63 protein-coding genes (1 of these 63 running past the window's edge) are annotated in these 53,159 nt (G+C 63.1%); 26 read left to right on the forward strand and 37 right to left on the reverse strand.

What is annotated here, in order from left to right; all coding sequences use genetic code 11:
• Positions 1 to 576 precede the first annotated feature (576 nt).
• The 4 genes from IE097_RS18340 to IE097_RS18355 all read left to right on the forward strand — a co-directional run bounded on the left by IE097_RS18340 (position 577) and on the right by IE097_RS18355 (position 4,326).
• Complete coding sequence (locus tag IE097_RS18340; protein WP_189462358.1) at positions 577 to 1,968, forward strand: GntP family permease; 1,392 nt, start codon at positions 577 to 579, stop codon at positions 1,966 to 1,968.
• 10 nt (positions 1,969 to 1,978) lie between these two features.
• On the forward strand, positions 1,979 to 2,755 hold the full coding sequence (locus IE097_RS18345) for a 3-hydroxybutyrate dehydrogenase (RefSeq protein WP_189462359.1): 777 nt from the start codon (positions 1,979 to 1,981) through the stop codon (positions 2,753 to 2,755).
• A 211-nt stretch (positions 2,756 to 2,966) separates the two neighbouring features.
• A complete protein-coding gene (locus IE097_RS18350) occupies positions 2,967 to 3,668 on the forward strand; it encodes a CoA transferase subunit A (RefSeq protein WP_189462360.1) in 702 nt (233 codons plus the stop codon).
• 1 nt (position 3,669) lies between these two features.
• On the forward strand, positions 3,670 to 4,326 hold the full coding sequence (locus IE097_RS18355; RefSeq protein ID WP_189462361.1) for a 3-oxoacid CoA-transferase subunit B: 657 nt from the start codon (positions 3,670 to 3,672) through the stop codon (positions 4,324 to 4,326).
• Positions 4,327 to 4,373: 47 nt separating this feature from the next.
• Here the strand turns inward: IE097_RS18355 and IE097_RS18360 are convergent, their stop codons facing one another.
• A complete protein-coding gene (locus tag IE097_RS18360) occupies positions 4,374 to 5,048 on the reverse strand; it encodes a MarC family NAAT transporter (protein ID WP_189462362.1) in 675 nt (224 codons plus the stop codon).
• A 16-nt stretch (positions 5,049 to 5,064) separates the two neighbouring features.
• Positions 5,065 to 6,312: a 6-phosphofructokinase gene (locus tag IE097_RS18365; RefSeq protein ID WP_189462363.1), complete on the reverse strand. Its 1,248-nt coding sequence runs from the start codon at positions 6,310 to 6,312 to the stop codon at positions 5,065 to 5,067.
• Between the two features lie 225 nt (positions 6,313 to 6,537).
• On the opposite strand from IE097_RS18365, the gene IE097_RS18370 reads away from it, so the two are divergent.
• The 4 genes from IE097_RS18370 to IE097_RS18385 are packed head-to-tail and all read left to right on the forward strand — an operon-like array spanning position 6,538 to position 10,490.
• Positions 6,538 to 7,965, forward strand: coding sequence for a circularly permuted type 2 ATP-grasp protein (locus IE097_RS18370; RefSeq protein ID WP_189462364.1), 1,428 nt, complete (start codon positions 6,538 to 6,540; stop codon positions 7,963 to 7,965).
• Positions 7,966 to 7,990: 25 nt separating this feature from the next.
• Positions 7,991 to 8,908, forward strand: a complete 918-nt coding sequence (locus IE097_RS18375; RefSeq protein WP_229797659.1) for an alpha-E domain-containing protein — start codon at positions 7,991 to 7,993, stop codon at positions 8,906 to 8,908.
• A 12-nt stretch (positions 8,909 to 8,920) separates the two neighbouring features.
• Entirely contained in the window at positions 8,921 to 9,727 is an 807-nt protein-coding gene (locus tag IE097_RS18380) for a transglutaminase family protein (protein WP_189462365.1), read from the forward strand.
• 34 nt (positions 9,728 to 9,761) lie between these two features.
• The gene (locus tag IE097_RS18385; protein ID WP_189462366.1) at positions 9,762 to 10,490 is read left to right on the forward strand and encodes a proteasome-type protease; all 729 of its coding nucleotides are present in this window, start codon (positions 9,762 to 9,764) and stop codon (positions 10,488 to 10,490) included.
• A 24-nt stretch (positions 10,491 to 10,514) separates the two neighbouring features.
• Here the strand turns inward: IE097_RS18385 and IE097_RS18390 are convergent, their stop codons facing one another.
• The 8 genes from IE097_RS18390 to IE097_RS18425 form a co-directional block, all read right to left on the reverse strand.
• Entirely contained in the window at positions 10,515 to 10,898 is a 384-nt protein-coding gene (locus IE097_RS18390; protein ID WP_189462367.1) for a hypothetical protein, read from the reverse strand.
• An 89-nt stretch (positions 10,899 to 10,987) separates the two neighbouring features.
• On the reverse strand, positions 10,988 to 11,968 hold the full coding sequence (locus tag IE097_RS18395; protein ID WP_189462368.1) for a glycosyltransferase family 2 protein: 981 nt from the start codon (positions 11,966 to 11,968) through the stop codon (positions 10,988 to 10,990).
• A gap of 67 nt (positions 11,969 to 12,035) precedes the next feature.
• Entirely contained in the window at positions 12,036 to 12,689 is a 654-nt protein-coding gene (gene adk, locus IE097_RS18400) for an adenylate kinase (protein ID WP_189462369.1), read from the reverse strand.
• Positions 12,690 to 12,710: 21 nt separating this feature from the next.
• The gene (kdsB, locus tag IE097_RS18405; RefSeq protein WP_189462370.1) at positions 12,711 to 13,478 is read right to left on the reverse strand and encodes a 3-deoxy-manno-octulosonate cytidylyltransferase; all 768 of its coding nucleotides are present in this window, start codon (positions 13,476 to 13,478) and stop codon (positions 12,711 to 12,713) included.
• Positions 13,479 to 13,493: 15 nt separating this feature from the next.
• The gene (locus IE097_RS18410) at positions 13,494 to 13,679 is read right to left on the reverse strand and encodes a Trm112 family protein (protein ID WP_189462371.1); all 186 of its coding nucleotides are present in this window, start codon (positions 13,677 to 13,679) and stop codon (positions 13,494 to 13,496) included.
• Positions 13,660 to 14,664: a tetraacyldisaccharide 4'-kinase gene (lpxK, locus tag IE097_RS18415; protein WP_189462372.1), complete on the reverse strand. Its 1,005-nt coding sequence runs from the start codon at positions 14,662 to 14,664 to the stop codon at positions 13,660 to 13,662. The genes IE097_RS18410 and lpxK overlap by 20 nt, the downstream gene beginning before the upstream one ends.
• 81 nt (positions 14,665 to 14,745) lie before the next feature.
• Positions 14,746 to 15,162 carry an ExbD/TolR family protein gene (locus tag IE097_RS18420; RefSeq protein WP_189462373.1) on the reverse strand — a complete coding sequence of 139 codons (417 nt, stop codon included), beginning with the start codon at positions 15,160 to 15,162 and terminating at the stop codon, positions 14,746 to 14,748.
• Positions 15,163 to 15,172: 10 nt separating this feature from the next.
• Entirely contained in the window at positions 15,173 to 15,781 is a 609-nt protein-coding gene (locus tag IE097_RS18425; protein WP_189462374.1) for a MotA/TolQ/ExbB proton channel family protein, read from the reverse strand.
• A gap of 439 nt (positions 15,782 to 16,220) precedes the next feature.
• Here IE097_RS18425 and xseA point away from each other — a divergent pair, with 439 nt between their 5' ends.
• Together xseA and IE097_RS18435 are read left to right on the forward strand one after the other, a co-directional pair.
• A complete protein-coding gene (xseA, locus tag IE097_RS18430) occupies positions 16,221 to 17,573 on the forward strand; it encodes an exodeoxyribonuclease VII large subunit (protein WP_189462415.1) in 1,353 nt (450 codons plus the stop codon).
• Positions 17,574 to 17,626: 53 nt separating this feature from the next.
• The gene (locus IE097_RS18435; protein ID WP_189462375.1) at positions 17,627 to 18,046 is read left to right on the forward strand and encodes a VOC family protein; all 420 of its coding nucleotides are present in this window, start codon (positions 17,627 to 17,629) and stop codon (positions 18,044 to 18,046) included.
• Between the two features lie 74 nt (positions 18,047 to 18,120).
• Here the strand turns inward: IE097_RS18435 and IE097_RS18440 are convergent, their stop codons facing one another.
• Entirely contained in the window at positions 18,121 to 18,975 is an 855-nt protein-coding gene (locus tag IE097_RS18440) for a 2OG-Fe(II) oxygenase (protein ID WP_189462376.1), read from the reverse strand.
• A 260-nt stretch (positions 18,976 to 19,235) separates the two neighbouring features.
• Here IE097_RS18440 and purB point away from each other — a divergent pair, with 260 nt between their 5' ends.
• The 3 genes from purB (at position 19,236) to IE097_RS18455 (ending at position 23,228) form a co-directional block, all read left to right on the forward strand.
• Entirely contained in the window at positions 19,236 to 20,606 is a 1,371-nt protein-coding gene (gene purB / locus IE097_RS18445; protein WP_189462377.1) for an adenylosuccinate lyase, read from the forward strand.
• A gap of 56 nt (positions 20,607 to 20,662) precedes the next feature.
• Complete coding sequence (locus tag IE097_RS18450; RefSeq protein ID WP_189462378.1) at positions 20,663 to 22,123, forward strand: YdgA family protein; 1,461 nt, start codon at positions 20,663 to 20,665, stop codon at positions 22,121 to 22,123.
• A 163-nt stretch (positions 22,124 to 22,286) separates the two neighbouring features.
• Positions 22,287 to 23,228 (forward strand): DegV family protein, encoded by a 942-nt coding sequence (locus tag IE097_RS18455; RefSeq protein ID WP_189462379.1) that lies wholly within the window; start codon positions 22,287 to 22,289, stop codon positions 23,226 to 23,228.
• Positions 23,229 to 23,347: 119 nt separating this feature from the next.
• Here the strand turns inward: IE097_RS18455 and mnmA are convergent, their stop codons facing one another.
• Genes mnmA through IE097_RS18470 form a run of 3 tightly spaced genes read right to left on the reverse strand, consistent with a single transcriptional unit; the run spans position 23,348 to position 25,574 of the window.
• Positions 23,348 to 24,418, reverse strand: a complete 1,071-nt coding sequence (gene mnmA, locus IE097_RS18460; RefSeq protein WP_189462380.1) for a tRNA 2-thiouridine(34) synthase MnmA — start codon at positions 24,416 to 24,418, stop codon at positions 23,348 to 23,350.
• Positions 24,415 to 24,900, reverse strand: a complete 486-nt coding sequence (locus IE097_RS18465; protein WP_189462381.1) for an NUDIX hydrolase — start codon at positions 24,898 to 24,900, stop codon at positions 24,415 to 24,417. The genes mnmA and IE097_RS18465 overlap by 4 nt, the downstream gene beginning before the upstream one ends.
• A gap of 50 nt (positions 24,901 to 24,950) precedes the next feature.
• Positions 24,951 to 25,574 (reverse strand): pseudouridine synthase, encoded by a 624-nt coding sequence (locus tag IE097_RS18470; protein WP_189462382.1) that lies wholly within the window; start codon positions 25,572 to 25,574, stop codon positions 24,951 to 24,953.
• A gap of 128 nt (positions 25,575 to 25,702) precedes the next feature.
• Here IE097_RS18470 and icd point away from each other — a divergent pair, with 128 nt between their 5' ends.
• Entirely contained in the window at positions 25,703 to 26,926 is a 1,224-nt protein-coding gene (icd, locus tag IE097_RS18475; protein ID WP_189462383.1) for an NADP-dependent isocitrate dehydrogenase, read from the forward strand.
• Positions 26,927 to 27,045: 119 nt separating this feature from the next.
• On the opposite strand, the gene IE097_RS18480 is transcribed toward icd, so the two are convergent.
• Complete coding sequence (locus IE097_RS18480; protein WP_189462384.1) at positions 27,046 to 27,249, reverse strand: cold-shock protein; 204 nt, start codon at positions 27,247 to 27,249, stop codon at positions 27,046 to 27,048.
• Between the two features lie 253 nt (positions 27,250 to 27,502).
• Here IE097_RS18480 and clpS point away from each other — a divergent pair, with 253 nt between their 5' ends.
• On the forward strand, positions 27,503 to 27,814 hold the full coding sequence (gene clpS, locus IE097_RS18485) for an ATP-dependent Clp protease adapter ClpS (RefSeq protein WP_189462385.1): 312 nt from the start codon (positions 27,503 to 27,505) through the stop codon (positions 27,812 to 27,814).
• Positions 27,811 to 30,078 (forward strand): ATP-dependent Clp protease ATP-binding subunit ClpA, encoded by a 2,268-nt coding sequence (clpA, locus tag IE097_RS18490; protein ID WP_189462386.1) that lies wholly within the window; start codon positions 27,811 to 27,813, stop codon positions 30,076 to 30,078. The genes clpS and clpA overlap by 4 nt, the downstream gene beginning before the upstream one ends.
• 63 nt (positions 30,079 to 30,141) lie before the next feature.
• Here the strand turns inward: clpA and IE097_RS18495 are convergent, their stop codons facing one another.
• The 7 genes from IE097_RS18495 to ffh all read right to left on the reverse strand — a co-directional run bounded on the left by IE097_RS18495 (position 30,142) and on the right by ffh (position 35,681).
• On the reverse strand, positions 30,142 to 30,966 hold the full coding sequence (locus IE097_RS18495; protein WP_229797661.1) for a mechanosensitive ion channel family protein: 825 nt from the start codon (positions 30,964 to 30,966) through the stop codon (positions 30,142 to 30,144).
• A gap of 85 nt (positions 30,967 to 31,051) precedes the next feature.
• Positions 31,052 to 31,957 (reverse strand): site-specific tyrosine recombinase XerD, encoded by a 906-nt coding sequence (gene xerD / locus IE097_RS18500; RefSeq protein WP_189462388.1) that lies wholly within the window; start codon positions 31,955 to 31,957, stop codon positions 31,052 to 31,054.
• 295 nt (positions 31,958 to 32,252) lie between these two features.
• Positions 32,253 to 32,633, reverse strand: a complete 381-nt coding sequence (rplS, locus tag IE097_RS18505) for a 50S ribosomal protein L19 (protein ID WP_189462389.1) — start codon at positions 32,631 to 32,633, stop codon at positions 32,253 to 32,255.
• Between the two features lie 29 nt (positions 32,634 to 32,662).
• Entirely contained in the window at positions 32,663 to 33,433 is a 771-nt protein-coding gene (gene trmD, locus IE097_RS18510) for a tRNA (guanosine(37)-N1)-methyltransferase TrmD (RefSeq protein WP_189462390.1), read from the reverse strand.
• A 5-nt stretch (positions 33,434 to 33,438) separates the two neighbouring features.
• The gene (gene rimM, locus IE097_RS18515; RefSeq protein ID WP_229797662.1) at positions 33,439 to 33,921 is read right to left on the reverse strand and encodes a ribosome maturation factor RimM; all 483 of its coding nucleotides are present in this window, start codon (positions 33,919 to 33,921) and stop codon (positions 33,439 to 33,441) included.
• Positions 33,922 to 33,979: 58 nt separating this feature from the next.
• Complete coding sequence (gene rpsP, locus IE097_RS18520; RefSeq protein ID WP_070530711.1) at positions 33,980 to 34,231, reverse strand: 30S ribosomal protein S16; 252 nt, start codon at positions 34,229 to 34,231, stop codon at positions 33,980 to 33,982.
• A 100-nt stretch (positions 34,232 to 34,331) separates the two neighbouring features.
• Positions 34,332 to 35,681: a signal recognition particle protein gene (gene ffh, locus IE097_RS18525; RefSeq protein ID WP_189462391.1), complete on the reverse strand. Its 1,350-nt coding sequence runs from the start codon at positions 35,679 to 35,681 to the stop codon at positions 34,332 to 34,334.
• 81 nt (positions 35,682 to 35,762) lie between these two features.
• Here ffh and IE097_RS18530 point away from each other — a divergent pair, with 81 nt between their 5' ends.
• From IE097_RS18530 to IE097_RS18575, 10 genes are all read left to right on the forward strand, one after another.
• A complete protein-coding gene (locus tag IE097_RS18530; RefSeq protein ID WP_189462392.1) occupies positions 35,763 to 36,569 on the forward strand; it encodes a cytochrome C assembly family protein in 807 nt (268 codons plus the stop codon).
• A gap of 45 nt (positions 36,570 to 36,614) precedes the next feature.
• Complete coding sequence (locus IE097_RS18535; protein ID WP_189462393.1) at positions 36,615 to 37,871, forward strand: HlyC/CorC family transporter; 1,257 nt, start codon at positions 36,615 to 36,617, stop codon at positions 37,869 to 37,871.
• 115 nt (positions 37,872 to 37,986) lie between these two features.
• Positions 37,987 to 39,693, forward strand: a complete 1,707-nt coding sequence (gene pilB, locus IE097_RS18540) for a type IV-A pilus assembly ATPase PilB (RefSeq protein WP_189462394.1) — start codon at positions 37,987 to 37,989, stop codon at positions 39,691 to 39,693.
• A gap of 27 nt (positions 39,694 to 39,720) precedes the next feature.
• Positions 39,721 to 40,944 carry a type II secretion system F family protein gene (locus tag IE097_RS18545; RefSeq protein WP_189462395.1) on the forward strand — a complete coding sequence of 408 codons (1,224 nt, stop codon included), beginning with the start codon at positions 39,721 to 39,723 and terminating at the stop codon, positions 40,942 to 40,944.
• Positions 40,944 to 41,822 carry a prepilin peptidase gene (locus IE097_RS18550; RefSeq protein ID WP_189462396.1) on the forward strand — a complete coding sequence of 293 codons (879 nt, stop codon included), beginning with the start codon at positions 40,944 to 40,946 and terminating at the stop codon, positions 41,820 to 41,822. Before IE097_RS18545 ends, IE097_RS18550 begins: the two co-directional genes overlap by 1 nt.
• Positions 41,819 to 42,439, forward strand: a complete 621-nt coding sequence (gene coaE, locus IE097_RS18555) for a dephospho-CoA kinase (RefSeq protein ID WP_229797663.1) — start codon at positions 41,819 to 41,821, stop codon at positions 42,437 to 42,439. The genes IE097_RS18550 and coaE overlap by 4 nt, the downstream gene beginning before the upstream one ends.
• Entirely contained in the window at positions 42,415 to 43,266 is an 852-nt protein-coding gene (zapD, locus tag IE097_RS18560; protein ID WP_268247095.1) for a cell division protein ZapD, read from the forward strand. The genes coaE and zapD overlap by 25 nt, the downstream gene beginning before the upstream one ends.
• A complete protein-coding gene (locus tag IE097_RS18565) occupies positions 43,263 to 43,448 on the forward strand; it encodes a DNA gyrase inhibitor YacG (protein WP_229797664.1) in 186 nt (61 codons plus the stop codon). Before zapD ends, IE097_RS18565 begins: the two co-directional genes overlap by 4 nt.
• A 90-nt stretch (positions 43,449 to 43,538) precedes the next feature.
• A complete protein-coding gene (locus IE097_RS18570; protein ID WP_189462397.1) occupies positions 43,539 to 44,291 on the forward strand; it encodes a GNAT family N-acetyltransferase in 753 nt (250 codons plus the stop codon).
• 4 nt (positions 44,292 to 44,295) lie between these two features.
• Positions 44,296 to 45,174 carry a lysophospholipid acyltransferase family protein gene (locus tag IE097_RS18575; protein WP_229797665.1) on the forward strand — a complete coding sequence of 293 codons (879 nt, stop codon included), beginning with the start codon at positions 44,296 to 44,298 and terminating at the stop codon, positions 45,172 to 45,174.
• Positions 45,175 to 45,220: 46 nt separating this feature from the next.
• Here the strand turns inward: IE097_RS18575 and IE097_RS18580 are convergent, their stop codons facing one another.
• The 15 genes from IE097_RS18580 to rpsH form a co-directional block, all read right to left on the reverse strand.
• Positions 45,221 to 46,045: a symmetrical bis(5'-nucleosyl)-tetraphosphatase gene (locus IE097_RS18580; RefSeq protein WP_189462399.1), complete on the reverse strand. Its 825-nt coding sequence runs from the start codon at positions 46,043 to 46,045 to the stop codon at positions 45,221 to 45,223.
• 142 nt (positions 46,046 to 46,187) lie between these two features.
• Positions 46,188 to 46,577, reverse strand: a complete 390-nt coding sequence (gene rplQ / locus IE097_RS18585) for a 50S ribosomal protein L17 (RefSeq protein WP_070530691.1) — start codon at positions 46,575 to 46,577, stop codon at positions 46,188 to 46,190.
• Between the two features lie 25 nt (positions 46,578 to 46,602).
• Positions 46,603 to 47,586, reverse strand: coding sequence for a DNA-directed RNA polymerase subunit alpha (locus IE097_RS18590; protein ID WP_070530689.1), 984 nt, complete (start codon positions 47,584 to 47,586; stop codon positions 46,603 to 46,605).
• 36 nt (positions 47,587 to 47,622) lie between these two features.
• On the reverse strand, positions 47,623 to 48,249 hold the full coding sequence (rpsD, locus tag IE097_RS18595) for a 30S ribosomal protein S4 (RefSeq protein ID WP_189462400.1): 627 nt from the start codon (positions 48,247 to 48,249) through the stop codon (positions 47,623 to 47,625).
• Between the two features lie 14 nt (positions 48,250 to 48,263).
• Positions 48,264 to 48,656, reverse strand: a complete 393-nt coding sequence (rpsK, locus tag IE097_RS18600) for a 30S ribosomal protein S11 (RefSeq protein WP_018748522.1) — start codon at positions 48,654 to 48,656, stop codon at positions 48,264 to 48,266.
• 17 nt (positions 48,657 to 48,673) lie between these two features.
• The gene (rpsM, locus tag IE097_RS18605; RefSeq protein ID WP_070530686.1) at positions 48,674 to 49,036 is read right to left on the reverse strand and encodes a 30S ribosomal protein S13; all 363 of its coding nucleotides are present in this window, start codon (positions 49,034 to 49,036) and stop codon (positions 48,674 to 48,676) included.
• Between the two features lie 62 nt (positions 49,037 to 49,098).
• On the reverse strand, positions 49,099 to 49,212 hold the full coding sequence (gene rpmJ / locus IE097_RS18610; protein WP_018748524.1) for a 50S ribosomal protein L36: 114 nt from the start codon (positions 49,210 to 49,212) through the stop codon (positions 49,099 to 49,101).
• A gap of 37 nt (positions 49,213 to 49,249) precedes the next feature.
• Entirely contained in the window at positions 49,250 to 49,468 is a 219-nt protein-coding gene (infA, locus tag IE097_RS18615) for a translation initiation factor IF-1 (RefSeq protein WP_070530685.1), read from the reverse strand.
• A gap of 24 nt (positions 49,469 to 49,492) precedes the next feature.
• The gene (gene secY / locus IE097_RS18620; protein ID WP_189462401.1) at positions 49,493 to 50,797 is read right to left on the reverse strand and encodes a preprotein translocase subunit SecY; all 1,305 of its coding nucleotides are present in this window, start codon (positions 50,795 to 50,797) and stop codon (positions 49,493 to 49,495) included.
• A 25-nt stretch (positions 50,798 to 50,822) separates the two neighbouring features.
• Positions 50,823 to 51,257, reverse strand: a complete 435-nt coding sequence (gene rplO / locus IE097_RS18625; RefSeq protein ID WP_189462402.1) for a 50S ribosomal protein L15 — start codon at positions 51,255 to 51,257, stop codon at positions 50,823 to 50,825.
• The gene (gene rpmD / locus IE097_RS18630; protein ID WP_070530679.1) at positions 51,258 to 51,443 is read right to left on the reverse strand and encodes a 50S ribosomal protein L30; all 186 of its coding nucleotides are present in this window, start codon (positions 51,441 to 51,443) and stop codon (positions 51,258 to 51,260) included.
• Positions 51,443 to 51,955 (reverse strand): 30S ribosomal protein S5, encoded by a 513-nt coding sequence (gene rpsE / locus IE097_RS18635; RefSeq protein WP_189462403.1) that lies wholly within the window; start codon positions 51,953 to 51,955, stop codon positions 51,443 to 51,445. The genes rpmD and rpsE overlap by 1 nt, the downstream gene beginning before the upstream one ends.
• 13 nt (positions 51,956 to 51,968) lie before the next feature.
• Positions 51,969 to 52,322, reverse strand: a complete 354-nt coding sequence (gene rplR / locus IE097_RS18640) for a 50S ribosomal protein L18 (RefSeq protein ID WP_189462404.1) — start codon at positions 52,320 to 52,322, stop codon at positions 51,969 to 51,971.
• 13 nt (positions 52,323 to 52,335) lie between these two features.
• The gene (rplF, locus tag IE097_RS18645) at positions 52,336 to 52,869 is read right to left on the reverse strand and encodes a 50S ribosomal protein L6 (RefSeq protein WP_189462405.1); all 534 of its coding nucleotides are present in this window, start codon (positions 52,867 to 52,869) and stop codon (positions 52,336 to 52,338) included.
• Positions 52,870 to 52,879: 10 nt separating this feature from the next.
• A protein-coding gene (gene rpsH / locus IE097_RS18650) for a 30S ribosomal protein S8 (RefSeq protein WP_070530673.1) crosses the window boundary here: on the reverse strand, positions 52,880 to 53,159 show its 3' portion. It continues 113 nt past the right edge of the window; only the last 280 of its 393 coding nucleotides appear in the window; its start codon lies beyond the right edge, outside the window — the gene reads right to left on this strand; it ends in the stop codon at positions 52,880 to 52,882.

The raw sequence follows: 53,159 nt of genomic DNA on the forward strand, positions 1-53,159 counted from the left end.
ACAACAGGCGCTGGTCCTGGTTGAACGCGGCGGCGAATGACGCGAGCAGGCTGGTGAGGTCCATCGGCAGAGATGAAAGTAAAAGGTAAGTCGGCGATTATCAACACCGCGATTTTTTCTAGTCAATAAATTAAAGATAAACGAAAGAAATTATCTAACGAACGTAAGTACATCCGGCGCCGAACGCGCCAATACCGTCATGGCCGCGATGGGGCACACAGCGTCATTCAAGCAGCATGGAACCAGTGCCACGCGCACGACGGCAGCATTCTCCAGTTGGAGACAACCGTCTCGATACGGAGACTTTCGCCAGATTGACGAGTACACCGCTGATTTCAATGGCTATTTTCGTGCGCCCGACCGCTGAGATCCGTCTATATCCGGAGACACGCCATCGGATCCTCCGGCCAGGACCCCAGCATCGGTGCGGCCTGCACGCCGATTCCGGCCTGGCACGGAGTCTGCTTCCATACCGGCAGCGCACCAGCACGGGGCTTCCGTGCCGGCAGCCGGCGCGACGCGTGGTGACAGGGGCACGATCACCACCGTTCGCACACATCCACTGGAGGAGCATTCATGGCATTCGTCATTGCACTGGCCGCACTGGTTTTCCTGATGCTGGCCGCCTACCGCGGTTACAGCGTCATCCTGATGGCCCCGATCGCCGCGCTCGGCGCGGTACTGCTGACCGATCCGTCGGCGGTGGCGCCGGTCTTTTCCGGCGTGTTCATGGAAAAAATGGTCGGCTTCATCAAGCTGTACTTCCCGGTCTTCCTGCTCGGCTCGGTGTTCGGCAAGCTGGTCGAGCTCTCGGGGTTTTCCAAGGCCATCGTCGCCGCGGTGATCCGCTGGATCGGTGCCAGCCGGGCGATCACCGTCATCGTCGTCGTCTGTGCACTGCTGACCTACGGCGGCGTCTCGCTCTTCGTCGTCGTCTTCGCCGTCTACCCGTTCGCGGCCGAGCTGTTCCGCCAGAGCCGGATTCCGAAACGGCTGATTCCGGGCGTGATCGCCCTCGGCGCCTTCTCGTTCACGATGGACGCACTGCCCGGCACGCCGCAGATCCAGAACATCATCCCGACGACCTTCTTCAAGACCACCACGTGGGCCGCGCCGACACTGGGCGTGATCGGCGCGATCTTCATCATCATCGTCGGCATCGCCTACCTCGACTGGCGCCGTCGTTCGCTGCAGGCCAAGGGTGAAGGCTACGGCACCAGCCTCGTCAACGAGCCCGAACCGGTCGATACCAGCAAGCTGCCGTCGCCGTGGCTGGCGATTGCGCCGCTGGTGCTGATCGGTGTCGCCAACTTTGCCTTCACAAAGCTGATCCCGCTCTGGTACGGCAAGGAGCACGTGCTGACGCTGCCGGGCATGGCCAAGCCGGTGACGACGGCAATTCCGGCAATCACCGCGATCTGGGCGGTCGAAGCCGCACTGATCCTCGGCATCGTCTTCGTCCTCGTCACCGCCTTCGGCACCGTGAAGCAGAAGATCGCCGAAGGTACCAAGACCGCGATTGGCGGCGCCATGCTCGCGGCGATGAACACCGCGTCCGAGTACGGCTTCGGCGCGGTTATCGCCGCGCTGCCGGGCTTCATCGTCATCCGCGAGGCACTGCAGAGCATCCCGAACCCACTGGTCAACGCCGCGGTCACCGTCAGCTCGCTCGCCGGCATCACCGGCTCGGCGTCGGGCGGGATGAGCATCGCACTGGCCGCGATGTCCGAGCACTTCATCGCCGCCTGCCAGGCTGCCGGCATTCCGCTCGAAGTGCTGCACCGCGTCGTCGCGATGGCCAGCGGCGGCATGGACACGCTGCCGCACAACGGCGCAGTGATCACCGTACTTGCGGTCACCGGCCTGACCCACCGCGAGTCGTACCGCGACATCTTCGCCGTCACGGTGATCAAGACGCTCGCGGTTTTCGTCGTCATTGCCACCTACTACCTGACCGGCTTGGTCTGAGGAAACCGACATGAGCGCACTGAAAGGCAAGACCGCCCTCGTCACCGGCTCGACCAGCGGCATCGGCCTCGGCATTGCAAAAACGCTGGCGCAGGACGGCGCCAACATCCTGCTCAATGGCTTCGGTGACGTCGAAGCTGCGATCAGCCAGATCGAGCGGCTCGGCGTCAGGGTCCGCCACCATGGCGCCGACATGAGCCGACCCGAGGAAATCGAGGCGCTGATGCGTTTCGCCGCGAGCGAGTTCGGCGGCGCCGACATCGTCGTCAACAACGCCGGCATCCAGCACGTTGCGCCGCTGATCGATTTTCCGCCCGAAAAATGGGACGCAATCCTCGCCATCAACCTGTCCTCGGCGTTCCACACCACGCGGCTGGCGCTCCCTGCCATGCTGGCGAAGGGCTGGGGCCGCATCGTCAACATCGCCTCGGTGCACGGCCTCGTCGCCTCGGCCAACAAGTCGGCCTACGTTGCCGCCAAGCACGGTCTGGTCGGGCTGACCAAGGCGGTCGCGCTCGAAACCGCCGGCACCGCAATCACCTGCAACGCACTGTGTCCGGGCTGGGTACTGACACCACTGGTCCATCAGCAGATCGACACCCGCGCCAACCGGAGCGGCCGTGACTTCGCCACCGAGCAGAAAGCGCTGTTGCTGGAAAAGCAGCCGTCGGGCGATTTCGTCACGCCCGAGCAGCTCGGCGCGCTGACCCTGTTCCTGTGCAGCGATGCGGCGGCACAGGTACGCGGCGCGGCGTGGAACATCGACGGCGGCTGGGCCGCCCAGTAAACCGGCCTCATCGGGCGGCTGCGCCTGTGCATTTCGCTTCCGTCCGGTGCGCGGCCCCCCGCGGGGCTACCTTCGGATCGTCCTCAGGGACATCGAGTTCATTGCCGTTCCCGTGCTTAGGGCGGAACCGAGCCGCTTTGGCCCGCTCGCCCGCCAAGACCGGTTTGTCCCGTTTTGATGCCCCAAATCCTCCCGCTTCAAGAGGCACCTCATGAACAAGCTCTTTACCGATGCGGCCAGTGCGCTGGTCGACATCATCCGCGACGGCCAGACCATCGCCGTCGGCGGCTTCGGTCTTTGCGGCATTCCCGAAGTCCTGATTGCCGCACTGCGCGACAGTGGCGTGCGCAATCTGACGGCCATTTCCAACAATGCCGGCGTCGACGGCTTCGGCCTCGGCCAACTGCTGGAGTCACGCCAGATCAGGAAAATGATTTCGTCCTATGTCGGCGAGAACAAGGAGTTCGAGCGCCAGTACCTCGCCGGCGAACTCGAGCTCGAATTCACGCCGCAAGGCACGCTCGCCGAGAAGCTGCGCGCCGGCGGTGCCGGCATCCCGGCCTTCTTCACCCGCACCGGCTACGGCACGCTGGTCGCCGAAGGCAAGGAAGTCCGGGATTTCGGCGGCGTGCCCCACATCCTCGAACACGCACTGGTCGCCGACATCGCTCTGGTCAAGGCCTGGAAAGCCGATACCGCCGGCAACCTCGTCTACCGGCGCACCGCGCGCAACTTCAACCCGAACGTCGCCACCGCCGGGCGGATCACCGTCGCCGAGGCCGAGATCATCGTCGCGCCCGGCGAACTCGATCCGGACGAGATCCACACGCCGGGCATCTTCGTCCACCGGCTGGTGCACAACCCGCGACCGGAAAAACGCATCGAACAGCGCACCACGCGCCAAGGAGACTGACATGCCCTGGACCCGCGAACAGATGGCCGCCCGTGCGGCACAGGAACTGCAGGACGGCTTTTACGTGAACCTCGGCATCGGCCTGCCGACCTTGGTCGCCAACCACATTCCCGACGGGATCGACGTCTGGCTGCAGTCGGAGAACGGGCTGCTGGGCATCGGCCCGTTCCCGCTCGACGCGGACGTCGACGCCGACCTGATCAACGCCGGCAAGCAGACGATTACCGCCCTGCCCGGTTCGGCGACGTTCAGCTCGGCCGATTCGTTCGGGATGATCCGCGGCGGCAAGATCAACCTGGCGATCCTCGGCGCGATGCAGGTCAGCGAATCCGGCGACCTCGCCAACTGGATGATTCCCGGCAAGATGGTCAAGGGCATGGGCGGCGCCATGGACCTCGTTGCCGGTGTCGGCCGGGTCATCGTGCTGATGGAGCATGTCGCCCGGAAAAAGGACGGCAGCGAAGAGCAGAAGATCCTGCCGCACTGCACCCTGCCGCTGACCGGCGTCGGTGTCGTCGACCTGATCGTCACCGATCTGGGGGTGCTGCAGGTCGGGCCGGACGGCATCGACGTGATCGAGCTCGCACCCGGCGTCAGCCGCCATGACATGGTCGAGCGCACCGGTGTGCCGCTGGGCTTCGGCCGGCTGCTGCAGTAACGAAAAACCGGCCCTCCGAGGCCGTTTTTTTCGTTCAGGTCCGCCGGTCAGCGCCCAGCGCCCGGCCAGAACGACGGGTCCCGCAGCAGGCCGGCGATGCCGTCGATGAAGAACTGGATGCCGATGCAGATCAGGAAGAAGCCCATCAGGCGGGCGATGGCATTGAGGCCGGTTTCGCCAAGCTTCCAGTACAGCTTGAACGCCACACGCAGCAGCAGCCAGTTGATCAGCGCGGTCAGCATGATGCCGACGCAGACCGACGCATAACCGAGCCACAACGGCAGCACCGTGCTGTTGTGGATCGTCGACGACAGCGAGATCACCGCGGCGATCGACCCCGGGCCCGCCAGCGACGGCATCGCCAGCGGCGTGAACGAGACGTCCTGTTTGCGCTTGGCTTCCTGCTTCGCCGCATTCGGCAGCGGGCCGTTCTCGGGGGGAAACAGCATCCGGAAACCGAGGTAGCTGATGATCAGTCCGCCGGCGATCCGCAAGCCCGGAATCGAAATGCTGAAGAAATCCATGATCAGTGCCCCGACGAGCAGGAACACGATCAGGATCTCGGCCATGTAGATGCAGGCGCGCTTGAGCTGCCGCTGCCGTTCCTCGTCGGAGAGGTCGGCCGTGATCGACAGCACCAGCGGTGCCGCCGACAGCGGATTGGTGATCGGCAGCAGCGCCAGCAGCGCGGCCAGGACGTAGGAGAAGATCGCGGCGATCATCCCCTAACCCTAGCGCTTAGCCCCGCTCGAACGGAATCAGTTTTTTCGGCAGATGGGAAAATTGCCAGCGCGGATACGCCGGCAGCCCGTCGACGAACGGCGGCGGGGCCTCGCCGACGATCAGCGGCGCAAAGTAGGCACGGCCTTCGGCCGAGAGGCGCCAGCCGTCGGCATCGAGGTATTCGCGCGGCAGCGGCTTTTCGCGGTTGGCGACGTCGTGCAGCGGCACCGCGTCGATGCGCCAGCGGTACGGCTCGCTGTCTTCGCGGATGATCGCCGGCATCACGCTGCGCTGGCCCTTGACCGCGAATTCGACCGCGGCCTCGCCCACGGCGATCGCCTGTGCCAGATCGGTCGCCGAAGCGATGTGCCGCGCGGCACGCTGCAGGTAGTCGGCGACGGCCCAGTGGCACTTGTGGCCGAGCTCGTCCTTGATCAGCCTGGCGAGGATCGGCGCGACGCCGCCGAGCTGGATGTGGCCGAACGCATCGGCGCCACCGGCTTCGGACAGGAAGGTGCCCTTGGCGTCACGCGTGCCTTCGGCGGCGACGATGGTGCAGTAGCCGACGCGGGCGATCGTTTCCTTCACCGCCTTGAGGAAGCGGCCCGGCTCGAACGCGACTTCCGGCGTCAGGATCAGGTGCGGCGCCGCGTCGTTGTCCTGCGCGGCAAGGCCGGCCGAAGCGGCGATCCAGCCGGTGTGGCGGCCCATCACCTCGAGGATGAAGACCTTGGTCGAGCTGGCGGCCATCGACGCCACGTCGAGGCCGGCTTCGCGGATCGCGGTGCCGACGTACTTGGCGACCGAACCGAAGCCCGGCGAGCAGTCGCTGTGCGGCAGGTCATTGTCGATGGTCTTCGGCACGTGCACCGCGGTCAGGTCGTAGCCGTGGTACTGGGCGAATTCGGCGACCTTGAGGCAGGTGTCGGCCGAGTCGCCGCCGCCGTTGTAGAACAGGTAACCGATGTCGTGGGCGGCGAAGAGTTCGAACAGCCGCGTCAGCTCGGCGCCGTGGCGCAGCTTGTGCCGGCACGAACCGAAGGCGCCGCCGGGCGTCGTCTTCAGTGCAGCGAGGTCGGCATCGCTCAGCTGAGCGGTATCGATCAGCACCTCGTCGAGCGCACCGAGGATGCCGTTCTGTGCGGCGTAAACGGTCCCGATCACGTCGGGATGGCGCCGTGCGGCGCTGATGACGCCGTAGGCTGAGGCGTTGATGACCGGGGTGACACCGCCCGATTGGGCGTAAAGCGCATTCTTCGGCATGGCCGGCTCCGAGCTGGGTTTCTTCCTCATTAATTTGGCGCAGTGCAGCAGCCCGGGCCATCGGGAGTTTCCGACATGGGGCAATCCCTGTGCGCCGCGTTGTCGGGCGCACCATGACGGGGCATGAACCATGGTGCAACCGGCCGCCGGGGCCGTCAAACCGTCGCCGGAACCGGGCACGCTCCTTGCTGGACATCAGGGGTAGCCAGGAGTCAGGAGCACACCATGCACAGAATCCATCCCCCGCTCGCCGGCTGCTTTGACGAGATGCTCGCCGACGACGGCGAAACGCGCGGCCATTACCGCGACTTCCTCCAGTGGCTGACCGCGCAGTCGCCGGAGACGCTGGGTCAGCGCCGCCACGAGGCCGAACTGCTGTTCCACCGCGTCGGCATCACCTTCGCCGTCTACGGCGACGACAGCGGGTCCGAGCGGCTGATCCCGTTCGACACGATTCCGCGCATCCTGCCGGCCAGCGAATGGCAGGTGCTCGAGGTCGGCCTCCGGCAGCGCACCGCAGCGCTGAACGCCTTCCTGCACGACATCTACCACGAGCAGCACATCCTGCGCGCCGGGCTGGTGCCGGCCGAGCAGGTGATGGTCAACAACCAGTATCAGGTCGCGATGCAGGGGCTGGACCTGCCGCACCGCACCTATGCGCACATTGCCGGCGTCGACGTGATCCGCCATGCCGACGGCGGCTACTACGTGCTCGAGGACAACCTGCGCGTGCCGTCCGGCGTCAGCTACATGCTCGAGAACCGCAAGATGATGATGCGGCTGTTTCCCGAGCTGTTCGCCCGCTACGCGGTCGCCCCGGTCGAGCACTACCCGAGCCTGCTGCACGATACGCTGCGCGAGGCGACGCACGCCGACAATCCGACCGTCGTCGTCATGACGCCGGGGCATTACAACAGCGCCTACTTCGAACACGCCTTTCTCGCGCAGCAGATGGGCGTCGAGCTGGTCGAGGGCCGCGACCTGTTCGTCGAGCGCGACCACGTCTACATGCGCACCACGGCCGGCCCCCGTCAGGTCGACGTGATTTACCGGCGGATCGACGACATCTACCTCGATCCGCTGGTGTTTCGCGCCGATTCGATGCTCGGCGTACCGGGTCTGCTGTCGGCCTACCGCAAGGGCAACGTGATCCTCGCCAACGCCATCGGCACCGGCGTCGCCGACGACAAGTCGATCTACCCCTACGTGCCGGAAATGATCCGCTTCTACCTGTCGGAGGAGCCGGTCCTCAACAACGTGCCGACCTGGCAGTGCCGCAAGCCCGACGAGCTCTCGCATGTACTGGCCCATCTCCATGAGCTGGTCGTCAAGGAAGTCCACGGCGCCGGCGGCTACGGCATGCTGATCGGGCCGAAGGCGAGCCGCGCCGACATCGACGACTTCCGCGCCCGGCTGCTCGCCGATCCGGCCAACTACATCGCCCAGCCGACGCTGGCGCTGTCGACCTGCCCGACCTTCGTCGACGAGGGCATCGCCCCGCGGCACATCGACCTGCGGCCCTTCGTGCTGTCGGGCAAGGACGTGCGCATCGTCCCGGGCGGGCTGTCGCGCGTTGCACTGACGCGCGGCTCGCTGGTCGTCAACTCGTCGCAGGGCGGCGGGACCAAGGACGCCTGGGTGCTCGAAGCCTAGGGCGCAACAACGGGGAGAAACCATCATGATGCTCAGCCGCACCGCCGACCACCTGTACTGGATGAGCCGTTACCTCGAGCGCGCCGAGAATCTGGCCCGCCTGCTCGACGTGAGCTTCAGCCTGTCGCTGCTGCCGCAGTCGAAAGGCGCGCGTGCCGAGATGAGCGCACCGCTGGTGATCACCGAAACGCTGCAACAGTACAACACCCGCCACGACACGCTGAGCGCGCAGACACTGTTCGACTTCATGGCGCTCGACCGCGACAACCCGGCCAGCATCGTCTCGTGCCTGAAACTGGCGCGCGAGAACGCCCACGCGGTGCGCGGCAAGATTCCGGTCGAGATGTGGGAGAACATCAACGCCACGTGGCTGCAGGCCAAACAGCTGCCATCTGCGGTCAATGTCGGCGAATTCTTCGACTGGGTGAAGGAGCGCTCGCACCTGTTCCGCGGCGTTGCCTATGGCACGGTACTGCGCGGCGATGCCTATTCGTTCGTCCGGCTCGGCACTTTCGTCGAGCGCGCCGACAACACCGCGCGGCTGCTCGACGTGAAGGCCAGCCTGATGGACAGCGGCCACGGCGTCGACGACTTTTACGCATGGAGTGCGCTGCTGCGCGCACTGTCGGCGTACGAGGCCTACCTCGAGCTCTACCGCGAGCCACCGAATGCCCAATCGGTCACCGAACTGCTGCTGCTGTCGCCGCGGCTGCCGCGTTCGCTGCGCGCCAGCATGGAAGCCATCTGCAAGATCCTCGCGCAGATCGAAGGCGAGGACAGCCGCGTGGCGCAGCGCGACGCCAACGCCATCCGCAACGAGCTGCACTTCGTCCGCGCCGACGAGATTCTCCGGTTCGGCCTGCACGACTACCTGAACCAGCGGCTCATCGACATCAACACCCTGGGCGAGCGGATCTATGATGCCTATCTCAAGGCAGCCTGAAGCGGAACCGCGATGAAGCTCGCCATCCAGCACGAAACCGTCTACCGCTACACCGAGCCGGTGCAGTACAGCATGCAGCTGCTGCGGCTCACGCCGCAAAGCGACAGCGGCCAGCAGGTCCTCGGCTGGCAACTGACGCTGCCCGCGCCCGCCAGCGCCGGACGCGACGGCTACGGCAATGTCGAGCACCTGCTCGGATTGGCCGGACGGCACCAGGAAATCCGCCTGCTCGCCGCCGGCATCGTCGAGACCGGCCCGCGCGACGCGCCACGCCATACGGCGCGCTCGCCGCTACCCTTCCTGCGCAGCACGCCGCTGACGCAGGCCGACGGCGCACTCCGGAGTTTTGCCGCGCGTTATCGCGACCACGTCGGCCGTCATGGCGGACCGGCGCTGAGCGACCTGATGGCCGACCTACTCGACCGCATGCCCTATACGCCGGGCGCCACCGACAGCACGACCACTGCGGCGCAGGGCTTCGCACTCGGCGCCGGCGTCTGCCAGGACCATGCGCACGCCTTCGTCGCCGCCTGCCGCACGCTCGGCGTGCCGGCCCGCTACGTCAGCGGTTATCTGTACACCGAGCACGACCATCACATCGCCAGTCACGCATGGGCCGAGGCCTGGTGCCGCGACGGCTGGCACGGCTACGATGTCAGCAACGCCTGCCGCCCGGACGAGCGCTACGTGCGTCTGGCCGTCGGCCTCGACTATCTGGAGGCCGGACCGGTCCGCGGACTGCGCCGTGGCGGCGGCGCCGAAACGATGGATTCGCATGCCCGTGTCAGTCTGGCCGCGCAGCACGAGCAGTCCCAGTGAACGCCGACGACCGCGCAAACCAAGGGGAAACACCATGACCTACTGTGTCGGCATGCGGCTGGAAAGCGGTCTGCTGTTTGCGTCCGACACCCGCACCAACGCGGGGGTCGACCACATTGCGACGTTCCGCAAGATGCACGCGTTCGCGCTACCCGGCGAACGGCTGGTCGTGCTGCTCGCCGCCGGCAATCTGGCGACGACGCAAAGCGTGGTCAGCCTGCTGCGTGCCCGCAGTACCGGTGACGGCCCCAGCCTGTTGTCGGTGCGCTCGCTGTACGAGGCCGCCGAGCTGGTCGGCGCGCCCCTGCGCGAAGTCATTGCCCGCGATGCGGGCAGCGACGGCATGAACCAGGGTATCGACTTCGGCGGCTCCTTCATTGTCGGCGGCCAGATTCGTGGCGAAGCACCACGGCTGTTCAACGTCTACCCGCAGGGCAACTTCATCGAGGCGAGCGAAGACACGCCGTATTTCCAGATCGGCGAAGCCAAGTACGGCAAGCCGATCATCGACCGGGTCGTCCACTACCGCACGCCGCTGGCCGAGGCGGCCAAATGCACGCTGATCTCGTTCGACTCGACGATACGCAGCAACCTGTCGGTCGACCTGCCGATCGACCTGCTGCAATACCGGCCCGACAGTTTTGCCGCCGCCGAGCCGTACCGGATCAGTGCCGACAATCCCTACTTCAACCAGATCCGCACTGCCTGGGGCAGCGGACTTCGTCAGGTTTTTGCCGGGCTGCCCGACGCCGACTGGCTGTAGTGCGACGACGAAGGCGCCGCAGCCTTACGCCACCGAACGGTAAAGCCAGTTCAGCAATTCGCCCGGATCGCCCCGCATGACCTTGCGCAACTCGAGCCTGACGTCCTCGTGCGGCATGCCCTGTGCGGTCAGCGCATCGAGCACGTAATCGAACTCGCCCCGCAGATCACCGTGACTGCGACGCTCGACCTGACAGGTCTGCATCACCGCGCCACAGCTGCAACGTCGCCAGCGGCTGACCGAACCGTCGTGCACGTCGGTCGACGGCGGTGTCTCGGCCTCTGCGGTCTGCGCGACAAAGGCGTCGTAACTGTCGAACGCGCGGCGACAGCCCGGACACGCATGCGGATAGGCGAGGATCTGCTGCGGCAGCGCCATTTCGCCCGAATACCCACTCGGCTTGCTCATCTCTCACCCCGTCTATTAGCTGACGTAGTTCTTTTATAAGCCGCGTTGCAACATGCAAGGCTGATCAGGCAAAAACCGGCCGATGATCGTCACGCCGGCCCGAACAGCCGCTCGGGACAGGCGTCGTACATCGCATCGCCGTCACCGCCCAATCCCCGCACGAGGAGCGGTGCCAGCCGCGCCGCCAGCCGCGCCGGGTCATAGCGCCCGCTGACGGCATTGGCAGCCAGCAATGTCGCATGCCAGCGGCGGACCTCGCCCGGCGCCAGCCGGGCCGCGGTATCGCCGTACGGCCACGACCAGTACGGTGACAGCGCGGCATGCACCGCCAGCAGGCCGTCGTCGACGGGCACGCCCAGCGCGACCAGCTGGCGTCGCCACAGTGCCAGTACGGCAGGATGCGGCGTCGCGGCCGACAACGTGGCGGTCATCTGCGCCGGATGCAGCCGGTAATCGACCAGCGGCTGTCCGCAATTGCCGAGCCGGCCGCGCTCGGCGAGCCGCACGAAGAAATCCCAGTCTTCGGCCATGCCGGTGCCCGGCGTGCGCCAGACGTCGAGCGCCCCCCACGCGGAGCGACGCAGCATCAGCGCCGGCTGGGCCATCGCGCAATAGAACAGCAACTCGACGCGGATCGCGGCATCGTCGACCGGGAAACGCCGGCAACGTCCGCGGGTGCCGTCCGGCGCCAGTTCGATCATGTCGGCACCGGCAGCGACCAGATCGGGATGCGCCGCCAGATAGGCTGCCTGTACGGCAAAGCGCTGCGGGTGGGTCAGGTCGTCGCCGTCGGCAAACGCCAGCCAGTCGCCCGTGGCCTGCGCCATCGCGGTGTTCAGCGCATTGGCAAGGCCGCGGTTGCCGTCGTGGCGCAGGTGGCGCACGACGAACGGCGCCCTGCCGGCCCAGGCATCGACCGCGTCGGCCAGCGTCGGTGCCGAACCGTCGTCGACCAGCACGAGTTCGACGCCGGCAAAGCCGCGCAGATCGGCCGCGGCGATCGAATCGAGCTGGGCCCGCAGCAACGGCCACGGCGTGTTGAAGTAAGGCAGCAGGACGGACAGGCGCATCGGGGATTCCGGCAGCGGATACGACAACGCCCCGCAATGCGGGGCGTTGCAAGCAAAGCGCCGACGATCAGGCCAGTGCTTTGAAGATGTTGTCGCGGATCGTTTCGACGGCGCCGATGCCGTCGACCTTGACGTACTTCGGCGCCTTCACGTCGCCCGACGCGGCCAACTGGCCGTAGAAGCCGACCAGCACCGCGGTCTGCTCGTGGTACACGGCCAGACGCTTCTTCACGGTCTCTTCGTGGTCGTCGTCGCGCTGGATCAGGTCCTCGCCGGTCACGTCGTCCTTGCCTTCGACCTTGGGCGGGTTGAACTTGACGTGGTAGCTGCGGCCCGACGCCGGATGCACGCGGCGGCCGGCCATCCGTTCGACAATGGCTTCGTCCGGCACGGCGATCTCGACCACGTAGTCGATGTCGACGCCGGCTTCGCGCATGGCTTCGGCCTGCGGAATGGTGCGCGGGAAACCGTCGAACAGGAAGCCGTTGGCGCAGTCGGCCTCGGCAATGCGTTCCTTCACGAGACCGATGATGATGTCGTCACGCACCAGACCGCCCGCATCCATGATCGCCTTGGCTTCGAGGCCCAGCGGCGTGCCGGCCTTGACCGCCGCGCGCAGCATGTCGCCGGTGGAGATTTGCGGGATGCCGAACTTTTCCTTGATGTAGTTCGCCTGCGTGCCCTTGCCTGCGCCGGGCGCGCCGAGGAGGATCAGTTTCATCGTGGTCTCTGTTTTTAGTGGTTAGTAATTCTGTTGTGCCAGCAGTTGCCGCACGCGTTCGAGGTCTTCCGGCGTATCGACGCCGGCAGCCGGTGCGTGCGCTGCAACATGAACACCGATGCCGTAACCATGCCACAGCACCCGCAGCTGTTCCAGCGCTTCGATCCCTTCGAGCGGTGAAGGCGACAGATCGCGGTAAGTCCGCAGGAATCCGGCCCGATACGCGTAGATGCCGATGTGCCGCTGCGGCACCACGCCATCGGGCAACCGGCTGCGGTCGGCGGCGAACGCGTCGCGTGGCCAGGGGATCGGCGCACGGCTGAAGTACAGCGCGCGGCCCGCCGCATCGGTGACGACCTTGACAACGTTCGGGTTGAGGAAGTCGTCGACCCCGGCGATCGCATGACTCGCCGTCGCCATCGGCAACGCCGGATCGGCGGCCAGCGTGGCGGCGACGGCGTCGATCAGTTGCGGATCGATCAGCGGCTCGTCACCCTGCACGTTGACGACGATCTCGTCGTCGGTCAGCCCGAGCCGGTCGACCGCCTCGGCCAGCCGGTCGGTGCCCGACGGATGATCGGCGCGCGTCAGCACGCAGGCATAACCGGCGAGCGCCACGGCATCCTGGATGCGCATGTCGTCGGTCGCGACCACGACCAGCTTTGCGTTCGACTGCAGCGCCTGTTCGACGACGCGGACGATCATCGGCTTGCCGCCGATGTCGGCCAGCGGTTTGTCCGGCAGCCGGGTCGACTTCAGTCGCGCCGGAACGATCACCGTGAAGTTCATGTTGGGCTCCGCGACTCAGCCGCCGACTTCTTCGGTCGGATCAAGTTCGCGCGCCTCGCCTTCGAGCATCACCGGGATGCCGTCGCGGATCGGGTATGCGAGACGGTCGCCCTTGCAGATCAGCTCCTGCTTCGTCTTGTCGAAGACGAGCGGGCCCTTGCAGACCGGGCAGACGAGGATTTCAAGCAGCTTTGCGTCCATTTTGCAGCCTTGTTGCGAGCCATTGCCCCAGGTCCGGGGACAGCATGGCGTTGACCGGTAAAACCCAGATTCTAGCACCCTCAGCCCTGATCTCCGGCCGGGCGGCCAGTTTGACCGCATCCTTCTCGGTGGTCAGCAGCGTGCCGGGCGGCAACTCGTCCACGGTGTAGGCATGGTGATCGGCGAAGGCGTGACGGGCAAACGTCAGTCCGAGCCCGGCCAGCGTCGCGAAAAAGCGGGCCGGATTGCCGATGCCGCAGACCGCCGCCAGCGTTTCGCCGGCAAAGTCGTCGGCATCTCGGGTGATCGTCGGATCGTCGAGCCGGTACAGCCGCCCCGGTTTCAGGGTCATGTCGAACTGCCGCGGGTGCAGCTCGCCGGCCGCGCCGCCGTTGACAACCACCGCATCGACGCTGGCCAGACGCGATTGCGGCTCGCGCAGCGGCCCGGCCGGCAACTGCCAGCCGTTGCCGAAGCGCCGCATGCCGTCCACAACGCACAGCTCGATATCGCGACCGAGCCGGTAGTGCTGCAGGCCGTCGTCGCACAGCAGCACGTCGACCTGCGGATGTGCGGCCAGCAATGCCCTGCCCGCCGCCGCGCGATCGCGGCAGACGAACACCGGCACACCGGCGGCACGCGCCAGCAGCACCGGCTCGTCGCCGGCCTGTACCGGATCGCTGTCCGGCGCTACCGGCGTCGGAGCGTCGGCCTGGCCGCCGTAGCCGCGCGAGACGATGCCCGGGGAAAAGCCGTGCGCCACCAGCTCGCGGGCCAGATACGCCGTCAGCGGCGTCTTGCCGGTGCCGCCCGCCGTCAGGTTGCCGACGACGACGACCGGGACCGGCAGGCGTGCGATCCGCTTGATTCCGCGCCGGAACAGACGGCGCCGTAGCGCGCCGATCGCGGCAAACAGCAGCGACAGCGGCACCAGCGCCCACTTCAGCGGGTGGGTACCGTACCAGATGCGGTCGGGCAGGCTCATCCGACATCCCCGTTGGCCCTGATCGGGCGACAAAAAAGCAAAACGGGGCATCGGCCCCGTTCTGTCGTGTGCGTCGACCGCTTATTTTCCGGTCTGCGTGGCAAAGGTCAGCTTGCCATAGCCGGCCAGCCTGGCCGCCTCCATCACGTTGACGACGTTCTGGTGCGTCGCCTGCGAATCGGCGTTGATGATGATCATCGGATCCTGGTTGCCGCCGGCCGCGCGGCGCAACTCGGCGGCAAACGCTTCCTGGCTGCCGAACGCGGTGACCTGATTGTTGATGCTGTACTGGCCGGACGCCGAAATCGCGACCTGGACCGATTGCGGCATGTCGACCACCTTTTCGGCGTCGGCCGTGGGCAGGTTGATCTTCAGCTCGGCGAAACGCGAGTATGTCGTCGTCGCCATCAGGAAGATCAGGATCACCAGCATCACGTCGATCAGCGGGATGAAGTTGATCTCCGGCTCGTCGCGATGGCGCCCCTTGCGAAATTTCATCGTCGTGGCCTCAGCTGCGGTCGCCGTGGACGACTTCGACCAGCTTCACCGCCTGCTGCTCCATCTCGACGATGAAATCGTCGATCTTGCCACGGAAGTAGCGGTAGAACATCAGCGCCGGTACGGCAACCATGATGCCCGAGGCGGTGTTGTACAGCGCGACCGAGATGCCGTGCGCCAGCACCGCCGGGTTGTTGCCGCCGGTCGGCGACTGGGCGCCGAAAATCTCGATCATGCCGATCACGGTGCCCAGCAGGCCCAGCAGCGGCGTCACGGCGGCAATCGTGCCAAGCGTGTTCAGATAGCGTTCGAGCTGGTGCGCCACGGCGGCGCCGGTTTCCTCGATCGACTCTTTCATGATGTCGCGCGAGCTCTTGACGTTCTTCAGCCCGGCGGCGAGGACCCGGCCGAGCGGGCTCGATGCCGCCAGTTTGCTCAGCATCTCCGGCGAAACGCCGTTGCTGCGATACTCCTGCACCGACTTGGCCAGCAGCCCTTCGGGCAGCACCACCGATTTGCGCAGCGACAGCAGCCGCTCGATGATGATCGTCACCGCGGTGACGGAACAGATGATAATGGTCCAGATCGGCCAGCCGGCGGCCTCGATGATGGCGAGCATGTGCGAATCAACCCAGGTAAAGGCATGCGGAAAACCGCGTAACTGTATCGGGATTGGCGACAACGCGAAAGCCGCAATGCGTACCGGCGCGGCGGGCGGGCAACAACGCTCCCGGGCGGGCGAACGCTGACGTGCAATGCGTGCCCGACCACCACCATGGCGCCAACGGACATGAGCTTATGCGGGTACAGGCCGGTGCCGCCCAACCTGACAGCTCGACGCTTACGCACAGGCTGTGGATAACAATGTGCACAACGCCTTGCGCAATTGCACAAAAGTATGCCCACTACCACTGCCACCCGATTGGCGTCGCGAACGAAAATCGACAAATACCCAATATATTCAGCAGGTTGAAACAAGAACTTCAACTACACTCCGGCCAATCGGCACAAAGCCAGCCGTAGTGCGGCCTCTGTGGATTACAGGACCAAAAACGATGATGTTTTCCCAAAAGTCAAGCGTCAATGTCATTACAGTGACCGAACTCAACCGTCAGGTTCGCGACTTACTGGAGGGCTCATTTCCGATACGCTGGATCGCCGGCGAGATTTCCAATTTCAAACGCTACGACTCCGGCCACTGCTATTTCAGTCTCAAGGACGCCAGCGCACAGGTCCGCTGCGTGATGTTTCGCAATCGTGCCGCGTTGCTCGATTTCCAGCCGAAGGAAGGCCTGCAGGTCGAGGTCCGCGCGGTCGTGTCGCTGTACGAAGCGCGCGGCGACTATCAGCTGACCGTCGAGGCAATGCGCCCGGCCGGCGTCGGCAACCTGTTTGAAGCGTTCGAAGCACTGAAGAAAAAGCTCGCCGCCGAAGGGCTGTTCGACGCGGCGACCAAGCGCACCCTGCCGGCATTTCCGCGCGCCATCGGCATCGTGACCTCACCCAAGGCCGCCGCGCTGCGCGACGTGCTGTCGACGCTGAAACGGCGTCATCCCGGCCTGCCGGTCATCATCTACCCAACTGCGGTGCAGGGTGCTACCGCCGCCAACGACATTGCCGCGGCCATCCGCAACGCAGCCAAACGCAACGAGGTCGATACCCTGATCGTCTGCCGTGGCGGCGGCAGTCTCGAAGACCTGTGGTCTTTCAATGAAGAAGTCGTCGCCCGCGCCATCGCCGCCAGCCCGATGCCGGTCGTCTCCGGCGTCGGCCACGAAACCGACTTCACCATCGCCGACTTCGTCGCCGACGTCCGCGCACCGACGCCGACCGCCGCGGCCGAACTCGCAAGCCCGAATCGCGACGAATGGCTGCTGCGGCTGAGCCAGCAGTCGGCGCGGCTGCGCCGGGCGCTCGAACGCGGATTGCACAGCCGGATGCAACTGGTCGACCAGCTCGGCCGGCGGCTCCGCCATCCGGGCGAAGCACTGGCACAGCGCCGCGACCGGCTCGCCAGCCTGACGCTGCGTCTCGGCCAGGCCGGGCAGCGCCAGTTTGCCGATCGCCGTGCCGCACTCGACCGGCTGGCGCTGCGGCTCGCGCATCGGCAACCGCAAACTGCGACGCATGCGCAGCGACTGGCCGAACTGCAACGCCGGCTGGCATCGGCCACGACACGGTACAACGACACCGGTCAGCGCCGCCTCGACACGCTGGCGGCACGGCTAGCGGCCTTGAATCCGCATGCCGTACTGGCGCGTGGCTACGCACTGGTCGAAACGCCCGACGGCCGCGTCGTCCAGCACGCCCGTGAACTGCAGCGGGGGGATCTGGTCGCACTGCGTTTTGCCGACGACAGCGTCGACGCACAAATCACCGGCCGGGCGGCGCAGCAGCAAGACCTGTTTTGAACCTGATGACAATGGCACAATCGAAGCCTGACCCAACCTGCAAGGAGACGCCGATGAGCCATCTGCCGCTGCTGTCCCACGTTTCGCTCGGTACCAACGATTTCGACCGTGCAGTCGCGTTCTACGACGCGATCATGCCGGCGCTCGGCTGCAAACGCCTCGAGCAGTTCCCTGGCGCCGCAGCCTACGGCCGCGACTATCCGGAGTTCTGGGTCCAGACCCCCATCGACGGCACTGCAGCCAATGTCGGCAACGGGACACACATCGGATTCACAGCCACCGACAAGGCCGCGGTCCAGGCGTTTTACGACGCAGCGATGGCGGCCGGCGCCACTGGCGACGGCGCACCCGGTCCGCGCCCGTACTACGGCGAACCGTACTTCGGCTGTTTCGTCCGGGATCCGGACGGTCACAAGATCGAAGCCGCATTCTGGGACCTGTCGCTCGAGCCCAAGCAACCGCACCAGTGCTGAACCCGCCAGGGCGCAATGCCACGGCCCAAAGCAAAAAGCCCCGCTTGGCGGGGCTTTTTTTACGGACAGGGCTCTCAACCAAAACGGCGCTGGCGCATCCATTTGGTGGCGATCCACTTCTCGCCGGCGGTGACCGGGGCGCCACCGTGCAGCGTCAGCGGGTCGACCTCGCTGTGGCTGTTGGTGTACTCGAAATACACCGCACTGCCCTTCTTCGGCGCGACCGACAGGCCGAGCTCCGGGAAGATCGTTTCTCCGCCGGCGTCGACATCGTTCAGGTACATCACCATGGTCGACACGCGCTGGCCGCCATTGGCCAGATGCGCCTGGCTGCCCGGATCGGCGACCGGAAAATAATCGTAGTGCGGCTTGTACTCGCCGGCGGTCTTGTAGTTGAGTATCTGGATGCCCTCGCCGTTTTCGATCGGCCAGTTCATCACCGCAGCGATGCGGGCATCGAGCTTGGCGATGAAGTCGTTTTCGTTCAGCGTGAAAAAGGTGCCAAAACTGGTGCGGTCGGCAATCACCTCGTGCTTGCCGGTCTGCGGATCGACGATGGTCGAGCGCTCGAGTTTGCGTTCGGACTGGCGGATCAGCTCGTCGCACTCTTCTTCCGACAGCAGTCCGTCGAGCACGGCGATCACCGGCTGGCCGACGCGGCTGACGATGCGGACGTCGCGGTCGGCAGTGCGGATGACGTTGCCTTCATGATTGAAGCGCGGCGCTTCATAGCGGTAAGCCGCCCCGGCCCCCTGCGGCACCGGCTGTGCCGCATTGCTCGACAGCTGGAACACCACGGCATTGGCGAACATCGGCTCGAAGTTCTTCTCGACCATGACTTCGACCAGCGACATCGGGGTACACCCGCGCTGCAGGTTGTCGGAAATCCAGCCCTGCCAGTCGGGCGAAAGGTGCGTAATCCGGTCCATGCTCTCCATCCTCGGTTCTTGTACGTGTTTTCCGGCCATTCTCGACGGCCCGATTGTGCTTGTCACCTGTCCGACATATTGCAATGCAATATCCGCGACACCCTTGATCACGACGGCAATTTTCCGCATCGCAACATGGGCCGATGAACGGCCGGACGGCCGGTCCGGACGGTCATTTCCACCCCGCCAGCACGCCACGAAGCGGTCACCCGGTCTGTGATAGAATTTCCCGTTCGATTCAACCGCTTGTGTGCTCCGCCATGGAATTGTCCGCACTGACCGCCCTTTCCCCGCTCGACGGCCGTTACGAAAAGCAGCTCGCCGACCTGCGTCCGCACTTCTCCGAGTACGCGCTCGTCAAGAGCCGCGTCACCGTCGAAATCGCCTGGCTCAAGGCGCTGGCCGCCGAACCGGCGATCGGCGAAATCAAGCCGTTCTCGGCCGCGACGATCGCCGAGCTCGACTCGCTCGTCAGCCGCTTCAGCCCGGAGCACGCGCTCGAGGTGAAGACGATCGAACGCACGACCAACCATGACGTCAAGGCGGTCGAGTACTGGATGAAGGAACGCCTGTCGGGCAACGCCGAAGTGTCGGCCGCCAGCGAGTTCATCCATTTCGCCTGCACCTCGGAAGACATCAACAACCTCAGCCACGCGCTGATGCTCAAGGCCGCGCGCGAAACCGTGCTGCTGCCGCGCATCGAAGAGATCGTCACCAAGTTCAAGGAACTGGCACATGCGCTGGCCGATGCGCCGATGATGAGCCGCACCCACGGTCAGCCGGCCACGCCGACGACGATGGGCAAGGAAATGGCCAACATCGCCTACCGACTCGAACGTCAGCTGGCACGGCTGGAAAAGATCGAAATCCTCGGCAAGATCAACGGCGCGGTCGGCAACTACAACGCCCACCTGTCGGCATACCCGGGTTTCGACTGGGAAGGCTTCTGCCGCCGCTTCGTCGAAAGCCTCGGCATCACCTTCAACCCGTACACGATCCAGATCGAGCCGCACGACTACATGAGCGAGCTCTACGACACCTTCGCGCGCGTCAACACAATCCTGATCGATGCCAACCGCGACATCTGGGGCTACATCTCGCTGGGCTTCTTCAAGCAGAAGGTCAACAAGAACGAAGTCGGCAGCTCGACAATGCCGCACAAGGTCAACCCGATCGACTTCGAGAATTCCGAAGGCAACCTCGGCCTCGCCAACGCGCTGCTGACGCATCTGAGCCAGAAGCTGCCGGTGTCGCGCTGGCAGCGTGACCTGACCGACTCGACCGTGCTGCGCAACATGGGGGTCGGCCTCGGCTATGCGCTGCTCGGCTACGTTTCGGCGCTCAAGGGCCTGAACAAGCTGGAAGTGAACCGTCAGGCCATGCTCGACGACCTCGACGCCAACTGGGAAGTGCTGGCCGAGCCGATCCAGACCGTGATGCGCCGCTACGCCGTACCGAATCCGTACGAGCAGCTGAAGGCGCTGACCCGCGGCCAGCGCGGCATGACGCGCGAAACGCTGGCGGTGTTCATCGACGGTCTGGCGATTCCGGACGACGAGAAGGCCCGCCTGAAGGCCATGACCCCGGCGAGCTATCTTGGCCGCGCCGAGGAACTTGCGCGCCGCATCTGATTCACATAGACCTTTGAAGCGGCCCGGCCCTGCCGGGCCGAACCGGGAGTGGGACGTTGAAACGCAAAGTATTGATCGCCAGCATCGGCACCGTTGCCGCGCTTGCAGTGGCCTACGTCGGTGGAACCTGGTACGCCGGGCGCGCCGCGCAGGACACCATGCAGAAACAGCACGAGTGGCTGGCGAGCCTGCCGTACTTCATCGTCAAGGACCGCAGCTATCACCGTGGCTGGTTCAGTTCGACCGAAACGGCAACGCTGCAGGTCAACCCGGACTACTACCGCTTCTTCCTCGAACGCGAAGGCGAGCCGCTGCCGGTGTTCGAGCTCCGGTATACCCAGAACGTCACCCACGGCCCGCTGCCACTGCTCGGCCATTTCAACCTGCACCCGTACAAGGCGGTGGTCGAGACCGAATTCAAGTTCTCGCCCGAGACGCAGAAGTTCCTGTCGCGCTTCTTCGGCGAACAGAAGCCGATCCAGATCGAGAACCGCATCGGTTTCACCGACGACGGCGTCATGAGCATCAAGGTGCCGAGCTTCGACTATGAAGAAGCCATCTCCGGCATCAAGGCCAAGTGGCTGGGCCTCGACGCAACGCTCGACTACGGTGGCGACTTCAACAGCGTCAAGCTGACCGCACTGGCACCGGGACTGACCGGCGAAGCCAAGGACAAGGGCAGCTTCGCCTTCCAGAACCTCAGCGCCACGCTCGACCACAAGCGTGGCCGCAGCGGCATCATGATCGGTACCTCGGGCATCAAGCTCGAGCAGCTGAACCTGAATCTGCTCGAAGGCCAGCCGCTGAAGCTGCAGCTGGACCAACTGGCCTACAACGGCCAGATCAGCGAAAAGGGCGAATACATCGACGGTCTGGCGCGCTTCACGCTCGACAAGCTGCAGCTCGACGGCAAGCCCTACGGCCCGGCCGAAATGGTCGCAACCGCCAGCCACCTGCACGGCCCGACGCTGGCCAAGCTCTCGGACGGCCTGACCAAGCTGCAGAAGCAGAAGCTGACCCGCGACCAGTTCACCGAGGCCGTGGTCAAGCTGGCGAAAACCGAAGGCATGCCGCTGCTGACCAACGACCCGAAGCTGGCCATCCAGTCGTTCAACGTCAAGCTGCCGGACGGTGCGATCCGTTTCTCGGCCGAAGTCGGCCTCAAGGGTTTTGTCGCCGCCGACCTCGACAAGCCGGTCGACCTCGTCAGGAAGCTCGATGCCCGCGCCGACTTCAACGTCCCGCGCAAGGTGATCGAGACCGTGGCCAGCTGGCAGGCGCGCAACATGTTCGGCGGCAGCGACTCGGGCATCTCGAACGACGATCTCGACTACCTGGTCGGCCAGTTCGTCGAAGGCCAGATCAACCGACTGGCAGAGCAGAAACTGATCCGGGTCGACGGCGACCTGCTGTCGGCCGATGCCAAGCTCAGCGAAGGCGCGTTCACGCTCAACGGCAACAAGGTCCCGCTGCCTTGGGATCAGGCTTCCGGCGAGGCCGAGGTGCCGAAGCAGTAGTTTCGTCGCAGTCCTGCAACACCGACAAGGCCGCCTCCGGGCGGCTTTGTCGCATTCCGCCACGACGCAACCGGCACAAACGCACGCCTAGGGTCAGCCCCCTAGTTGACGCTGGCATGCGGGCTGGCAACCATCTGGGCCACCCTGACAACCGGACTTCCCCATGCGTATCGGTGTCGTTACCGACTCCTGCTGCGACCTGCCGCGCGACTTCATCGACGCCCACGGCATCGAGATCATGCCGATCGCGATCCAGGGCGACGGCACCAGCTTCATCGATCACCGCGATCCGGCGGCCACCCGGGCGTTCTACCGCGACGCGCTGCAACTGGCGGCCGACTTCACCTCGGCGCCACTGACGATCGAACAGATCCGCGCGCTCTTCCTCGACCGGCTGGTCGTCGATTTCGACTACGTGTTCTGCATCACGGTGATGAATGCCCGCAGCCGGATTTTCGACAATGCCAGCCAGGCCGCCCGTGGCGTGCTCACCGACTACCGGCCGATCCGCGAAGCAGCGGGGCATGCCAAGCCGTTTTCGCTGCGCGTGTTCGACAGCCAGAACCTGTTTCCCGGGCAGGGGCTGATCGTCGCCGAAGTCGCCCGCCTTGCCGCCGAAGGGGCAACGACCAGCAGGATCATCGCCCACATCGAACGGCTGACGCAGACGACGCAGGCCTTCCTCATCCCGGCCGACCTGACCCAGTTGCGCCATCAGGCACGGCGCAAGGGCGACAAGAGCGTCGGCCTTGCCGCCTACCTGCTCGGCAGCGCGCTGGACATCAAGCCGGTGATCCGCGGCTATCAGGGCGACACCCATCCGGTCGCCAAGGTCCGCGGCTTCGATACCGGTGTCGACAAACTGTTTGCAACCGCCATCGCCCACATCGAAGCCGGGCTCGATGCCCCGCTCGTCTGCGTCAGCTACGGCGGCGACACCCGCGTGGTGAACACCATGAACGCCTACCAGATCATGTGCAAGGTCGCGGCCCGCCACGGCGTGAAGGTGCATCTGGCCGAAATGAGCACCACCGCCGGTGTCAACATCGGCGCGGGTGGTCTGGCGATCGCCTTCGCGTCGCCACGCGAAGCGACGATCGACTAGCCGTCGCTGCGTGGTTCGGTACTCGACCGCACGCCAGGCGCTGCTCCTCGTTCCGGCCAGTCACCCGAGCGCAAAAAAAACGGACGCAGACGCGTCCGTTTTTCATCGCCGGAATCCGCTTACTGGATGATTCCGCCACCGAGGCAGACATCGCCCTGATACAGCACCATCGACTGCCCCGGCGTCATCGCCCACTGCGGTTCGTCGAACACCAGTTCGACCCCGCCATCGACGTGCCGCAAGGTGCATGCGGCATCCTGCTGCCGGTAGCGCGTTTTGGCGGTATAGCGCCCTTCCGCCGGCAGATCGCCGGAGATCCACGAGCAGTCCAGCGCCAGCAGCGTCGATTTCAGCAACAGCGGATGATCATGCCCCTGAACGACGATCAGTTCGTTGCGCGGGATGTCCTTGCCACCGACGAACCACGGCTCGCCGCTGCCCGCCTTGTCGCCGCCGATGCCGAGTCCCGAGCGCTGGCCCAGCGTGTAGTACATCAGCCCCATGTGCTCGCCCATCACCTTGCCGTCGGGCGTCACCATTTTCCCCGGCACCTTGGGCAGGTAGCGGTTGAGGAAGTCGCGGAACGGCCGCTCGCCGATGAAGCAGATGCCGGTGCTGTCCTTCTTCTTCGCGTTCGGCAGGCCGATTTCCTCGGCGATGCGTCGCACTTCGCTCTTCTGCAGACCACCGAGCGGAAACACCGCCTGGCTGACCTGCGCCTGGCTCAGCCGGTACAGGAAGTAGGTCTGGTCCTTGCTCTGGTCGGCGGCGCGGATCAGCTCGGTCCTGCCGTCGGCGCGGACACGGTTGCCGCAGTAATGGCCGGTGGCCATCTTGGCGCCGCCCAGCTCGATCGCGTAATCGAGGAAGCACTTGAACTTGATTTCGCTGTTGCAGAGGATGTCCGGATTCGGCGTACGTCCGGCCGAGTACTCGGCGAGAAAGTACGAGAACACCCGGTCCTTGTATTCCTTGGCGAAGTTCACCAGTTCGATATCGATGCCCAGCAGGTCCGCGACCGCGATCGCGTCCATGCTGTCTTCCTTGATCGAGCAGTACTCGTCGCTGTTGTCGTCTTCCCAGTTCTGCATGAAGACGCCGTGCACGTCGAAGCCCTGCTGCTTCAGCAGGTGCGCGGTCACGCTCGAATCGACTCCTCCCGAGAGGCCGACGACGATCTTGTCGCTCATACGGCCTCCGCCAGCGGTTCGGCACGGTCCCCGGTTCGATCGAAATCGCGCAGCAGTGTGAGCGGGTAGCGTTTGCCGGCCAGATAGTCGTCGATGCAGGCGAGCAGCAACGGACTGCGGTGTTCGCCGGCACGGGCGGCAATTTCGTCACGGCTCAGCCAGACGGCGGCCTCGATGTCGTCGTCGAGCGCACGACCCGCGTCAACGCCAGTGACGGAACCTGCGAACGCAAAGCGCAGATAGGTCAGCTCCGGGCGTTCCGGCGGGCTCCACAGATAGATGCCGACCAGTGCCGCCGGTACGAAATGATGTGCGGTTTCTTCCAGCGTCTCCCGCACGGCGGCAGCGACGATGGACTCGCCGTGCTCGACATGACCGGCAGGCTGGTTCAGTTTGCGCTGACCGAGAATGCGTTCCTCGACCAGCAGAAAGCGGCCGTCGCGCTCGATCACCGCGGCGACGGTGGCATTGGGCTTCCACATACGCAAGAATTCCAAGCAAAACAGGATTTTACCCGAAGCGCACCGTGCTTTCAGCGGGCTTTGTTCGGCCCGCGCCGGCCACGCTGCTTGGGCCGCCCCGGTGTGGCCGCGACGACGGGCGGGTTCGGCGCGGCAACGCGCAGCTCGCGCCACTGCCCCGGCGCCAGCTCCGCCAGCGTGTACTCGCCGATCGCCGCACGAATCAGCCGCAGGGTCGGAAAGCCGGCCTTGGCCGTCATCCGCCGCACCTGGCGGTTCTTGCCCTCGGCGATGATCACCTCGAGCCAGGTTGTCGGGATGTTCGCGCGGAACCGCACCGGCGGCGTGCGGGGCCACAGCCCGGCCGGCTCGTCGATCAGGCGCACCTGGGCCGGCTTGCTGACGAAATCGCCGAGATCGACGCCACGGCGCAGCGGTTCGAGATCTGCGTCGGACGGTGCACCGTCGACCTGCACCCAGTAGGTCTTGGGCAGCTTGTACTTCGGATCGGCAATGCGCGCCTGCAGCGGCCCGGAATCGGTCAGCAGCAGCAGGCCCTCCGAATCGGTATCGAGCCGGCCGGCAGGGTAGACATCAGGTACACGCACGTAGTCGGCCAGCGACCGATGCGGTGGGCTGGGCGAGAACTGGCAGATCACGCCGTACGGTTTATTGAGCAGGATCAAACGGGCCATACCGCGATTTTACCGCTTGAATTGCATGGGCGGCGTACGGTTGGCTTTGCATGGCGTGAATCTTCACGCCATAATCGTAGTTTGTCTGCTGCTGTTACAGCATTGTCATAACCATCAGGAAGCCCGCGATGAGCCACATCCAAGTCCCCGCCGAAGGCGCCAAGATCGTTCCGAACCTGGCAACGCCCGATAATCCGATCATTCCGTTCATCGAAGGCGATGGCATCGGTGTCGATATCACCCCGGTGATGAAGGACGTGGTCGACGCAGCCGTGGCCAAGAGCTACGGCGGCGCCCGCAAGATCCACTGGATGGAAATCTACTGTGGCGAGAAGGCGGCCAAGGTTTACGGCAACGACAACTACCTGCCGGAAGAAACCCTCGCCGCGCTGAAGGAATACGTCGTATCGATCAAGGGCCCGCTGGCCACGCCGGTCGGTGGCGGCATCCGCTCGCTGAACGTTGCGCTGCGCCAGCAGCTCGACCTGTACGTCTGCCTGCGCCCGGTGCGTTACTTCCAGGGCGTCCCGTCGCCGCTGAAGCGCCCGGACCTGACCGACATGGTCATCTTCCGCGAGAACACCGAAGACATCTACGCCGGTATCGAGTGGGAAGCCCAGACCGACGGCGCCAAGCAGGTCATCGACTTCCTGCAGGGCCAGATGGGCGTGAAGAAGATCCGCTTCCCGGAAAGCAGCAGCATCGGCATCAAGCCGGTCAGCAAGGAAGGTACCGAGCGCCTCGTCCGCAAGGCGATCCAGTACGCGATCGACAACAACCGCAAGAGCGTGACCCTTGTCCACAAGGGCAACATCATGAAGTTCACCGAAGGCATGTTCCGCCAGTGGGGTTACGACCTCGCCAAGCGCGAATTCGGTGGCGTCGAAGTGGACGGCGGCCCGTGGCTGCAACTGCCGAACGGCATCGTCATCAAGGACGTGATCGCCGATGCCTTCCTGCAGCAGATCCTGCTGCGCCCGGCCGAATACGACGTGATCGCCACGCTGAACCTGAACGGCGACTACGTGTCGGACGCGCTGGCAGCCCAGGTCGGCGGCATCGGCATCGCCCCGGGTGCCAACCTGTCGGACAACGTGGCCTGCTTCGAAGCCACCCACGGCACCGCACCGAAGTACGCCGGCCAGGACAAGGTCAACCCGGGTTCGCTGCTGCTGTCGGCTGAAATGATGCTGCGCCACATCGGCTGGAAGGAAGCGGCCGACCTGATCATCAGCGCGACCGAGAAGACCATCAAGGACAAGGTCGTGACCTACGACTTCGCCCGCCTGATGGACGATGCGGAAGAAGTGTCGTGCTCGGCCTTCGGCAAGGCCATCATCGCCCGGATGTAATCTATCCGCGACGATGCAAGCCCCGCGTCATGCGGGGCTTTTTCTTGTCCGGCGTCCGTCGGAACGCGCACAATGAAAAAGCCCCGCATGAAGCGGGGCTTTTCAAACACCGGAAACGCTTAGGCGCCCTGGATGTTCGCAGCTTGCTTGCCTTTCGGACCTTGCGCGACTTCGAAGTTCACGCGCTGGCCTTCCTTCAGGGTCTTGAAGCCCGGCATGTTGATCGCGGAGAAGTGAGCGAAGATGTCCTCGCCGCCTTCGTCCGGGGTGATGAAGCCGAAGCCCTTGGAATCATTGAACCACTTAACGGTACCCGTTGCCATTTGGCGTCTTTCTCCAAAAAAACTGTTAACGCATTGCACCCTTGCGGGCGTTCAGGTTTGACATCAAGGCCTGCACAACGGGAATACCGATACGGCATGATGCTTGGCTATCAAACGCCGTTCATTTTTACGCGACATTGACGAAAAAGGTCAAGCAGATTGCTGGGCGAAATTATTGAGTGTTGTTTGCCCGGCACGCTTGAAAAGCCCCCCTCACAGACCAAAATAAAAGAGCGGAGACAATTGGAAAATCATGGCGACACAGCATCAACTCGACCCGCAACTCGTTCATCAGGAACAGCGCGCCGCACCACCGCCGATGTACCGGGTGGTTTTGCTCAACGACGACTACACCCCGATGGAGTTTGTTGTCGACGTGCTCCAGCAGTTTTTTGCGCTGGGCCTTGAACAAGCCACGGTCGTGATGCTCAAAGTCCATAACGAGGGCCGCGGAATCTGCGGGGTATATCCCCGGGACATCGCAGCCACCAAGGTCAGTCAGGTTGACCAGTACGCCCGCCAGCACCAACACCCGCTTCAATGCATCATGGAGGTGAACGAATGATCGCCCAGGAACTGGAAGTGAGCCTCCACATGGCCTTCATGGAGGCCAGACAGAAGCGTCACGAATACATTACGGTCGAGCACCTGCTGCTCGCACTGCTCGACAACCCGTCGGCCGCCGAAGTGCTGCGCGCATGCAGCGCCAACATCGACGAGCTGCGCCGCCAGCTGTCCGACTTCGTCACCGAGCACACCCCGGTCGTTTCCGGGACCGGTGAGGTCGAAACCCAGCCGACCATCGGCTTCCAGCGCGTGATCCAGCGCGCGATCCTGCACGTGCAGAGCTCGGGCAAGAAGGAAGTGACCGGCGCCAACGTGCTGGTGGCGATCTTTGGCGAAAAGGACAGCCATGCGGTGTACTTCCTGCACCAGCAGGGCATCACCCGGCTCGACGTCGTCAACTTCATCTCGCACGGCATCGCCAAGGCCGGGGGCGGCGCGCAACCTGCGCCGAAGCAGGAATCGTCCGGCGAGGAACACGAAGGCGAGGTTGCAGCCGGCGGCGCGCTGGAGAACTTCACCCTGAACCTGAACCAGCAGGCGCTCGCAGGCAAGATCGACCCGCTCATCGGCCGCGACAGCGAACTGGAACGCGTCGTGCAGATCCTCTGCCGTCGCCGCAAGAACAACCCGCTGCTGGTCGGCGAAGCCGGCGTCGGCAAGACCGCGATCGCCGAAGGTCTGGCACGCCAGATCGTCGAGGGCGACGTGCCGGACATTCTTGCCGACGCGACCGTCTATGCACTCGACATGGGTGCCCTGCTCGCCGGCACCAAGTACCGCGGCGACTTCGAGCAGCGGCTGAAGGCCGTGATCAAGCAGCTGACCGAGGAACGCAACGCGATCCTGTTCATCGACGAGATCCACACCCTCGTCGGCGCCGGTGCGGCCTCCGGCGGTACGCTCGATGCGTCCAACCTGCTCAAGCCGGCACTGTCGAACGGCACGCTCAAGTGCATCGGTGCGACGACCTACACCGAGTACCGCGGCATCTTCGAGAAGGACAACGCGCTGTCCCGCCGCTTCCAGAAGATCGACGTCGTCGAGCCGACCGTGCAGCAGACCGTCGAGATCCTCAAGGGCCTGAAGGAGAAGTTCGAATCGCATCATGGCGTGAAGTACACGCTGGCGGCACTGACGACCGCGGCCGAGCTGTCGGCCAAGTACATCAACGACCGTCACCTGCCGGACAAGGCGATCGACGTGATCGACGAAGCCGGGGCGGCACAGAAGATCCTGCCGCGCTCGAAGCAGAAAAAGACGATCAACAAGCACGAAATCGAGGAAATCGTCTCGAAGATCGCCCGGATTCCGCCCAAGAGCGTGTCCAATGACGACAAGAGCGCGCTGAAAACGCTGGATCGCGACCTGAAGAACGTCGTGTTCGGGCAGGACAAGGCGATCGAAGCACTGTCGACGTCGATCAAGATGGCCCGGGCCGGACTGGGCAACCCGCAGAAACCGATCGGCGCCTTCCTGTTCTCCGGTCCGACCGGGGTCGGCAAAACCGAGGTCGCGCGACAGCTCGCTTACACGCTCGGTATCGAGCTGATCCGCTTCGACATGTCCGAATACATGGAACGCCATGCGGTCAGCCGGCTGATCGGCGCGCCACCGGGCTATGTCGGGTTCGAACAGGGCGGCCTGATGACCGAAGCGGTCAACAAGCATCCGTATGCGGTGCTGCTGCTCGATGAAATCGAAAAGGCGCATCCGGACATCTTCAACGTCCTGCTGCAGGTGATGGACCACGGCACGCTGACCGACAACAACGGCCGCAAGGCGGACTTCCGCAACGTGATCCTGGTGATGACGACCAACGCGGGCGCCGAAAGCCTGAACCGGCCGGTGATGGGCTTTACCGCCAAAAAGGAAACGGGCGACGAGATGCAGGAAATCAAGCGCCTGTTCACGCCGGAGTTCCGCAACCGGCTGGATGCGGTGATTCCGTTCGCGCCGCTGTCGCACGAAATCATCCTGCAGGTGGTCGACAAGTTCCTGCTGCAACTGGAAATGCAGCTGCAGGAGAAGAAGGTCGATGCGCACTTCACGCCGGGGCTGAAGGACATGCTCGCAGAACAGGGTTTCGACCCGCTGATGGGTGCGCGTCCGATGGCCCGGCTGATTCAGGACACGATCCGCAAAGCGCTGGCGGACGAGCTGCTGTTCGGTCGCCTGACCCACGGTGGCGACGTGACAATCGATGTCGACGACGACGGCAAGGTCGTGCTCGACTTCCCGGTCACCGAGCCTGTCCCGGCCTGATCTGTCGAACCGCAAAAAAACAAACCCCGCTTCGGCGGGGTTTGTTTTCGTTGTGGCAACTGCTTAGGGCTGCTGCACGATCACCGTCTGCGCCGGCATCGGTGCCGGGAAATCGGCGCCGAGCACGTCCTTGATCGTCTTGTTGGTATCGAAATAGACCTGCCAGTAGTTGTCGTTGTGGCAGTACGGTCGCACCGCCAGCACCGGACCGACCAGATTGAATTCGAGAATCTCGACATCGACAGCCGGATCGGCCAGCACGTTCGGAATTGCGGCAATCCGCCCCTTCAGCGCGGCGATCGCGGCCTGATAGTCGGCAGCACCGGCCAGCTGTGCCTTGAGTTCGACACGGCGGAACGGATTGTGGGTGAAGTTCTGGATCGTGTCGGTAAAGATCTTGTTGTTGCCGATCAGCGTCAGCACGTTGTCCGGCGTGTTGATCGCCGTGGCAAACAGGCCGATCTCCTTGACCGTACCGGTCACGCCACCGGCGGTCACGAAGTCACCGACCTTGAACGGCCGCAGCACGATGATGAAGGCACCACCGGCAAAATTGGCCAGCAGCCCCGACCATGCCATGCCGACAGCCAGACCCAGTGCGGCGATCAGCGCAGCGAAGGTTGTCGTCTGAACGCCGAAGTAGCCGAGGATGCCGACCACCAGCAGGATGTTCAGCGTGACCGTGATCACCGAACCGACATAACGCAGTACGGTCGGATCGACCTTCTGCTTCTCCAGCGACTTCTGCACGAGGCCAACCGCAAACCCGATCAGCCATCGCCCGACCACCCAGAATACGATCGCGGCAAGGATTTTCACGCCGACCGCGGCCGCGTAGTCGGTGATCAGCGTCTGCAGCTGCCCGGCTTTCTGCAGACCTTCATTCACAATGCCAGATTCCGCCATGATTCCCCCCTTAAGTTCGGCTTGATCTTACATCAAGCTAGCATATGTGAAGCTGCCGACTTGCGCCTCAGCTTTTTTGGCGGGGATGGTAGCGGTGCAGCGCCCGAAGCCGGGCCCGGGCGACATGGGTGTAAATCTGCGTCGTACCGATGTCGGCGTGGCCGAGCAGGCTCTGTACGATACGCAGATCGGCGCCATGATCGAGCAGGTGCGTCGCAAACGCATGCCGCAGAACATGCGGACTGAGCTTGGCGGCGTCGATGCCCGATTCGACTGCATACTGCTTGATGACGTACCACGCGCCTTGCCGGGTCATCGGCTCGCCCCGCTGGTTGACGAAGACGGTGGGCGCGAACCGGCCGGCAACGAGCAACGCTCGCGCCTCGTTCAGATAGCGCTTGAGCCAGTCCTGCGCCACCTCGCCCACCGGCACCAGACGCTGCTTGTCACCCTTGCCGTGCAGCACTGCCAGATAGCCGTCGCCAAGATGCAGCGCATCGCTACCGAGCGCCACCAGTTCCGAAACACGCATGCCGGTCGCGTACATCAGCTCGAGCATCGCCCGATCGCGCAGGCCGGCGGCACTGCCGACGTCCGGCGCAGCCAGCAGCGCCCCGATCTGGTCTTCGGTCAGCGCCTTCGGCAACGGCCTGACCCGCCTGGGCGAGCGCAACGTCTCGGTCGGATCGTCACCGATGCGCTCCATCTGCTGCCAGTGCCGGTAGAACTTGCGCAGACTGGCCAACCGCCGTGCCAGCGTCGCCGCCTTGAGTGTCCGCGCCTGCCGTGCCAGGAAGGCCTGGACGTCATCACGGCTGGCTGCCAGCAGCGCGATGCCGCTTTCGTTCAGCCAGTCGGCCCAGATGCCGAGATCGAGCCTGTAGCTGTTGACGGTATGGGTAGCCAGCTGCTCCGCCAGCCAGATCGCGTCGACAAACTCGTCGATCAGCGCCTCGTCTTCCGGTCGCTTCATTGCATCCCGCCCTCGTGCCCCGGCAGGCGAAGCTGGATTGACAACCGATTCGACCCGCACGCGCGGCCCGCATCATGTGCACTCGGACCTGTTGAAAATCTGCACCCCGGCCGCTGGCCACCATCGGCATTCAAGGGAACATGGGCGACTTGCATGGTAAGTATGGCTTGATGGTCGTTGTGGTCGATCTGGTTTGTCATGACGGAACTTCTCGGCCGGCACATCCGTGCAGAATACGCCGCGCATAAAAAAACGCGGAGCCAAGGCTCCGCGTTTTCCGCAGCAGGACGTCGCCTTAGTTGGCGGCTGCCACAGCCTTGCGGGCCGGCAGCTTTTCCTTGATGCGGGCCGACTTGCCCGAACGATCGCGGAGGTAGTACAGCTTGGCGCGACGGACATCACCGCGACGCTTCACTTCGATCGAAGCGACCAGCGGCGAGAAGGTCTGGAACGTACGCTCGACGCCTTCGCCCGACGAAATCTTGCGGACGATGAACGAGCTGTTCAGGCCGCGGTTGCGCTTGGCAATCACGACACCCTCATAAGCCTGCAGACGCTCACGCGTACCTTCCTTCACCTTGACCTGGACGATCACGGTGTCACCCGGTGCGAATTCCGGCACGGTCTTGCCCAGGCGAGCGATTTCTTCTTGTTCGAGTTGCTGAATCAGGTTCATTGCATTACTCCTTGCGAAGCTTGTTCCTTCTACCCTTGGCCGGGTGAGTCTGCGGACTCGGACTGAAATTCAGCCAGAAGACGAGCTTCCTCTTTGGAAAGCTGGCGATCCGCGAGCAGATCCGGGCGACGCAACCAGGTGCGACCCAGCGCTTGCTTCAAACGCCAGCGACGTATGTTGGCATGATTTCCCGAAAGCAGGACTTCCGGAACCGCCATGCCGCGGTAATCCTCTGGACGGGTGTAATGCGGACAATCCAGCAACCCATCCACAAACGAATCTTCTTCGGCACTCGCCTGGGTATTGAGCACCCCGGGCCAGAGCCTGGCAATCGCATCGATCAGCACCATGGCCGGCAGCTCGCCGCCGGACAGCACATAATCGCCGATCGATATTTCCTCGTCGACCTGCCGCTGGATCAGCCGCTCATCGACGCCTTCGTACCGGCCGCACAACAACACCAGTCCGTCCAGCCCGGCCAGTTCGACCGCCTTGGCATGCGACAGACGCTGCCCTTGCGGCGACAGGTAAACCACCCGACTCGCCACGCCGCGTTCGTGTTGCCGCACTTTGGCGGCTTCGATCGCCAGCTCGAGCGGCTCGGGCTGCATCACCATGCCGGGACCGCCACCGAAGGGACGATCGTCGACACGCCGATAATTGTCGGAGGTGAAGTCGCGCGGATTCCACGTCTGCAACGCGAAAACGCCGAGTTCCACCGCCCGCCGCGTCACCCCGGACCGGGTGATCGCGTCGAACATTTCCGGAAACAGCGTGACGACGTCGATCTGCCGCGTCATACCGTTCAGTAGTCCAGACCCCAGTCGACCGTAATGCTGCGCGCTTCGGTATCGACCTTCAGCACGACCGGCGCCACGAAAGGCAGCAGGCGCTCGGTTTCACCGTCACGCACCACCAGTACATCATTGGCACCGGTGGCGAACAGCTTGTCGACTACACCCAGCGACTCGGCGGCGGTATTGACCACCGTCATGCCGACCAGATCGGCCCAGTAATACTCGCCTTCGTCAGCAGCCGGCATCAGACTGCGCGGCACTGCAACTTCGCAACTCTTGAGCGCGAAAGCGGCATCACGGTCATCAACCCCGACCAGCTTGGCTGCCAGTTTCTTGGTATGCACTGCGCCCTCTTCGAGAACATAGGCATGCCATTCGCCGTTGCGCTTGAGCCACCACGTCTCGTAGTCGAGCAGGCTGTCGGCGAATTCGGTATCGGCGACGACGTTGAGCCAGCCACGAATGCCGAATGCCCCGCTGACGTAGCCCATGACGACGAGGTCGTCCGGGACAATCTGCGGGGCAGAAGCTGTGCGTACCACGGCGAGCTTACGCTGCGACCGGGGTGTAGCCCTTCAGCAGCTTGGCAACCGAGTCGTTCACTTGCGCGCCGACACCGATCCAGTAGTTGACGCGGTCCATAGCCAGACGCAGGCCTTCTTCGCTTTCAGCAGCCAGCGGGTTGTAGAAACCCACGCGCTCGATGAAGCGGCCGTCGCGGCGGTTGCGCGAATCGGAAACAACGACGTTGTAGAACGGGCGGTTCTTGGCGCCGCCGCGGGCAAGACGAATCACAACCATGTCAGATATCCAGTAAATCGGTTTATGCGAAACAGGCGATTGTACGAGAAAAAGTCAAGCCTGTACAAGCCCGTCGAGCGGCCATGCAGCGTCGGAACGTTCACATGCCCGGCAGCATGCCCTTCATGCCGCGCATCATTTTCATCATGCCGCCCTTGCTGAACTGCTTCATCATCTTCTGCGTCTGCTCGAACTGGTTGAGCAGCTTGTTCACTTCCTGAACCGAGACCCCGGCACCGGTAGCGATGCGGCGCTTGCGGCTGGCCTTGATCAGCTCGGGTTTCTTGCGCTCGGCCGGCGTCATCGAATTGATGATGCCTTCGATCCGTGCCACGGCCTTGTCGGTGACCTGCTGGTTCGCCATTTCACCAAGCTGGCCCATCCCCGGGAGCTTGTCGAGCAGCGCCGACATGCCGCCCATCTTCTTCATCTGGCCGATTTGCGCCTTGAAGTCTTCCAGGTCGAAGCCCTTGCCGGACTTGACCTTCTTCATCATCTTCAGCGCTTCGGCTTCGTCGACGGTCTTCTGCACGTCTTCGATCAGGCTCAGCACGTCGCCCATGCCGAGAATCCGGCTGGCCATCCGGTCCGGATAGAAAGGCTCGATCCCGGCGAGCTTTTCGCCCACGCCGATGAACTTGATCGGTTTGCCGGTAATGTGCCGGACCGACAGCGCCGCGCCACCACGCGAGTCACCGTCCATCTTGGTCAGCACGACGCCGGTCAGCGGCAGCGTTTCGTTGAACGCCTGCGCGGTGTTGACCGCATCCTGGCCCTGCATCGCGTCGACGACGAACAGTGTTTCCACCGGTTTGACCGCGGCATGGACCGCCTTGATTTCGACCATCATTGCTTCGTCGATGGCCAGACGACCGGCGGTGTCGACGATCAGTACGTCATGGAAATGCTTCTTGGCGTAATCGAGCGCCGCCAGCGCGATGTCGACCGGCTTCTGGCTCACGTCCGACGGGAAAAACTCGACTTCGAGCTGGCCGGCAATGGTCTTGAGCTGCTCGATCGCAGCCGGACGGTAAACGTCGGCCGAAACGACCAGTACCTTTTTCTTCTGCTCTTCCTTGAGCCGCTTGGCCAGCTTGCCGGTCGTCGTGGTCTTGCCGGCACCCTGCAGGCCGGCCATCAGCACCACGGCCGGTGGCACGGCGGCCAAGTTGAGGCCGTCGTTCTGCGCCCCCATCAGCTTGGTCAGCTCTTCATACACCACACCGACCAGCGCCTGCCCCGGCGTCAGACTGCCGATGACTTCCTGCCCCAGCGCCCGCACCTTGATGTCGGCGATGAAGCCCTTGACCACCGGCAGCGCGACATCGGCCTCGAGCAAGGCCATGCGCACTTCGCGCAGCGCGTCCTGGATGTTGTCCTCGGTCAGCCGGGCATTGCCGCGCAGCGTCTTGACGACCCCGGAGAGACGAGTGGACAGATTCTCAAGCATGAAGACGACCCTTTCCCGGCCCGCGCTGGCGCGACCGCTCTGTTAGACTGTGGATTCCCGCATTCTACCCGATTTAGCTTTGTGACCTGGCTCGCAGCTTCCGCGTTCGTCGTCTACCTCGGCCTGGGCTGGCATTTCTGCCGCACCCGCCTGTCTGCCGCCGCACCGCCGCGGCCGATGCTCGAGCACGGCCTGCTGCTGCTGGCGCTGGCACTGCACGGCCTGTCACTGTGGCCCCACCTCGCGCAAAGTCCGCTGCACTTCGGCGCGGCCGAAGCGCTCTCGCTGACGGCTTGGCTGGCCCTGCTGATCTATCTGCTCGGCCACCTCGCCTACCGGCTCGAAGGCCTGCAGCCGGTCCTGCTGGTCATCGTCTGCGCCCTGCTCGGTCTCAGCCTGCTCCTGCCACCGGGTCATGCGCTGACCTACCCACAAAGTGCGGTCTCGCGGCTGCACTTCCTGACCGCGATGCTGGCCTACGGCCTGTTCGTCAACGCCGCCGGTGTCGCCATCCTGATGCGGCTGGCCGACCGGCGCCTGCACCACGCCGATGCACATGTGCTGATCCGCCAGCTCCCCCCGCTTCTCGCCCTTGAACGGCTGCTGTTCGCCTGCGTTGGTGTCGGCTTTGCCATGCTCAGCATTGCGCTAATCACCGGTACGGTATTCGCCGAGCACATTTACGGCAGAACGCCCGGCATCGGCCACAAGATCGTCTTCTCGGTCGCCGCCTGGCTGTGCTTCGCGGCGCTGCTGCTCGGCCGCCATCTGCTCGGCTGGCGCGGCCGGATCGCGACCCGGATCACCCTCGGTGGCTGCGTCCTGCTGTTGCTGGGCTATGCCGGCACCCGTTTCGTGCTCGAAACACTGCTGCGCCACGGCGCCTGACCCCGCCCCTATACTGACCGAGCCCCCCCCCGACACGGACTCCGCGTGGAAGACACTCCCATCTCGGCCCTGTTTGCCGCCCTGCTGATCTGCCTGGCAAGCTCGGCGTTCTTCTCCGCAGCCGAAACCGCCATGATGGCCATCAACCGCTACCGCCTGACCGGCAAGGTCCGCCAGGGCCATCGTGCCGCGGTACGCACGCAGAACCTGCTGAACGAGACGGAGAAGCTGCTCGGCGTCATCCTGCTCGGCAACACCATCATCAATACCGCGTCGGCGACGCTTGCCACGCTGATTACGGCCCGGCTGTTTGCCGGCAACGAATTTGCCCTAGGCCTCGCCACACTGACGGTGGCATTCGCGATCCTGGTGTTCTCCGAAGCCACGCCCAAGGTCATTGCCGCCACCCACCCCGAACCGGTGGCTTTTTTTGCCAGCGGCCCGCTGGCCTTGCTGCTGCGGGTGTTCTATCCGGCGGTGTGGATCGTCAACGTCATCGTCGACGCGCTGTTGCGTGTACTGCGACTGCGCAAACGCAAAGACAGCAACACCGCGTTGTCACCGGACGAGCTGCGCTTGCTGGTGCTCGAATCGGGCCGCTTCATGGAAAAGAAGCACCACACGATTCTGCTCAACCTGTTCGAACTGGCCAAGGTCACCGTCGACGACGTCATGACGCCCCGCCACCAGATGGAAATGGTCGACCTCGAGCTCCCCGGCGACCTGTTGCGGCAGGAGCTGTTCACCAGCCACCACTCGCGCCTGCCCATTTTTGCCGGCAATCCCGACAACGTGCTCGGCATTCTGCCGGCCCGCAAACTGTTGTCACTGAGCGAGGCCGATACCGACGCCGACGCGGTGCGCTCGCTGATGCGTCAGCCCTACTTCATTCCGTCCGGCACCCCCCTGTTCACCCAGTTGCAGAACTTTCAGGAAAACCACCGACGCATGGGCCTCGTCGTCGACGAGTACGGCGAACTGCTCGGCCTCGTTACACTGGAAGACATCCTCGAACAGATGATCGGCGAATTCACCACCCATTCGCCGGCAAGCGGCGGCCAGCTGGCACGCCAGCCGGATGGCAGCCTGCTGCTCGACGGCTCGACCAGCCTGCGGGACCTCAACCGAAAGCTCAAGCTGGCCTTCCCGACCAGCGGCCCCAAAACGCTGAACGGCCTGATCCTCGAGTACTTCGAAGACATTCCGGAAGCCGGCACCTGCATGGTGATTGCCGGCCAGCGACTCGAAGTCGTGCAAACGCAGGATCGCAGCATCCGGATGGTGCGGCTGTATCCTCAATGAAACCATCCGGGGCGCCAACGCCCATGCCTTGGCGCACAGTGCTAGACTCTGCGCGAGGAGACGTCGGCGCGCGCCGCACGTACAAGACTAGACCCGAAGAGTCCTAGCGCAGCTCATGTCCACTACCCCCTCGATTTCCGGTCTCGCCCGCCTGCTGGTCCAGCATGGCCGGCTTGGCGACGCCGACGCCGAAGCACTGCAGAACAGCGCGAGCAGCAACAAGACCCCGTTCATCGCGCAACTGCTTCAAAGCGGCAAGATGAACGCCAAGGATGTCGCCGAATTCAGCGCCCAGGCGTTCGGCTACCCGCTGCTCGACCTCGACCAGATCGATACAGCCTACATTCCGCAGGGTGTACTCGACACCAAAGTGATGCAGGCGCAGCGGGTGGTCCCGCTGTTCAAGCGCGGCACGCGCCTGTTCATCGGCATTTCCGACATCACCAATCTGCAGGCTGCCGAGGAAGTCCGCTTCCAGACCGGTGCGCAGATCGAACCGATCGTCGTCGAAGACAACAAGCTGATCAAGCTGCTCGATCAGTTGCTCGAGGCATCCGGCGCCACGCTGAAGAACCTCGAGATGGACGAGTCCGAGCTCGAGATCAGCGGTGGCGACCCCGAACCGCAGACCGATGCAGCGAACATCGACGTCGACGACGCACCGGTGGTCAAGTACCTGCAGAAGATCCTGCTCGACGCAATCAACGCCGGCGCGTCGGACATCCATTTCGAGCCGTACGAAAAGTACTACCGGATCCGCTATCGCCAGGACGGCATCCTGCGGGAAATCGCCCAGCCGCCGCTGGCGATCAAGGAAAAGATCGCCTCGCGGATCAAGGTCATTTCCAAGCTCGACATTTCCGAAAAACGCGTGCCTCAGGACGGCCGGATGAAGCTGGTCCTGTCGAAGAGCCGCGCCATCGACTTCCGGGTCTCGACGCTGCCGACCCTGCACGGCGAAAAGATCGTCATGCGGATTCTCGATCCGACGTCGGCCACGCTCGGCATCGACGCGCTCGGCTACGAGCCGGACCAGAAGGCCGCATTGCTCGATGCGGTCAGCCGCCCCTATGGCATGGTACTGGTTACCGGGCCGACCGGCTCGGGCAAGACGGTCTCGCTGTATACCTGTCTGAACATCCTCAACGAGCCTGGCACCAATATCTCGACGGCCGAAGACCCGGCCGAAATCAACCTGCCCGGTGTCAATCAGGTCAACGTGAACGACAAGGCCGGGCTCACCTTTTCGGCGGCACTCAAGGCCTTTCTGCGTCAGGATCCTGACATCATCATGGTCGGCGAAATCCGCGACCTCGAAACCGCCGACATTGCGATCAAGGCAGCGCAGACCGGCCACATGGTGTTCTCGACGCTGCACACCAACGACGCGCCAGGTACGCTGACCCGGCTGCTCAACATGGGCGTTGCTCCGTTCAACGTCGCCAGTTCGGTCATCCTGATCACGGCCCAGCGGCTGGCTCGCCGTCTGTGCTCCCAATGCAAGGCACCAGCCGACATTCCCGCCGAAGCGCTGCTTCGCGCGGGTTTTTCCGAGGCTGAACTGGACGGCAGCTGGAGTCCGTACAGGGCCGTTGGCTGCGACGTCTGCAAGGGCACCGGCTACAAGGGACGCGTCGGCATCTATCAGGTCATGCCGATTTCGGACGAAATGAACCGGATCATCATGAAGAACGGCACATCGATCGACATCGCCGACCAAGCGCGCCGCGAAGGCGTGCGCGACCTGCGGCAGTCCGGCCTGCTGAAAGTAAAACAGGGCATGACCTCGCTCGAAGAAGTCATGGCCGTCACCAACGAATAATTCGCAGAACAAGACGGGGAGAGCGCGATGGGAGTTCAGGCGAAAGCCGCTGCGGTCAAGGAAATGACCTTCGTCTGGGAAGGCAAGGACCGCAATGGCAAGACGATCAAGGGCGAAATGCGGGCGGCGGGCGAGGCAATTCTGAAGAATCACCTGCGCCGCCAGGGCATCAACGTTGTCCGGATCAAGAAACAGCGCAACAAGGGCGGTCGGCGCATCACCGAGCAGGACATCACCATGTTCACCCGCCAGCTGGCGACCATGCTCAAGTCCGGCGTCCCGCTGCTGACCTCGTTCGACATTGTCGCAAAGGGGCATTCGAATCCGTCGGTCACCAAGCTGCTGATGGAGATCAAGAACGACATCGAAACCGGTTCGTCGCTGACGCAGGCGTTCCGCAAGCACCCGGCCTACTTCGACGCCCTGTACTGCAACCTGATCCAGGCCGGCGAACAGGCCGGTATTCTCGACAGCCTGCTGGCACGACTGGCGACATACAAGGAAAAAATCCTCGGCGTCAAAAAGAAGATCAAGTCAGCCATGTTCTACCCGACCGCGGTGATCGTTGCCGCCTTCGTCATCACCGCCGTGATCATGATTTTCGTCATTCCGGCATTCAAGGACCTGTTCTCCAGCTTCGGCGCGGACCTCCCGGGCCCGACGCTGATGGTGATCGCGCTGTCCGACCTGTTTGTCAGCTATTGGTGGCTGATCTTCGGCGGGATCTTCGGTGGGTTCTGGCTGTTCATGAAAACCTGGCGACGTTCGGTGGCAATGCAGATTTTCATGGACCGCCTGATCCTGAAGCTGCCGGTACTTGGTGAAATCGTCAAAAACGCGACCATCGCACGCTGGTCAAGAACCTTGTCGACGATGTTTGCCGCTGGCGTTCCCTTGGTTGACTCGCTCGATTCGGTCGGCGGCGCCGCAGGCAACCACCTGTACAAAATTGCCACGGCGAAAATCCAAGCCGAGGTAAGCACCGGTACCAGCCTGACGCTGGCGATGCAAAACACCAATGTCTTTCCGAACATGGTCATGCAGATGGTGTCGATCGGCGAAGAATCCGGTGCGCTCGACGCGATGCTCGGCAAGGTTGCCGATTACTACGAAGAAGAGGTCGACAACGCCGTCGAAGCGTTGTCGAGCCTGATGGAGCCGATCATCATGGTTGTGCTCGGCACGCTGATCGGTGGCTTGGTCATCGCAATGTACCTGCCGATTTTCAAGATGGGCGAGGCAGTGGGTTGATGGACTCGAGTTTGTTCACCGTTCTGCAGGAGAACCCGCCGCTGTTCGGCGGGTTTCTGTTCGTACTCGGTCTGCTGGTCGGCAGCTTCCTGAACGTGGTCATTCACCGCCTGCCGAAAATGATCGAGGCCGACTTCCGCCACGAATGTGCCTGCGTCGACCTGCCGCTCGACGCAGAGCAACCGCCAAAGCCGCGCTACAACCTGATGACGCCGCGTTCGGCCTGCCCGCATTGCGGCCACCAGATCGGCGCGCTCGAAAACGTTCCGGTTGTCAGCTGGCTGCTGTTGCGTGGCCGCTGTCGTGGTTGCAAGGCAGCAATCAGTCCACGCTATCCGCTCATAGAACTGGCCACTGCAGCGCTCACGGCCTGGGTCGGCCTGCATCTCGGCGCCGGCTTCGCAGGTGCCGCGGGAATCCTGCTCACCTGGGCACTGATCGCGCTGGTTGTCATTGATGCCGACACCTATCTGTTGCCCGACTCCGTCACGCTTCCGTTGCTCTGGCTGGGTCTGCTGGTCAACCTCAGCGCCACCTTTGTACCGCTGTCACAGGCAGTGGTGGGCGCCATGGCCGGCTACCTGATCCTGTGGGGCATTTTCTGGCTGTTCAAGCTTGCCACCGGCAAGGAAGGCATGGGCTACGGCGACTTCAAACTGCTTGCCGCGCTGGGTGCCTGGTTCGGCTGGACCGCGCTACCGATCATCGTTCTGCTCTCGTCGGTTGCCGGCGCAGTGATCGGCATTGCCCAGGTGGTTGCCGCGAAACGTGGCTGGAGCAAGCCGATTCCGTTCGGCCCCTACCTCGGCATCGCAGGATGGCTAACGCTGATGTGGGGTGGTGACCTTGGTCGCATGCTGTTCAGCGGATTGGGATGATCATGCAGCTGATCGGACTCACGGGCGGCATTGCCAGCGGCAAATCAACCGTCAGTGCACTGTTTACGCAGCATGGCGTGCCCGTGATCGACGCCGACGTCATCGCACACAGACTGTCGCAGCCCTCGTCACCGGCGCTTGAAGCCATTCGCAGCACCTTCGGTCCGGATGCCGTCGACGCTCATGGCGCGTTGGCTCGCGACTGGATGCGTCAGCACGTCTTCGGTCACGCCGAAGCACGAACCCGACTCGAAGCCATTCTGCATCCGCTGATCCTCGCCGAACTGGATCAAGGGGTCGCAGCCCTGCCTTCAGAGACGAACTACGCGTTGATCGCAGTGCCACTCCTGTTCGAAGCCAAAGGCTTTCGTGAGCGGGTTGCCCGGGCGCTGGTGGTCGATTGCAGCGAGGAACGCCAACGCCAGCGGCTGATGAATCGGCCGGGCATGAATGACGAGCTCGCCGACGCCATCATCGCCAGCCAGTTACCACGGCAAACGCGCCTCCAGTACGCCGACGACATCATCGACAATGAGGGATCGCTTGAGGAACTGGCCGAGGCGGTCGCCCTTCAGCATCAGCGCTACCTGACTTGGTCGGCAGCGGCCTCACCTTAATCATTCCGCCGGGTTTCCAAAATGTTTCCCTTGCTGCAGAATTGCATATCTTTGCCGCTGAGCGCACCGTGATCAGCTACGAATTCCCCATCAACGAGCGCATCCGCACGCTGCTGCGTCTGGAGAACCTCTACAACCGCACCGCCCATTTTGTCGCCGGTGCGCACGCGCTCGACCATCACAGCGCGCTGCTGGGGATTTTCGAGATCATGGAAGTCGCCAGCCGCGCCGACCTGAAATCGGACCTGTTGCAGGAACTAGAGCGGCAGCGGCAGACATTGACCGGCTTGCGCCACAATCCGCAGATTTCAGAAGCAGCACTGGAAAAAGTACTTGACGACATCGAAGGTACCCACGGCAGGCTGTTGCAGATGACCGGCAAGTTTGGCCAGTTTCTGCGCGACAATGAATGGCTGATGGCGATCAAGCAACGAGCCAATATTCCTGGCGGAGTCTGCGAGTTCGATCTGCCGTCCTACCATTACTGGTTGCAGCAACCCGCGCCGCGCCGGCAATCCGACCTTGATCGCTGGTTCACGCCGCTGCTGCCGATCAAGCACGCACTCGACATTGTGCTTCGACTGTTGCGCGATTCGGCCAAGGTCTGTCACTACACGGCCAAGAACGGCAATTTCCAGCAGATGTCCGGCGGCAAATCGGTTCAACTGCTCAAGGTCAGTCTGATTTCGGACCTGCCCGCAGTTCCCGAACTCTCGGCCAACCGTTACGCCATCAACATCCGTTTCATGCTGCCGTCGACCTCAGGCGAACGTGCTCGCTCGGTCGATGCCGACGTCGACTTCTCGTTGAGTTACTGCAATCTGTGAAATCGCGAACCGTCTCCTGCCCGCAATGCGGTGAGCCTGCCGTCTATGGCCCGGACAACCCGTTCCGGCCTTTTTGCAGTCGCCGCTGCCGCCTGATCGACCTTGGTCAATGGGCGGATGAAAGCTACCGCATTCCCGCGGCCGAGCCCGCCCAGGGCGACGTACCGCCGCTCGACGCCTGATCGAACCGGCGTCACGGCATTTTCAAATGCCGGTCATTTCTCCGTCATCTGCAGCGCTTAATTTTCCTCCACCAACTAGGAGGATTCCACATGCTGCAGCAGTTGCAAACCGCAACCAGCAAATCCCGCAAGCGCCAGCTGTCGGTCTCGCTCGCCGGCAATTACGACACCATCCGCGCCGCACAGGCGCTGCGCCACCGCGTCTTTGCCGGTGAAATGGGCGCCCGCCTCAGCAGCCGCGAACCCGGCATCGATCACGACCTGTTCGACCCGTACTGCGATCACCTTGTTGTCCAGGACGACGAAACCGGCGAAGTCGTCGGCACCTACCGCATCCTGCCTCCCCACCAGGCCCGCACACTGGGCAGCTACTATTCGGATACCGAATTCGACCTGACGCGACTGTCACATCTGCGCAACCAGCTGGTCGAAGTCGGGCGTTCCTGTGTCCATCCGGACTACCGTACCGGCGCGACGATCTCCCTGCTCTGGTCCGGACTCGCCGATTACATGGGCCAGCGCGGCCATCACTATCTGATCGGCTGCGCCAGCGTGTCGCTGATCGACGGTGGCCATCTGGCAGCCAGCCTGTACGCGAAGCTGGCCAGGACCGCACTCGCACCGGTCGAGTGGCGCGTGTTTCCCCGTTGCCCGCTGCCGCTGGCCGCGCTCAACCAGAAACTCGATGCGCCGATCCCGCCGCTGCTGCGCGGCTATCTGCGTGCAGGCTCGTACATCTGCGGCGAGCCTGCGTGGGACCCGGACTTCAACACCGCCGACCTTTTCCTGCTGCTACCGGTCCAGCAGATCGAACAGCGCTATGCCAAGCACTTCCTGCGCTGACGACGTGATCGATACACATTTTGCCTTAGGGGCAATAGGGACATGGCCCGAGGCCGGTGAAGCGGCTACACTGCCGGAGCACCTTCCAGTCCGGCCCCGGCCCAACCCGTTGTCCATGCCGCATTTCTGTACCCGCATTTTTCGTCTTTTTCGTCTCGCCTTGCACCTCGCCCACGGCACATGGGCCGTTTCTTGGCGCCTGCCCAATCTGGCCGACGACGAACGCATTGCCTACATCCACCGCTGGTCAAAACGCCTGCTGGCCCTGCTGCAGATCCGCGTTCAGGTCCACGGCATTTCACCCGGCGTTTATCCGCCCAACCACCTGCTGCTGGCCAACCATATTTCGTGGCTGGACATCTTCGTCCTGAACGCCGTCACCGTTTCGCAGTTCGTCGCCAAATCCGAAATCCGCGGCTGGCCGCTGGTTGGGCGACTCTGCTGCGGTGCACGTACCCTGTTCATCGAGCGTGAACGCCGACGAGACACGGCCCGTGTCAACGGGGCCATCCTGAACTCCCTGCAACGCGGTGATTGTGTAGCCATCTTTCCGGAAGGAACGACCAGTGACGGTGCCAGCATCCTGCCGTTCCGATCGTCATTGCTGCAGGCCGCGATCGATGCCAGCGCAACCATTCAGCCGGTCTACCTTCGCTATACCAATACCGAAGGCAAGCGCTGCTGCGCAGCGGCCTATATCGATGACATTTCGTTCGGCGAATCGTTGTGGCGCATCCTCGGCCACCGCGGGCTGACCGTCGAGTTGAGTTTTCTGGCGCCTTTTCCCGCAGCGGAACGCGATCGACGAACCCTGACCCAGTTCGTGCAGTCACGCATTCAAGCCGCCCACCAGGCCTTCGAAGCCGGTCAAACCTCGCACTGAAGACCAACAAGCCGTCAACGTGCCGCCTCGGCGATGCGTCGTCCCGCTAGGCCGTCAGTAGCGACTGATACGCTTGGCGTGCGGCGACCTGAAACAGACGGCCACTATCAAGATCGATGCCGGTCAACGCACCGCCCCAGATGCAACCGGTATCCAGCGCGACCAGATCTTTGCGGACCCGCAGCCCCAAGGCCGACCAGTGACCGCAGACAATGCGCGGTGACGCGACACGCTGCGGCCAGTCAAACCACGCATACAGCCCGGCAGGGGCATCGTTCAGCTCCCCCTTGAACTTCAGCTGAAGCGCTCCGGACTGATCGACGAAGCGCATCCGTGTCATCGCATTGACCACGAAGCGCCAGCGCGCCCACCCATCGAGCGTATCGTCCCAGCTGGCCGGCTGGTTGCCGTACATTTCCGCCAGACCGCTACGCCAGTCCGGCCGGCCCAGCTGCTGCTGCACCTCGGCGGCAAGATCGGCAGCCTGCGTGGCCTCCCAGCCAGGCCAGAGACCGGCATGCACGATCAGGGCATCGTCCAGCGTCAGCAGCAAGGGTTGCAGACGAAGCCATTCGATGAGATCCGAAGCATCCTTGGCCTCGAGGACGCTGGCCATCGTATCGCCCTGACGGGCCTTGCCGATCCCCGCGGACAATGCCAGCAGACTCAGATCGTGATTGCCGAGGACGATGCGCACGGCGTTGTCGTGCTTCCGCGCCCAGCGCAGTACCCCTGCCGAGTCGGGACCGCGATTGACGAGGTCGCCAACGAGATAGAGCGTATCCCGTCCTGCAACGAAGCCCATTCTGTCGAGCAGAAGCAGCAATTCGGCAAGACAGCCCTGAACATCACCTACCGCAAATCGTGCCATACACCACCTTGAGTCCGAATATTCCGCACCGCAACATCAAACAGTCTAAGGCCCGCACGCGCACAGGCCAAGCGCGACACTGCATCGAAGCAGAAAAGCAAAAAGGCCAGCTGACGCTGGCCTTTTCACATTGCCGGACCGATTACTCGGCGGCTTCAACCACTTCGGCTTCTTCCGGGCGGTCGACGAGTTCGACGAATGCCATCGGGGCATTGTCGCCATCGCGGAAACCGCACTTCAGGATACGCAGGTAGCCACCGTTACGGTTGGCGTAGCGCGGGCCGAGCACGTCGAACAGCTTCACGACCATCTCGCGATCGCGGGTGCGATTGAAAGCGAGACGACGATTGGCCAGCGACGGCTTCTTGCCGAGGGTGATCAGCGGTTCTGCGACGCGGCGCAGTTCCTTGGCCTTCGGCAGCGTGGTTTTGATGACTTCGTGACGCAGCAGCGCATTCGCCAGATTGCGCAGCAGCGCTTGGCGGTGAGCCGAGGTACGATTCAGTTTGCGGTTGCCATTACCATGACGCATTTGTCAGTTCCTTTCCGTTGACCGCTCAGGGCTTTTCCAAGCCGGCCGGCGGCCAGTTTTCGAGGCGCATACCCAGCGACAGGCCCTTCGAGGCGAGCACTTCCTTGATTTCATTCAAGGACTTGCGGCCCAGATTCGGCGCCTTCAAGAGCTCAGTCTCGGTGCGCTGGATCAGATCCCCGATGTAGTAGATGTTCTCGGCCTTCAGGCAGTTTGCCGAACGCACGGTCAACTCAAGGTCGTCCACCGGACGCAGCAGGATCGGATCGATCTGCGGCGCGGCCGGCTTTTCTTCCTCAACCGGCGTCCCTTCGAGGTCTGCGAACACCGACAGCTGATCCATCAGGATGCGGGCCGCCTGGCGAACCGCATCTTCCGGCGTCAGCACGCCGTTGGTCTCGATATCGAGGATCAGGCGATCCAGATCGGTGCGCTGCTCGACGCGCGCGCTTTCGACCTGGTAGCTGACCCGGCGGATCGGGCTGAACGAGGCGTCGAGCTGGATGGTACCGATGCTGCGGTTCTCGTCCTTGTTCAGACGAGCCGGAGCAGGCTGGTAACCACGGCCCTTTTCGACCTTGATTTCAACGTTCAGCTTGCCACCTGCGGACAGGTGGGCAACCACGTGATCGGGGTTAACGACTTCGACATCGTGCGGCAGCTGAATGTCGCCAGCCTTGACCACGCCTTCGCCGTCCTTGACGAGCGTCAGCGTGACCGAGTCGCGACCGTGCAGCTTGAGCACGACCCCTTTGAGGTTCAAGAGAATGTCGACGACATCTTCCTGCACGCCATCCAGAGCGGAATATTCGTGCACGATGCCTTCGATCTTGACCTCGGTCGGGGCGTAGCCCGGCATCGACGACAACAGGATCCGGCGCAGGGCGTTACCGAGCGTATGGCCGTAACCGCGCTCGAACGGCTCCATCACCACCCGAGCCTGGGCGGAAGATTGAGCCTGCACGTCGATGATGCGCGGCTTGAGCAACTCGTTAGCGAGGTTTTGCATGTATCAGTATCCCTTGGCCTGAAAACGGTTCAGTGTTTACTTGGAGTAGAATTCCACCACCAGCGACTCGTTGAGATCGCTGGAAAGATCGGAACGCTCCGGCGCGCTCTTGAACACGCCTTCCATTTTCTTGGAATCAACCTGAACCCAGCCCGGGAAGCCAATGCCTTCAGCCAGCGCGAGCGCTTCCTGAATGCGAACCTGCTTCTTGGCCTTCTCGCGGATGGCGACTACGTCACCAGCCTTGACTTGGAAGGACGGGATGTTGACGACGTTACCGTTCACGGTGAGCGCGCAGTGGGAAACCAGCTGGCGTGCTTCAGCGCGAGTCGAGCCGAAGCCCATGCGGTAAACGACGTTGTCCAGACGCGACTCAAGCAGCTTCAGCAGGTTTTCACCCGTGGAGCCCTTGCGAGCGCTGGCCTGTTCGAAATAACGACGGAACTGACGTTCCAGCACGCCGTAGATGCGACGGATTTTTTGCTTTTCACGCAGGTGAACGCCATAGTCCGACAGACGCGGCTGCTTGCCGTTAGCGCCATGCTGGCCTGGGGCTTGTTCCAGCTTGCACTTGCTGTCGAGCGAGCGGCGTGCGCTCTTGAGGAAAAGGTCCGTACCCTCACGGCGTGCGAGTTTGCACTTGGGTCCAATATAACGAGCCATGTCTTACTCCGGGATTAGATACGACGCTTTTTCGGCGGACGGCAGCCGTTGTGCGGCACCGGGGTCACGTCCGAAATGCTGGTGATCTTGAAGCCGAGTGCGTTCAGTGCACGCACGGCGGATTCGCGACCCGGACCAGGGCCCTTGATACGAACTTCAAGGTTCTTCACACCATATTCTTGGGCAACTTTACCAGCGTGCTCCGCGGCCACCTGGGCAGCGAAGGGTGTACTTTTCCGAGAGCCCTTGAAACCAGCACCGCCCGAGGTAGCCCAAGAAAGTGCATTGCCTTGGCGATCGGTGATGGTAATGATCGTGTTGTTGAAGGAGGCGTGCACATGCACGATGCCTTCCGACACGCTCTTTTTGACTTTCTTCCGTACACGCACTGTGTTTGCTTTAGCCATTCTCTGTATTCCTTAGATTACTTCTTGCCAGCAATCGCCTTGCGCGGACCCTTGCGAGTACGAGCATTGGTGCGAGTGCGCTGGCCGCGAACAGGCAAGCCCTTGCGATGACGGAAACCGCGATAGCAGCCAAGGTCCATGAGACGCTTGATGGCCATCGTGTTTTCACGGCGAAGATCACCTTCTACGATGTACTTGCCGATTTCTTCACGCAGCTTGTCGAGCTCAGCTTCACTGAGATCCTTGACCTTCTTGGCAGTATCAATGGCAGTAGCTGCGCAGATCGCGTAGGCGCGAGTGCGGCCGATGCCGAAGATTGCCTGAAGGCCGATCACAGTATGCTGATGATTAGGGATGTTAACCCCAGCAATACGGGCCATAACTTCCTTACCCCAGGTTAAAAAAGTTGCAGATTATAACGCCTGCGGCCGATTGACTCAAATCAACCTTGGCGTTGCTTGTGCCGCGGGTCGGTGCAGATTACGCGCACAACACGGTTGCGGCGGATGATCTTGCAATTGCGGCAGATTTTCTTGACCGATGCTTGAACTCTCATCGTCTTTCCTTTCAGTCAAAAATGAAATTCCGGGCGCTCACTTGGCCCGGAATACGATGCGAGCCTTGGTCAGGTCGTAGGGCGTGAGCTCTACGGTAACCTTATCGCCGGGCAGAATGCGAATGTAATGCTTACGCATCTTGCCGGAAATATGACCAAGGACCACATGTCCGTTTTCGAGCTTGACCCGGAACGTTGCGTTGGGCAGCGTTTCCAGGACTTCGCCCTGCATCTGAATGACGTCTTCTTTCGACATTGTTTTTAGCTCGGGGCTTGCGCCTCAACCCTTGAAGTTGGCTTTCTTCAACAGGCCTTCATACTGATGCGACAGCACATACGACTGCATCTGCGACATGAAGTCCATGGTCACCACCACCAGAATCAGCAGCGAAGTACCACCGAAATAGAACGGCACGTTCCACTTCAGGATCAGGAACTCCGGGATCAGGCAGATCACGGTGATGTACACGGCACCAATCAGCGTCAGCTTGAGAATCAGCTTCTCAATGTACTTGGCCGTATGCTCGCCCGGACGATAGCCCGGAATCATCGCCCCGCTCTTCTTCAGGTTGTCCGCGGTTTCCTTCGGATTGAAGACCAGCGCGGTGTAGAAGTAGCAGAAGAAGATGATGGCAGCAGCGTACAGCAGCACGTACAGCGGTTGACCCGGGTGCAGCATGTCACCGATCGATTTCAGCCACGACAGTTTGTCGCTGTTGCCGGTCCACGACAGCACGGTCGCCGGGAACAGGATGATCGACGAGGCGAAAATCGGCGGGATCACGCCGGCCATGTTCAGCTTCAGCGGCAGGTGCGTACTTTGCGCCTGCATGATGCGGTTGCCGACCTGGCGCTTGGCGTAGTGCACCGGCACCTTGCGCTGGCCACGTTCGACGAACACCACGGCAGCCGTCAGCAGCACGACGCCGACAAACAGGAACAACACCAGAATGATCGGCAGTGCCCCCTGATTGGCCAGCGTCAGCGTCTTGCCGATCGCGCCCGGCACACCGGCGGCGATACCGCCGCAGATCAGGATCGAGATCCCGTTGCCGATACCGCGCTCGGTAATCTGCTCACCCAGCCACATCAGGAACATCGTGCCGGTCACCAGCGTGATGACCGTCATGACGATGAACTGCAGCTGCGGCAACACAACCAGGTTGGGCTGCTTGAACAGCATCATGGCAATCCCGAAGCTCTGCGCGGTCGCCAGCAGCACGGTCGCATAACGCGTGTACTGGGTGATCTTGCGGCGACCGGCTTCGCCCTCTTTCTTCAGCTGCTTGAGCGTCGGAAACACTTCCGCCGCCAGTTGCAGGATGATCGAGGCCGAGATGTAAGGCATGATCCCGATCGCAAACACGGTGAAGCGCGACAGGGCGCCCCCCGAGAACATGTTGAACATGTTCAGGAGACCGGTTTGCGAACTTTCGAAGAGACGCGCCAGCTCGGCCGGGTTGATACCCGGCACGGGGATGTGTGCACCGATGCGATAAACGATCAGTGCACCCACCAAGAACCAAATGCGTTTCTTCAGATCCGCGAACTTACTACCAGCAGAAGCCAGAGCGGGATTTGCCACGTTACTGCCCTATTCAATAGCCGAGTTACTCGACGATGGAGCCGCCAGCGGCTTCGATCGCAGCGCGTGCGCCCTTGGTGGCACCAATGCCCTTCAGGGTGACAGCGCGTTCGATCTTGCCAGCCAGAATGACCTTGGCCTGATTCGCGCGTTGCGAAACCAGACCAGCCTGCAGCAGCGTCAGGAAGTCGATGTCGTTCACCGGCAGACGGTTCAGGTCCGCAAGGCTCACTTCAGCCGACTTGCCGGCCGAGAGCGACTTGAAGCCGCGCTTCGGCAGACGACGTTGCAGCGGCATCTGACCGCCTTCGAAGCCGACCTTGTGGAAACCACCGGTACGCGACTTCTGACCCTTGTGGCCGCGACCCGAGGTCTTGCCCAGGCCCGAGCCGATACCGCGGCCGACACGGCGCTTGGCGTGCTTGGCGCCAACACCCGGTTTCAGGTTATTCAGTTCCATTTAGCCCTCCACCTTCAAGAGGTAGCTAATCTTGTTGATCATGCCGCGGTTTTCCGGGGTATCGATCACTTCCGACGAGCTGTTCAGCTTGCGCAGACCCAGACCACGGGCGCAGGCCTTGTGGCTTTCCAGGCGACCGATCAGGCTCTTGACGAGCGTGACCTTGATTTTCTTCGCGTCAGTCATTATTCACCCCCGAAGAGTTCTTCGACGGTCTTGCCGCGCTTCGCCGCGATGTCGCCGGCGGTGTGCAGCTTGGCAAGGCCGTCCAGCGTGGCGCGAACCACGTTGTACGGGTTGGTCGAACCGTGGATCTTGGCGGTGATGTTGTGCACACCAGCCACTTCGAATACAGCGCGCATCGGGCCGCCGGCGATGATGCCGGTACCTTCCGGTGCCGGCTGCATGAACACGGTGGTCGCGCCATGCTTGCCGATGACCGAGTGCGGCACGGTGCCGTTCTTCAGCGAGGCCTTGAACAGCTTGCGACGTGCTTCGTCCAGTGCTTTCTGCACTGCGACCGGCACTTCCTTCGCCTTGCCCTTGCCCATGCCAACGCCGCCATCGCCGTCACCAACGACGGTCAGTGCGGCAAAGCCCATGATCCGGCCACCCTTCACGACCTTGGTGACGCGATTCACGCCAACCATTTTCTCGCGAAGGCCGTCCTGACGATCTTCTGCTTCGTTTCTAGCCATTTGATAACTCCAATTAGAAGACGAGGCCGCCTTCACGAGCCGCGTCGGCCAGAGCCTTCACGCGACCGTGATAGTGGAAACCGGAACGATCGAACGCAACGTTTTCGATGCCGGCAGCCTTGGCTTTCTCGGCAATACGCTTGCCGACGACTGCAGCAGCTTCGACCGAAGCGCCGTTCTTGACCTGACCACGCACATCCGCTTCAAGCGTCGAAGCAACGGCCAGCACCTTGCTGCCGGTCGCGTCGATGACTTGCGCGTAGATATGGCTGTTGGTCCGGTGCACCGACAGGCGCACCGCCTTGAGCTCCGCAATCTTTGCACGGGTTTTGCGTGCGCGGCGGAGTCGAGTTTCTTTCTTGTCCATGATTCAGCCTCGATTACTTCTTCTTGGTTTCTTTACGGACAACAACTTCATCCGAATAACGAACGCCCTTACCCTTGTACGGTTCCGGCGCGCGGTATGCGCGGATGTCAGCTGCGACCTGACCAATAACCTGCTTGTCGGCGCCCTTGAGCACGATCTCGGTCTGCGACGGCGTTTCCACCTTCACGCCAGCCGGCATCTTGTGCGCGACCGGGTGGGAGAAGCCGAGCGTCAGGTTGAGCACGTCGCCCTGAGCCTGGGCACGATAACCCACGCCCACCAGGGTCAGCTTGCGCTCGAAGCCCTTGGAGACACCGGTCACCATGTTGTTGACCAGAGCACGCAGGGTGCCGGACATCGAACGGGACTGCTTGTCGCCGTTACGGGCAGCAAACACCAGGGCGTTGTCTTCAACCTTGACATCGACATTGCCGGTCAGAGCCTGAGCCAGCGAGCCGTTCGGGCCCTTGATGACGATTTCTTCAGCGCCGATCTTGACTTCGACGCCAGCCGGGATGGCTACCGGATTTTTAGCTACGCGAGACATCGTTATCCCCTTAAGCCACGACGCAGAGCAGCTCGCCGCCAACACCCTGGGCGCGCGCTTTGCGGTCGGTCATCACACCCTTGGAGGTGGACAGGATCGCCACGCCGAGGCCGTTCATCACTTGCGGGATCTCGGTCGCACCCTTGTAGATGCGCAGACCCGGCTTCGAGATGCGCTCGATGCGTTCGATCACCGGACGACCGGCGTAGTATTTGAGTTCGATGGTCAGCGTCGGCTTCACATCACCAGCAACAGCGAAGGATTCGACATAACCTTCGTCCTGCAGCACT

This window comes from Jeongeupia chitinilytica, assembly GCF_014652315.1.
GTDB lineage: Bacteria > Pseudomonadota > Gammaproteobacteria > Burkholderiales > Chitinibacteraceae > Jeongeupia > Jeongeupia chitinilytica.

Excerpts from the sequence above, each read along its gene's own strand:
- lpxK (WP_189462372.1), bottom strand. The coding sequence starts at position 14,664 with ATGAGCCTGCCCGACCGCATCTGGTACGGTACCCACCCGCTGAAGTGG.
- IE097_RS18420 (WP_189462373.1), bottom strand. The coding sequence starts at position 15,162 with ATGAAATTTCGCAAGGGGCGCCATCGCGACGAGCCGGAGATCAACTTC.
- pilB (WP_189462394.1), top strand. The coding sequence starts at position 37,987 with ATGTCCACTACCCCCTCGATTTCCGGTCTCGCCCGCCTGCTGGTCCAG.
- mnmA (WP_189462380.1), bottom strand. The coding sequence starts at position 24,418 with ATGAGCGACAAGATCGTCGTCGGCCTCTCGGGAGGAGTCGATTCGAGC.
- IE097_RS18350 (WP_189462360.1), top strand. The coding sequence starts at position 2,967 with ATGAACAAGCTCTTTACCGATGCGGCCAGTGCGCTGGTCGACATCATC.
- rplQ (WP_070530691.1), bottom strand. The coding sequence starts at position 46,577 with ATGCGTCATGGTAATGGCAACCGCAAACTGAATCGTACCTCGGCTCAC.
- IE097_RS18470 (WP_189462382.1), bottom strand. The coding sequence starts at position 25,574 with ATGGCCCGTTTGATCCTGCTCAATAAACCGTACGGCGTGATCTGCCAG.
- xerD (WP_189462388.1), bottom strand. The coding sequence starts at position 31,957 with ATGAAGCGACCGGAAGACGAGGCGCTGATCGACGAGTTTGTCGACGCG.
- kdsB (WP_189462370.1), bottom strand. The coding sequence starts at position 13,478 with ATGAACTTCACGGTGATCGTTCCGGCGCGACTGAAGTCGACCCGGCTG.
- IE097_RS18590 (WP_070530689.1), bottom strand. The coding sequence starts at position 47,586 with ATGCAAAACCTCGCTAACGAGTTGCTCAAGCCGCGCATCATCGACGTG.
- IE097_RS18435 (WP_189462375.1), top strand. The coding sequence starts at position 17,627 with ATGAGCCATCTGCCGCTGCTGTCCCACGTTTCGCTCGGTACCAACGAT.
- adk (WP_189462369.1), bottom strand. The coding sequence starts at position 12,689 with ATGAAACTGATCCTCCTCGGCGCGCCCGGCGCAGGCAAGGGCACGCAG.
- rpsD (WP_189462400.1), bottom strand. The coding sequence starts at position 48,249 with ATGGCTCGTTATATTGGACCCAAGTGCAAACTCGCACGCCGTGAGGGT.
- IE097_RS18455 (WP_189462379.1), top strand. The coding sequence starts at position 22,287 with ATGCGTATCGGTGTCGTTACCGACTCCTGCTGCGACCTGCCGCGCGAC.
- rplR (WP_189462404.1), bottom strand. The coding sequence starts at position 52,322 with ATGGACAAGAAAGAAACTCGACTCCGCCGCGCACGCAAAACCCGTGCA.
- rpsM (WP_070530686.1), bottom strand. The coding sequence starts at position 49,036 with ATGGCCCGTATTGCTGGGGTTAACATCCCTAATCATCAGCATACTGTG.
- IE097_RS18545 (WP_189462395.1), top strand. The coding sequence starts at position 39,721 with ATGGGAGTTCAGGCGAAAGCCGCTGCGGTCAAGGAAATGACCTTCGTC.
- rplS (WP_189462389.1), bottom strand. The coding sequence starts at position 32,633 with ATGAACCTGATTCAGCAACTCGAACAAGAAGAAATCGCTCGCCTGGGC.
- rimM (WP_229797662.1), bottom strand. The coding sequence starts at position 33,921 with ATGGGCTACGTCAGCGGGGCATTCGGCATTCGTGGCTGGCTCAACGTC.
- IE097_RS18355 (WP_189462361.1), top strand. The coding sequence starts at position 3,670 with ATGCCCTGGACCCGCGAACAGATGGCCGCCCGTGCGGCACAGGAACTG.
- IE097_RS18550 (WP_189462396.1), top strand. The coding sequence starts at position 40,944 with ATGGACTCGAGTTTGTTCACCGTTCTGCAGGAGAACCCGCCGCTGTTC.
- IE097_RS18385 (WP_189462366.1), top strand. The coding sequence starts at position 9,762 with ATGACCTACTGTGTCGGCATGCGGCTGGAAAGCGGTCTGCTGTTTGCG.
- IE097_RS18390 (WP_189462367.1), bottom strand. The coding sequence starts at position 10,898 with ATGAGCAAGCCGAGTGGGTATTCGGGCGAAATGGCGCTGCCGCAGCAG.
- IE097_RS18425 (WP_189462374.1), bottom strand. The coding sequence starts at position 15,781 with ATGCTCGCCATCATCGAGGCCGCCGGCTGGCCGATCTGGACCATTATC.
- rpsP (WP_070530711.1), bottom strand. The coding sequence starts at position 34,231 with ATGGTTGTGATTCGTCTTGCCCGCGGCGGCGCCAAGAACCGCCCGTTC.
- IE097_RS18410 (WP_189462371.1), bottom strand. The coding sequence starts at position 13,679 with ATGGACGCAAAGCTGCTTGAAATCCTCGTCTGCCCGGTCTGCAAGGGC.
- rpsK (WP_018748522.1), bottom strand. The coding sequence starts at position 48,656 with ATGGCTAAAGCAAACACAGTGCGTGTACGGAAGAAAGTCAAAAAGAGC.
- clpS (WP_189462385.1), top strand. The coding sequence starts at position 27,503 with ATGGCGACACAGCATCAACTCGACCCGCAACTCGTTCATCAGGAACAG.
- purB (WP_189462377.1), top strand. The coding sequence starts at position 19,236 with ATGGAATTGTCCGCACTGACCGCCCTTTCCCCGCTCGACGGCCGTTAC.
- xseA (WP_189462415.1), top strand. The coding sequence starts at position 16,221 with ATGTTTTCCCAAAAGTCAAGCGTCAATGTCATTACAGTGACCGAACTC.
- IE097_RS18440 (WP_189462376.1), bottom strand. The coding sequence starts at position 18,975 with ATGGACCGGATTACGCACCTTTCGCCCGACTGGCAGGGCTGGATTTCC.
- IE097_RS18395 (WP_189462368.1), bottom strand. The coding sequence starts at position 11,968 with ATGCGCCTGTCCGTCCTGCTGCCTTACTTCAACACGCCGTGGCCGTTG.
- rplO (WP_189462402.1), bottom strand. The coding sequence starts at position 51,257 with ATGGAACTGAATAACCTGAAACCGGGTGTTGGCGCCAAGCACGCCAAG.
- IE097_RS18465 (WP_189462381.1), bottom strand. The coding sequence starts at position 24,900 with ATGTGGAAGCCCAATGCCACCGTCGCCGCGGTGATCGAGCGCGACGGC.
- coaE (WP_229797663.1), top strand. The coding sequence starts at position 41,819 with ATGATCATGCAGCTGATCGGACTCACGGGCGGCATTGCCAGCGGCAAA.
- IE097_RS18345 (WP_189462359.1), top strand. The coding sequence starts at position 1,979 with ATGAGCGCACTGAAAGGCAAGACCGCCCTCGTCACCGGCTCGACCAGC.
- clpA (WP_189462386.1), top strand. The coding sequence starts at position 27,811 with ATGATCGCCCAGGAACTGGAAGTGAGCCTCCACATGGCCTTCATGGAG.
- infA (WP_070530685.1), bottom strand. The coding sequence starts at position 49,468 with ATGTCGAAAGAAGACGTCATTCAGATGCAGGGCGAAGTCCTGGAAACG.
- trmD (WP_189462390.1), bottom strand. The coding sequence starts at position 33,433 with ATGACGCGGCAGATCGACGTCGTCACGCTGTTTCCGGAAATGTTCGAC.
- IE097_RS18480 (WP_189462384.1), bottom strand. The coding sequence starts at position 27,249 with ATGGCAACGGGTACCGTTAAGTGGTTCAATGATTCCAAGGGCTTCGGC.
- rpsE (WP_189462403.1), bottom strand. The coding sequence starts at position 51,955 with ATGGCTAGAAACGAAGCAGAAGATCGTCAGGACGGCCTTCGCGAGAAA.
- IE097_RS18370 (WP_189462364.1), top strand. The coding sequence starts at position 6,538 with ATGCACAGAATCCATCCCCCGCTCGCCGGCTGCTTTGACGAGATGCTC.
- IE097_RS18375 (WP_229797659.1), top strand. The coding sequence starts at position 7,991 with ATGATGCTCAGCCGCACCGCCGACCACCTGTACTGGATGAGCCGTTAC.
- icd (WP_189462383.1), top strand. The coding sequence starts at position 25,703 with ATGAGCCACATCCAAGTCCCCGCCGAAGGCGCCAAGATCGTTCCGAAC.
- rpmD (WP_070530679.1), bottom strand. The coding sequence starts at position 51,443 with ATGACTGACGCGAAGAAAATCAAGGTCACGCTCGTCAAGAGCCTGATC.
- IE097_RS18580 (WP_189462399.1), bottom strand. The coding sequence starts at position 46,045 with ATGGCACGATTTGCGGTAGGTGATGTTCAGGGCTGTCTTGCCGAATTG.
- rpmJ (WP_018748524.1), bottom strand. The coding sequence starts at position 49,212 with ATGAGAGTTCAAGCATCGGTCAAGAAAATCTGCCGCAATTGCAAGATC.
- IE097_RS18570 (WP_189462397.1), top strand. The coding sequence starts at position 43,539 with ATGCTGCAGCAGTTGCAAACCGCAACCAGCAAATCCCGCAAGCGCCAG.
- IE097_RS18380 (WP_189462365.1), top strand. The coding sequence starts at position 8,921 with ATGAAGCTCGCCATCCAGCACGAAACCGTCTACCGCTACACCGAGCCG.
- rplF (WP_189462405.1), bottom strand. The coding sequence starts at position 52,869 with ATGTCTCGCGTAGCTAAAAATCCGGTAGCCATCCCGGCTGGCGTCGAA.
- IE097_RS18365 (WP_189462363.1), bottom strand. The coding sequence starts at position 6,312 with ATGCCGAAGAATGCGCTTTACGCCCAATCGGGCGGTGTCACCCCGGTC.
- ffh (WP_189462391.1), bottom strand. The coding sequence starts at position 35,681 with ATGCTTGAGAATCTGTCCACTCGTCTCTCCGGGGTCGTCAAGACGCTG.
- IE097_RS18340 (WP_189462358.1), top strand. The coding sequence starts at position 577 with ATGGCATTCGTCATTGCACTGGCCGCACTGGTTTTCCTGATGCTGGCC.
- IE097_RS18360 (WP_189462362.1), bottom strand. The coding sequence starts at position 5,048 with ATGATCGCCGCGATCTTCTCCTACGTCCTGGCCGCGCTGCTGGCGCTG.